This window comes from Massilia sp. LC238 (assembly GCF_000735635.1).
Taxonomy (GTDB): Bacteria; Pseudomonadota; Gammaproteobacteria; order Burkholderiales; family Burkholderiaceae_D; genus Telluria; species Telluria varians.
This window is the reverse complement of record NZ_JNNN01000032.1, coordinates 1-56,152: the sequence shown is the minus strand read 5'-3', so window position 1 is coordinate 56,152 and position 56,152 is coordinate 1. Positions and strand designations below refer to the sequence as shown.

At 64.9% G+C, this 56,152-nt stretch carries 56 protein-coding genes (1 of these 56 cut by a window edge); 42 read left to right on the top strand and 14 right to left on the bottom strand.

Features of this window, described 5'->3' with window-relative positions:
* On the bottom strand, positions 1-89 hold the start of the coding sequence (locus FG94_RS08360) for a nucleoside recognition domain-containing protein (RefSeq protein WP_036209718.1). Its footprint begins 1,150 nt before the window's first position; 89 of the gene's 1,239 nt are visible here — the first part of the coding sequence; the start codon lies at positions 87-89; the stop codon falls past the left edge of the window.
* Positions 90-288: 199 nt separating this feature from the next.
* Between FG94_RS08360 and FG94_RS08355 the strand changes: the two genes are divergently transcribed.
* The 4 genes from FG94_RS08355 to FG94_RS08340 all read left to right on the top strand — a co-directional run bounded on the left by FG94_RS08355 (position 289) and on the right by FG94_RS08340 (position 7,782).
* On the top strand, positions 289-1,824 hold the full coding sequence (locus FG94_RS08355; protein ID WP_036209715.1) for a serine hydrolase: 1,536 nt from the start codon (positions 289-291) through the stop codon (positions 1,822-1,824).
* Between the two features lie 61 nt (positions 1,825-1,885).
* A complete protein-coding gene (locus FG94_RS08350; RefSeq protein WP_036209712.1) occupies positions 1,886-3,607 on the top strand; it encodes an ABC transporter substrate-binding protein in 1,722 nt (573 codons plus the stop codon).
* 184 nt (positions 3,608-3,791) lie between these two features.
* On the top strand, positions 3,792-6,641 hold the full coding sequence (locus tag FG94_RS08345) for a TonB-dependent receptor domain-containing protein (RefSeq protein ID WP_036209709.1): 2,850 nt from the start codon (positions 3,792-3,794) through the stop codon (positions 6,639-6,641).
* Positions 6,642-6,738: 97 nt separating this feature from the next.
* Positions 6,739-7,782 (top strand): LD-carboxypeptidase, encoded by a 1,044-nt coding sequence (locus FG94_RS08340; RefSeq protein ID WP_036209706.1) that lies wholly within the window; start codon positions 6,739-6,741, stop codon positions 7,780-7,782.
* Positions 7,783-7,950: 168 nt separating this feature from the next.
* Here FG94_RS08340 and FG94_RS08335 read toward each other — a convergent pair whose 3' ends face one another.
* The 7 genes from FG94_RS08335 to FG94_RS08305 all read right to left on the bottom strand — a co-directional run bounded on the left by FG94_RS08335 (position 7,951) and on the right by FG94_RS08305 (position 15,250).
* Positions 7,951-8,448 (bottom strand): N-acetyltransferase family protein, encoded by a 498-nt coding sequence (locus FG94_RS08335; protein ID WP_373964711.1) that lies wholly within the window; start codon positions 8,446-8,448, stop codon positions 7,951-7,953.
* A 29-nt stretch (positions 8,449-8,477) separates the two neighbouring features.
* Positions 8,478-9,605, bottom strand: a complete 1,128-nt coding sequence (locus tag FG94_RS08330) for an acyl-CoA dehydrogenase family protein (protein WP_036209704.1) — start codon at positions 9,603-9,605, stop codon at positions 8,478-8,480.
* A gap of 24 nt (positions 9,606-9,629) precedes the next feature.
* Positions 9,630-10,298, bottom strand: coding sequence for an SDR family oxidoreductase (locus FG94_RS08325; RefSeq protein WP_036209699.1), 669 nt, complete (start codon positions 10,296-10,298; stop codon positions 9,630-9,632).
* 69 nt (positions 10,299-10,367) lie between these two features.
* On the bottom strand, positions 10,368-11,567 hold the full coding sequence (locus FG94_RS08320) for an acetyl-CoA C-acyltransferase (RefSeq protein ID WP_036209696.1): 1,200 nt from the start codon (positions 11,565-11,567) through the stop codon (positions 10,368-10,370).
* Entirely contained in the window at positions 11,560-13,374 is a 1,815-nt protein-coding gene (gene aceK, locus FG94_RS08315) for a bifunctional isocitrate dehydrogenase kinase/phosphatase (RefSeq protein WP_036209693.1), read from the bottom strand. Before aceK ends, FG94_RS08320 begins: the two co-directional genes overlap by 8 nt.
* Positions 13,375-13,546: 172 nt before the next feature.
* Entirely contained in the window at positions 13,547-14,731 is a 1,185-nt protein-coding gene (locus FG94_RS08310; RefSeq protein ID WP_036209689.1) for an isovaleryl-CoA dehydrogenase, read from the bottom strand.
* Positions 14,732-14,848: 117 nt separating this feature from the next.
* Positions 14,849-15,250: a MerR family DNA-binding transcriptional regulator gene (locus FG94_RS08305; protein WP_036209687.1), complete on the bottom strand. Its 402-nt coding sequence runs from the start codon at positions 15,248-15,250 to the stop codon at positions 14,849-14,851.
* A 123-nt stretch (positions 15,251-15,373) separates the two neighbouring features.
* Here FG94_RS08305 and FG94_RS08300 point away from each other — a divergent pair, with 123 nt between their 5' ends.
* The 3 genes from FG94_RS08300 (at position 15,374) to FG94_RS27865 (ending at position 17,406) form a co-directional block, all read left to right on the top strand.
* The gene (locus tag FG94_RS08300; RefSeq protein WP_036209685.1) at positions 15,374-16,426 is read left to right on the top strand and encodes an MBL fold metallo-hydrolase; all 1,053 of its coding nucleotides are present in this window, start codon (positions 15,374-15,376) and stop codon (positions 16,424-16,426) included.
* Between the two features lie 268 nt (positions 16,427-16,694).
* A complete protein-coding gene (locus FG94_RS08295) occupies positions 16,695-17,114 on the top strand; it encodes a hypothetical protein (protein WP_036209684.1) in 420 nt (139 codons plus the stop codon).
* Positions 17,115-17,232: 118 nt separating this feature from the next.
* The gene (locus tag FG94_RS27865; RefSeq protein ID WP_200879960.1) at positions 17,233-17,406 is read left to right on the top strand and encodes a hypothetical protein; all 174 of its coding nucleotides are present in this window, start codon (positions 17,233-17,235) and stop codon (positions 17,404-17,406) included.
* 27 nt (positions 17,407-17,433) lie between these two features.
* Here the strand turns inward: FG94_RS27865 and FG94_RS08290 are convergent, their stop codons facing one another.
* Positions 17,434-18,027, bottom strand: coding sequence for a UbiX family flavin prenyltransferase (locus FG94_RS08290; protein WP_036209681.1), 594 nt, complete (start codon positions 18,025-18,027; stop codon positions 17,434-17,436).
* A 4-nt stretch (positions 18,028-18,031) separates the two neighbouring features.
* Positions 18,032-18,346, bottom strand: coding sequence for a Grx4 family monothiol glutaredoxin (grxD, locus tag FG94_RS08285; protein ID WP_027866431.1), 315 nt, complete (start codon positions 18,344-18,346; stop codon positions 18,032-18,034).
* A 165-nt stretch (positions 18,347-18,511) separates the two neighbouring features.
* Here grxD and FG94_RS08280 point away from each other — a divergent pair, with 165 nt between their 5' ends.
* Together FG94_RS08280 and FG94_RS08275 are read left to right on the top strand one after the other, a co-directional pair.
* Positions 18,512-18,823, top strand: coding sequence for a hypothetical protein (locus tag FG94_RS08280; protein WP_152570900.1), 312 nt, complete (start codon positions 18,512-18,514; stop codon positions 18,821-18,823).
* 76 nt (positions 18,824-18,899) lie between these two features.
* On the top strand, positions 18,900-19,187 hold the full coding sequence (locus tag FG94_RS08275; protein ID WP_036209673.1) for a hypothetical protein: 288 nt from the start codon (positions 18,900-18,902) through the stop codon (positions 19,185-19,187).
* A 33-nt stretch (positions 19,188-19,220) separates the two neighbouring features.
* Here FG94_RS08275 and FG94_RS08270 read toward each other — a convergent pair whose 3' ends face one another.
* The gene (locus tag FG94_RS08270; protein ID WP_036209671.1) at positions 19,221-21,572 is read right to left on the bottom strand and encodes a Tex family protein; all 2,352 of its coding nucleotides are present in this window, start codon (positions 21,570-21,572) and stop codon (positions 19,221-19,223) included.
* A 270-nt stretch (positions 21,573-21,842) separates the two neighbouring features.
* On the opposite strand from FG94_RS08270, the gene FG94_RS08265 reads away from it, so the two are divergent.
* A complete protein-coding gene (locus FG94_RS08265; RefSeq protein ID WP_036209668.1) occupies positions 21,843-24,968 on the top strand; it encodes a DEAD/DEAH box helicase in 3,126 nt (1,041 codons plus the stop codon).
* A 72-nt stretch (positions 24,969-25,040) separates the two neighbouring features.
* Here the strand turns inward: FG94_RS08265 and FG94_RS08260 are convergent, their stop codons facing one another.
* Positions 25,041-25,289 carry a DUF3297 family protein gene (locus FG94_RS08260; RefSeq protein ID WP_027866436.1) on the bottom strand — a complete coding sequence of 83 codons (249 nt, stop codon included), beginning with the start codon at positions 25,287-25,289 and terminating at the stop codon, positions 25,041-25,043.
* Positions 25,290-25,461: 172 nt separating this feature from the next.
* Here FG94_RS08260 and FG94_RS08255 point away from each other — a divergent pair, with 172 nt between their 5' ends.
* The 29 genes from FG94_RS08255 (at position 25,462) to tatC (ending at position 52,313) form a co-directional block, all read left to right on the top strand.
* The gene (locus tag FG94_RS08255) at positions 25,462-26,610 is read left to right on the top strand and encodes a sensor histidine kinase KdpD (protein ID WP_051996340.1); all 1,149 of its coding nucleotides are present in this window, start codon (positions 25,462-25,464) and stop codon (positions 26,608-26,610) included.
* 12 nt (positions 26,611-26,622) lie between these two features.
* Positions 26,623-27,303, top strand: coding sequence for a response regulator transcription factor (locus FG94_RS08250; protein WP_036209665.1), 681 nt, complete (start codon positions 26,623-26,625; stop codon positions 27,301-27,303).
* A 106-nt stretch (positions 27,304-27,409) separates the two neighbouring features.
* Positions 27,410-28,120 (top strand): transposase, encoded by a 711-nt coding sequence (locus FG94_RS08245; RefSeq protein WP_036209662.1) that lies wholly within the window; start codon positions 27,410-27,412, stop codon positions 28,118-28,120.
* A gap of 323 nt (positions 28,121-28,443) precedes the next feature.
* On the top strand, positions 28,444-33,165 hold the full coding sequence (locus FG94_RS08240) for a glutamate synthase-related protein (RefSeq protein WP_036209659.1): 4,722 nt from the start codon (positions 28,444-28,446) through the stop codon (positions 33,163-33,165).
* An 18-nt stretch (positions 33,166-33,183) separates the two neighbouring features.
* Positions 33,184-34,647: a glutamate synthase subunit beta gene (locus FG94_RS08235; RefSeq protein ID WP_036209657.1), complete on the top strand. Its 1,464-nt coding sequence runs from the start codon at positions 33,184-33,186 to the stop codon at positions 34,645-34,647.
* A 699-nt stretch (positions 34,648-35,346) separates the two neighbouring features.
* Positions 35,347-36,153: an ABC transporter ATP-binding protein gene (locus FG94_RS08230; protein WP_036209654.1), complete on the top strand. Its 807-nt coding sequence runs from the start codon at positions 35,347-35,349 to the stop codon at positions 36,151-36,153.
* Positions 36,153-36,935, top strand: a complete 783-nt coding sequence (gene mlaE, locus FG94_RS08225) for a lipid asymmetry maintenance ABC transporter permease subunit MlaE (protein WP_036209651.1) — start codon at positions 36,153-36,155, stop codon at positions 36,933-36,935. Before FG94_RS08230 ends, mlaE begins: the two co-directional genes overlap by 1 nt.
* Before the next feature lie 41 nt (positions 36,936-36,976).
* Entirely contained in the window at positions 36,977-37,450 is a 474-nt protein-coding gene (gene mlaD, locus FG94_RS08220; RefSeq protein WP_027866443.1) for an outer membrane lipid asymmetry maintenance protein MlaD, read from the top strand.
* Entirely contained in the window at positions 37,447-38,241 is a 795-nt protein-coding gene (locus FG94_RS08215; protein WP_051996339.1) for a VacJ family lipoprotein, read from the top strand. The genes mlaD and FG94_RS08215 overlap by 4 nt, the downstream gene beginning before the upstream one ends.
* Before the next feature lie 105 nt (positions 38,242-38,346).
* Positions 38,347-38,979, top strand: coding sequence for a phospholipid-binding protein MlaC (locus FG94_RS08210; protein ID WP_027866444.1), 633 nt, complete (start codon positions 38,347-38,349; stop codon positions 38,977-38,979).
* Positions 38,979-39,254 carry a lipid asymmetry maintenance protein MlaB gene (locus tag FG94_RS08205; RefSeq protein ID WP_036209648.1) on the top strand — a complete coding sequence of 92 codons (276 nt, stop codon included), beginning with the start codon at positions 38,979-38,981 and terminating at the stop codon, positions 39,252-39,254. The genes FG94_RS08210 and FG94_RS08205 overlap by 1 nt, the downstream gene beginning before the upstream one ends.
* Before the next feature lie 150 nt (positions 39,255-39,404).
* Positions 39,405-40,340, top strand: coding sequence for an ABC transporter ATP-binding protein (locus FG94_RS08200; RefSeq protein ID WP_036209644.1), 936 nt, complete (start codon positions 39,405-39,407; stop codon positions 40,338-40,340).
* A complete protein-coding gene (locus FG94_RS08195; protein WP_036209641.1) occupies positions 40,337-41,104 on the top strand; it encodes an ABC transporter permease in 768 nt (255 codons plus the stop codon). Before FG94_RS08200 ends, FG94_RS08195 begins: the two co-directional genes overlap by 4 nt.
* 22 nt (positions 41,105-41,126) lie before the next feature.
* Positions 41,127-41,363, top strand: a complete 237-nt coding sequence (locus FG94_RS08190) for a BolA family protein (RefSeq protein WP_036209638.1) — start codon at positions 41,127-41,129, stop codon at positions 41,361-41,363.
* Between the two features lie 3 nt (positions 41,364-41,366).
* Positions 41,367-42,623 (top strand): UDP-N-acetylglucosamine 1-carboxyvinyltransferase, encoded by a 1,257-nt coding sequence (gene murA, locus FG94_RS08185; RefSeq protein ID WP_036209635.1) that lies wholly within the window; start codon positions 41,367-41,369, stop codon positions 42,621-42,623.
* Positions 42,620-43,294 (top strand): ATP phosphoribosyltransferase, encoded by a 675-nt coding sequence (gene hisG / locus FG94_RS08180; protein WP_036209632.1) that lies wholly within the window; start codon positions 42,620-42,622, stop codon positions 43,292-43,294. The genes murA and hisG overlap by 4 nt, the downstream gene beginning before the upstream one ends.
* A 6-nt stretch (positions 43,295-43,300) precedes the next feature.
* Positions 43,301-44,620 carry a histidinol dehydrogenase gene (hisD, locus tag FG94_RS08175; protein WP_036209629.1) on the top strand — a complete coding sequence of 440 codons (1,320 nt, stop codon included), beginning with the start codon at positions 43,301-43,303 and terminating at the stop codon, positions 44,618-44,620.
* Positions 44,617-45,447: a site-specific DNA-methyltransferase gene (locus FG94_RS08170; RefSeq protein WP_036209626.1), complete on the top strand. Its 831-nt coding sequence runs from the start codon at positions 44,617-44,619 to the stop codon at positions 45,445-45,447. Before hisD ends, FG94_RS08170 begins: the two co-directional genes overlap by 4 nt.
* Positions 45,444-46,532, top strand: a complete 1,089-nt coding sequence (gene hisC / locus FG94_RS08165) for a histidinol-phosphate transaminase (protein WP_036209623.1) — start codon at positions 45,444-45,446, stop codon at positions 46,530-46,532. The genes FG94_RS08170 and hisC overlap by 4 nt, the downstream gene beginning before the upstream one ends.
* 54 nt (positions 46,533-46,586) lie before the next feature.
* Positions 46,587-47,177: an imidazoleglycerol-phosphate dehydratase HisB gene (gene hisB / locus FG94_RS08160; RefSeq protein WP_027866454.1), complete on the top strand. Its 591-nt coding sequence runs from the start codon at positions 46,587-46,589 to the stop codon at positions 47,175-47,177.
* A 7-nt stretch (positions 47,178-47,184) separates the two neighbouring features.
* Positions 47,185-47,826 (top strand): imidazole glycerol phosphate synthase subunit HisH, encoded by a 642-nt coding sequence (gene hisH, locus FG94_RS08155; RefSeq protein ID WP_027866455.1) that lies wholly within the window; start codon positions 47,185-47,187, stop codon positions 47,824-47,826.
* Between the two features lie 40 nt (positions 47,827-47,866).
* A complete protein-coding gene (hisA, locus tag FG94_RS08150) occupies positions 47,867-48,643 on the top strand; it encodes a 1-(5-phosphoribosyl)-5-[(5-phosphoribosylamino)methylideneamino]imidazole-4-carboxamide isomerase (protein WP_036209620.1) in 777 nt (258 codons plus the stop codon).
* A 5-nt stretch (positions 48,644-48,648) separates the two neighbouring features.
* Positions 48,649-49,410: an imidazole glycerol phosphate synthase subunit HisF gene (gene hisF / locus FG94_RS08145; RefSeq protein WP_036209617.1), complete on the top strand. Its 762-nt coding sequence runs from the start codon at positions 48,649-48,651 to the stop codon at positions 49,408-49,410.
* Between the two features lie 2 nt (positions 49,411-49,412).
* Complete coding sequence (gene hisI, locus FG94_RS08140) at positions 49,413-49,820, top strand: phosphoribosyl-AMP cyclohydrolase (RefSeq protein WP_373964698.1); 408 nt, start codon at positions 49,413-49,415, stop codon at positions 49,818-49,820.
* Positions 49,813-50,151, top strand: a complete 339-nt coding sequence (locus FG94_RS08135) for a phosphoribosyl-ATP diphosphatase (protein WP_036209610.1) — start codon at positions 49,813-49,815, stop codon at positions 50,149-50,151. Before hisI ends, FG94_RS08135 begins: the two co-directional genes overlap by 8 nt.
* 153 nt (positions 50,152-50,304) lie before the next feature.
* The gene (locus FG94_RS08130) at positions 50,305-50,679 is read left to right on the top strand and encodes a histidine triad nucleotide-binding protein (RefSeq protein ID WP_027866460.1); all 375 of its coding nucleotides are present in this window, start codon (positions 50,305-50,307) and stop codon (positions 50,677-50,679) included.
* A gap of 104 nt (positions 50,680-50,783) precedes the next feature.
* Positions 50,784-51,029, top strand: a complete 246-nt coding sequence (tatA, locus tag FG94_RS08125; protein WP_036209607.1) for a Sec-independent protein translocase subunit TatA — start codon at positions 50,784-50,786, stop codon at positions 51,027-51,029.
* Positions 51,030-51,038: 9 nt separating this feature from the next.
* Positions 51,039-51,560 (top strand): Sec-independent protein translocase protein TatB, encoded by a 522-nt coding sequence (gene tatB, locus FG94_RS08120; RefSeq protein ID WP_036209604.1) that lies wholly within the window; start codon positions 51,039-51,041, stop codon positions 51,558-51,560.
* On the top strand, positions 51,561-52,313 hold the full coding sequence (tatC, locus tag FG94_RS08115) for a twin-arginine translocase subunit TatC (protein ID WP_036209600.1): 753 nt from the start codon (positions 51,561-51,563) through the stop codon (positions 52,311-52,313). It abuts the gene before it with no gap.
* 21 nt (positions 52,314-52,334) lie between these two features.
* Here tatC and FG94_RS08110 read toward each other — a convergent pair whose 3' ends face one another.
* Positions 52,335-53,132, bottom strand: a complete 798-nt coding sequence (locus tag FG94_RS08110) for a CsgG/HfaB family protein (protein WP_036209598.1) — start codon at positions 53,130-53,132, stop codon at positions 52,335-52,337.
* 132 nt (positions 53,133-53,264) lie between these two features.
* Positions 53,265-55,001 carry a PHB depolymerase family esterase gene (locus FG94_RS08105; RefSeq protein WP_036209596.1) on the bottom strand — a complete coding sequence of 579 codons (1,737 nt, stop codon included), beginning with the start codon at positions 54,999-55,001 and terminating at the stop codon, positions 53,265-53,267.
* Between the two features lie 130 nt (positions 55,002-55,131).
* Here FG94_RS08105 and FG94_RS26510 point away from each other — a divergent pair, with 130 nt between their 5' ends.
* The 3 genes from FG94_RS26510 to FG94_RS28105 form a co-directional block, all read left to right on the top strand.
* Positions 55,132-55,326: a MerR family DNA-binding transcriptional regulator gene (locus tag FG94_RS26510; protein WP_200879916.1), complete on the top strand. Its 195-nt coding sequence runs from the start codon at positions 55,132-55,134 to the stop codon at positions 55,324-55,326.
* Entirely contained in the window at positions 55,298-55,891 is a 594-nt protein-coding gene (locus FG94_RS08095; protein ID WP_051996338.1) for a helix-turn-helix domain-containing protein, read from the top strand. The genes FG94_RS26510 and FG94_RS08095 overlap by 29 nt, the downstream gene beginning before the upstream one ends.
* Positions 55,807-56,152 (top strand): transposase (locus tag FG94_RS28105; protein ID WP_229445895.1); only part of this gene is annotated, 346 nt, incomplete at its 3' end. The genes FG94_RS08095 and FG94_RS28105, both read left to right, overlap by 85 nt.

The window sequence follows — 56,152 nt, the reverse complement described above, 5'->3', positions numbered from 1 at the left end:
ATCTCGGTATCGCCCAGGAACAGCCATTGCGCGAGTGCCGCGATGAAGCCGACGAGGAAGAAGCCAGTCCAGATGTAATTGAGTGCCATGTGAATGCCGCTGCTGAGATCGTACGATTGTGCAGCGGAGAGTATAGGCCCGGAAACAGCTGCGCAGATGAAAGAATGCGCCTGCGCCATGTTTAAAAGTTATAAGGGGAGCCGGCCTGCCCGCTTTTCTGTTTGCTTCATGGCATGAAAATCAGGGCATAATCCTTCTCCACCCCCGCGCCTACCGGAGAAGCCCAGCATGCATCGCCCCTCTCGCCTTACCCTGTGCAGCCTTGTTTTCGTGGTCGGCAGCGTCGCCGCCGTGCATGCCTGCGCGCAGGCGCCGGCCGCGAGCCGGGGCGAACGCGTGGCGGCCTTGCTTCCCGAGATAGACAAGATGTACACGGAGCTTGCCGGCAAGGAGCACCTGCCGGGTCTGGTGTACGGCGTGGTCCTCGATGGCAAGCTGGTGCACATGCGCCCGCTCGGCCTGGCCGACGTGGAGCGCAAGACCCCTGTGACGGGGTCGACCGAATTCCGTATTGCCTCGATGAGCAAAAGCTTCGTGGCGATGGCGGCGCTAAAACTGCGTGACGCGGGCAAGCTGCGCCTCGACGATCCGGTCGCCGACTACCTGCCCGAAGTGCGCCGGGTCCAGCTGCCGACGAGCGACTCGCCCGCGCTGACGATCCGCCACTTGACGACCATGACCACCGGGCTGCCCGAGGACAATCCCTGGGGCGACCGCCAGATGGCCGTCCCGAATGCCAGGCTCGAGCAGCTGGTCGGCGCCGGGCTGTCGTTTTCCAATACGCCCGGCCAGACCTTCGAATACAGCAACCTCGGCTACATCCTGCTGGGCAAGGTAGTCAGCAAGGTGTCGGGCATGCGCTTCCAGGACTACGTGACGCGCGAGATCCTGCGGCCGCTGGGCATGCACAACACGCGCTGGGAATATACGCAGGCTGCGCCGGGCAAGCTGGCGCTGGGCTACCGCTGGGACCGCGACCACTGGGAGGCGGAGCCTATCCTGTCCGATGGCGACGGCGCCGCGATGGGCGGCCTGATCACGACGGCGGACGACTTTGCGCGCTATGTCGCCTTCCACCTGGACGCCTGGCCGGCCCGCAACGACCCGGAGCGCGGACCGCTGCGCCGCGCTACGGTGCGCGAGATGCACCTGCCGCAGGCGTTTGCCGGCCTGTCCACCAAGGCCACCCTGAGCGACATGACAACGCCGAATCCGACCGTGAGCTTCTACAGCCATGGCCTGGTCTGGCAGCGCGACAGCCGCAACGTGGTGAGCTCGGGCCATTCGGGCGGCCTGCCGGGCTTCGGCAGCCAGTACCGTTTCGCGCCGGACCACGGGGTGGGCGTGTTCGCCTTTACCAACCTGCGCTACGGACCGGTGTACGGGCCGACCGCCAAGGCGCTGGCCATGCTGGTCGAGCGTGCCGAGCTTGGCCCGCGCCCCATTCCCGTATCGCCGATCCTGGCGACGCGCCATGGGCAAGTGGCGCAACTGGTGCAGTCGTGGGATGTGGCGCTGGCAAGCGCGATCGCGGCCGACAACCTGTTCCTCGACCGCTCGCGCGAAGACTGGATCGCGCACGCGCGCGAAAAGCTGGAACCGATCGGGAAGATCACCTCGGTCGGCCCGATCAAGGCCGACAACCGCTTGCGCGGCAGCTTCCCGCTGGTCGGCGAGCGAGGAACGGTGAACGTCGCCTTCACGCTCACGCCGGAACGCGAGCCCAAGGTGCAGGAGATCACGCTCACGCCGGCGAAGCAATAAGCACCGTTTCGCTGCAGCCGCGGCTATGATACGCAGGTTTTCCCTGCCGATATCGTTCGCCATGACACTTCGCCTGACCGCCGCCGCCCTCCTGTTCTCCCTGCTGTGCGCCGGTAGCGCGAACGCGCAGGAAAAAGTCCTGCGCATGTTCCTGTCCACCAGCGAAACCGGCCTGGACCCGGCCGTGGCCTCGGACAACGCCACCCTCTCGCTGCTGGAGAACCTGTTCGACCCCCTGCTGCGCTACGACTACCTGGCGCGTCCGGCCAAGCTGCGTCCCAACACGGCCGCCGCCATGCCCGAGGTAAGCGCCGACGGCCTGACCTACACCTTCCGCATCCGCCCTGGCATCCATTTCACGCCGGACCCGGCTTTCAAGGGAGCGAAGCGCGAGATGACCGCCCAGGACTACGTCTACAGCATCAAGCGCCTGCGCGATCCCGCCACCAGGTCGCCCTGGGCCGCCACTTTCGAAGGCGTGGCCGAGCTGCGCGCCCTCGACCGCCATACCCTGCGCATCCGCCTCAAGGCGCCGGACAACAACTTCCTGTTCTACCTGGCGATGCCCGCATCGAGCGCGGTGGCGCGCGAAGTGATCGACGCCTATCCGGGCCAGGCCGGCAACCACCCGGTCGGCACCGGCCCCTTCATGGTCGGCGAGTGGAAGCGAAGCGACCGGATCGTCCTGCTGGCCAATCCCGATTCGACCGCCGTGTTCCATGCGACGCCAGGAGATAACCCCGAGGACAAGGCGATCGCCGCCGCCCTCGAGGGCAAGCGCCTGCCGCGGGTGGACCGGGTCGAGGTGCGCATCGCCGAGGAGTTCCAGGGCCGCATGCTGGGCTTCCTGAACGCCGAGTACGACTACCTGGAGCAGATTCCGGAGTCGATGACCGACATGGTGGTCAGCGACGGCCAGCTCAAGCCGGAACTGGCGGCGCGTGGCATCGTGCTGTCGCGCTTTCCGGTGCTGCAGACCTACTACATGTGGATGAACATGAACGACCCGGTCGTCGGCGGCTACGGCAAGGACAAGGTGGCGCTGCGCCGCGCGATCTCGATGGCCTACAACAACGCCGAGGACATCGCGCTGCTGAAGAAGGGCTTCGCGATCAAGGCCGAATCGCCGCTGCCGCCCAATGTGCTGGGCTACGACCCGCACTACCGCAGTCCGGTGCCCTACGATCCGGCCTTGGCCAATGCGCTGCTGGACCGCTACGGCTACACCCGGCGCGATCCGGACGGCTTTCGGCGCGCGCCCGACGGCAAGCCGCTGACGCTGACCATGCACAGCGAGGCCACGGTCGGCGGCCGCCTGCGCGACGAGTTGTGGCGCAAGTGCCTGAACGCGATCGGCTTGCGCGTCGTGTTCAAGTCGGACAAGAAAACCGAGATCATCAAGGCCTCGCGCCTGGGCACGGTCCAGATGTTCGAGAGCAACTGGATCGCCGACTTCCCCGACGGCGACAACTTCTACCAGCTGCTGTACGGCCCCAACGCCGGCCGCGCCAATTACGCGCGCTTCAACCTGCCCGCCTATAACCAGCGCTACGAACAGGCGCGCCTGCTCAGCGACGGTCCCGCGCGCCAGAAGCTGTATTTCGAGATGAACCAACTGATCCACGCCTATAACCCGTGGGTGCCGCTGACCCAGGTCTTGTCGGGCGATCTGCGCCATCCGTGGTTGAAAAACTACAAACGCCATCCCGTTGAATTCACGACCTGGCGTTATTTGGATGTCGATGTTGCGCAAAGAGCACGCTCCAGCAGAGGTGCGCGCTAGTTTTGGTGAGTTTTTCCCAAATAAAACATTCCCCCTAGTTATACTGGCCGCCGGATATTTCATTGGATAGCCGTAAATAAGAAGGCTTACCCTGAAATCGAAAAATAACGTAATGCCAAGACATTACAACGAAGATCGGCCAGGAATTCCTGGGTCGCCAAGGGAAAAACGTTAGGAGAAACGCGTGAAGGTAAAGAAGCTCGCTCAATTGATCGCCCTGATGGGCGCGGTCAGCCCGGCCATCGCACAGAATGTGCAGATTTCCGGTCCGATCCAGCGTGTCGAGATCACCGGCAGTAGCATCAAGCGCATCGCCAAGGAAGGCGCGCTGCCGGTCGAGGTCATCACGGCCAAGCAGCTCGAAGCCCAGGGCATCGTCACCGCCGAGCAGCTGATCGCGACGCTGAACGTCAACGGCAACGGTTCCGACAACCTGGCCTCGAACGCCGACGTCACCTCGGGTGCGCAGCGCGGCAACAACGGCGCCTCCTCGGCCAACCTGCGCGGCCAGGGCGCCGATTCGACCCTGGTGCTGCTGAACGGCCGCCGCGTGGCGACCCACGGCATGAAGGGTTCCGCGGTCGACCTGAACTCGATCCCGATGGCGGCGGTGGAGCGCGTCGAGGTGCTGAAGGACGGCGCCTCCGCGATCTACGGCACCGACGCGATCGGCGGCGTGATCAACTTTATCCTGAAAAAGAACTACCGGGGCCTGGAAACCCAGGCCTTCGTCGACGTCACCGAGGCGGGCGGCAGCGAGATCGGCCGCGCGTCGATCACCGGCGGCTGGGGCGACCTGCAGGTCGACGGCTGGAATGTACTGGCGACTTTCGCGCACAGCCAGAACAAGGCCCTGCGCGGCGACCAGCGCGACTTCGTCAACACCTTCCAGCCGGACCGCGGCGTGTCGGTGGATACCCGCGGCTCGCCAAGCGCCAACGTGTTCGCCACCACCCTGGCCCCGACCCTGCTGTCGCGCACCGGCACCGGCCCGACCCTGCCGGGCGGCGGCACCACCACCTATAACGGCATCAGCCTGCTCGACCTGCCGGGCGGCGCGGGTTGCAACAGCATCGACGGCATGGGCCCGTACGACGAGAAGCTGTGGAACAGCGCCGGCTCCGCCTACGGCTGCGCCTGGGACACCGGCCGCGCGGCCGTGCTGCAGCAGCCGGTCAAGAACAGCAATGCGCTGGCGCGCGCCACCTTCCAGTCGGGCGATCACCAGTTCTTCATCGAAGGCGTGGCCTCGAACGTGGAAGTGTCCAAGCGCTTCTCGCCGAACCAGATTTCGCCCTCCAGCTCGACTTTCGGCCCGACCTCCTTCTATCCGCGCACCGGCGCCGCCTATGACAGCGTCTACAACGCGCTGGTCAAGGTGTTCCCGAGCATCTCGGCCAACTACGGCCTGCCGATCGCCTACCGCTGGCGCTGCATGGAGTGCGGCAACCGCGAGATCGTGACCGAATCGAAGGCCGCCCGCCTGCTGGTCGGCGCCGACGGCCCGGTCAACCTGTTCGGCCGCAGCTATGACTACCGCGTCGGCCTGTCGCGTGCCTTCAGCGAGTCGGAATCGCAGCTGGGCACTGGCTACAACTACACCGTTGCCCTGGCCAATGTGCTGGGCTCGGGCATCGTCAACCCGTTCCTGCTGCCGGGCCAGACCCAGTCGCAGGCGGCGATCGACGCGATCCAGTCCACCTCGGCCGCAGGCGTCACCCTGTATGGCGGCAAGACCATCCTGACCCAGCTCGACGGCGCGCTGTCGGGCGAGCTGTTCAACCTGCCGGCCGGCGCCGTCATGGGCGCAGTCGGCTTCGACCTGCGCCGCGAAGAGTACAAGTTCAACGGCGACAAGCGTGCCGCAGCCGCTCGTCCGGCGATCCTGAACGCGCCCTTCGACGACGCCAACGCCCTGGACAACGTGCATCGCGACATCAAGGCCGTGTACGCCGAACTGCTGGTGCCGGTGGTCAAGAACCTCGACATCACCCTGGCCATCCGCCGCGACCACTACAGCGGCATCGGCAGCACCACCAACCCGAAGGTCTCGTTCCGCTACCAGCCGATCCCGCAGCTGCTGTTCCGCGGTTCGTACAACGAGGGCTTCCGCGCCCCGTCGTTCAACCAGCTGTTCAACGGCATCACCGAGTCGCCGTACGCCGGCAAGGACCTGGTCGACCCGGCCAAGTGCCCGACCGGCCTGGTCGACGCGACCAAGCCAGGCTGCGAATCGATCACCCCGAACTACATCACCGGCGGCAAGTCGAACCTGGGCCCGGAAACCGCGAAGCAAGGCACCATCGGTGTCGTGATCGAGCCGTTCAACTGGTTCTCGGCCAACGCCGACCTGTGGGAGATCCGCAAGCAGAACACCATCGATTCGTTCAGCACGTCGACCATGGTGGCGAACTACAACCTGTTCAAGGATCAGTTCATCCGCGACGCGGCGGGCAACATCGCCATCATCGACCAGCGCTGGGTCAACGCCGGCGAGCGCATCACCCGCGGCCTCGAGCTGGGCGCCCGCTTCAACGGCAAGTTCAGCACCGGTTCGCAGTGGACCCTGGGCATCGACGGTTCGCGCCTGCTGGAGAAGAAGTCGCGCGCCACCACCAACGCCGAATTCGGCAAGAGCGAAGTGGGCCGCTTCGTCTTCACCGGCGACCTGGGCCTGAAGTGGAAGCACAGCGCCTATGCGACCTACAAGTACGGCAACTGGAGCACCATGCTGCAGAACATCTACCGTTCGGGCTATGACGACCAGGTGCTGCCGGGCGTGGCCAACGGCCTGGTGAAGCCGGCCAACTGGAATCCGAAAGTGGATGCGTACTCGATCTTCCACCTGACGACTACCTACACCGGCTTCAAGAACCTGTCGCTGACCGCAGGCATCAAGAACCTGCTGGACGAAGATCCGCCGTTCGCTGTCACCTACGACAGCAACACCGGCGCGGGCAGCACCTGGGAACCGCGCGTGGCCGACCCGCGTGGCCGCTCGTTCACCCTGATGGCGACCTACAAGTTCTTCTAAGTTGATCGTATAAGTTGATCGAACCCGGCGGCCCGCTGTCGATGGAAGCGCAAGCTTCCACGGCGCGGGCCGTTTTTCTTTGTAGCGGATGTCGAGCATGAAAATCAGCCGGCGCGGCTTCGGCGCTTCCGTCGCAGCCGCTCTCTCCACCCCTGGCCTGGCCGCAGCCGCCCCGCGGCGCTCGTCCAGGCGCCTCATCAAACCACCACGCCTGCGCCCCGGCGACCTGGTCGGCCTGATCGCCCCCGGCGGCTATGCCGACGACCGCCTGATCGAGAAAGCGGTCAGGAATATCGAAGCCCTCAGCCTGCGCGTCAAAGTGGGCACTTACATCAAGGCCGTGCACGGCAATTATGCGGGCTCGGTGCAGCAACGCCTGGCCGACCTGCACGCCATGTTCCTCGATCCCGAGGTAAAGATGATCTGGCCGATCCGCGGCGGCTCGGGCTGCATCTCGCTGCTGTCGACACTCGACTACGGGCTGATCCGCCGCCACCCGAAGATCCTGCTCGGCTACTCGGACATCACGGCGCTGCACCTGGCGATCCATAACAAGACCGGCCTGGTGACCTTCCACGGCCCGGTGGCCTCGTCGACGCTGGCCGACTACCCGCGCGAGCACATGATGGCGGTGCTGTGCGACCCGCAGCCGCGCTACACGATTCCGATGGCGCCGGAGAACGCCCTGAAGGCCCAGACCATGCCGCACTTCGGCATCCGCACCCTGACCTCGGGCACGGCCACCGGTCCGCTCCTGGGCGGCAACTTGTCGATCGTGGCGGCCCTGTGCGGCACGCCCTATGCGGCGGACTTCCGCGACGCCCTGCTGTTCCTGGAAGAGGTGGACGAGGCGCCCTACCGCCTGGACCGCTGGATGACCCAGCTCGACCTGTCGTTCGGCTTCGCGAATGCGGCCGGGGTCATGGTCGGCATCTGCGAGGACTGCGCGCCGCAGGAGGGCAGGCGCTCATTGAGCCTGGACGAGACCTTCGATCATCACCTCAAGCCCTTGACCGTTCCGGCAGTGACCGGCTACTCGATCGGCCACATCCGCCACCAGTTCACGCTGCCGGTGGGCCTGCGCGCCACCCTCGACACGGAGTCCCGAACGGTGACGCTGCTGGAGTCCTGCGTTACCTGACGTAAGGGGGGGCGGCTATACCGAGGTCCGCGTATCTGCCGGCGGCCTGGATGCCGCCCACGCGTTCAAACCAGGCATGAATGTCTGCATCGCTGCGCAAAGGGGAGCTGAACGCGTGGGCGGCGCCATGGCCGCGTGTGGTCCAACTGCCAGGTGGAGCCGCCCACCCTACATCCGCAAGCTCATCGACACCGCGCCGATCGATTGTCCTTCGATGCGGTACAGGTCCGGCACTTCGCCGGTCTCGACGAAGCCCATGCGCACGTACAAGGCACGCGCCTTGTGGTTCTGCGACAGCACCTCGAGATCCACCCAGGCGAAGCCGCTGGCGCGGGCCCAGGCCAGCGCTTCCTGCACCAGGCGCGTGCCGATGCCCGCGCGGCGCAGGTCGTGGCGCACGCCCATGCCGAGCAGGGTGCGGTGGCTCGATGCCGGTTCCGGCCTGCCGCGCAGGTCGATGTGGCCGGCAATCGCGCCGTCGTCGTCGAGTGCGATCCACACGTGGCGCCAGCCCGGGTGGCCAGGCGAGCTTGTCATGCCGGCGCTGAAACGTTCGCGCATGGCCAGCGGCACGCCCTCCGTTGTCGGCGCCATCGGCTGGAACAGCAGGCCGTCGCGGCCGTTCTCCGCCAGCTGTTCGCCCAGGTAGGCGAACAGCGCCGGCAAGTCCTCCGGTGTAGCGGGACGAATCGTGATCACAGCGCGCGGGCGATCAGGATCTTCTGGATGTCGCTGGTGCCTTCGTAGATCTGGCACACGCGCACGTCGCGGTAGATGCGCTCGACCGGGAAGTCGGCCACGTAGCCATAGCCGCCAAACACCTGCATGGCGCTGGAGACCACGCGTTCGGCCATCTCGGAAGCGAACAGCTTGGCCATCGCGGCTTCCTTCAGGCAGGGCAGGCCGGCATCCTTCATCGACGCCGCGTGCAGGATCAGCTGGCGCGCGGCCTCGATCTGCATCGCCATCTCGGCCAGGCGGAACTGCACCGACTGGTGTTCGAAGATCGGCTTGCCGAAGCTTTCGCGGTCTTTCGCATAGCTAAGGGCAGCCTCATAGGCGGCGCGCGCCATGCCGACCGACTGCGAGGCGATGCCGATGCGGCCGCCCTCCAGGCCGGACAGGGCGATCTTGTAGCCCATGCCTTCCTCGCCGATCAGGTTCTGGGCCGGGACGCGGCAATTGTCGAACACGATCTGCGCCGTGTCCGAGGAGTGCTGGCCCATCTTCTGTTCCAGGCCGGCGACGATGTAGCCGGGCGTATTCGTCTCGACCCAGAAGGCGCTGATGCCCTTCTTGCCGGCGGCTTTATCCGTGACCGCCATGACGATGGCCACGTCGCCGTACTTGCCGCTGGTGATGAACTGCTTGGTGCCGTTGAGGACGTAGTGGTCGCCGTCGCGGGTGGCCGTGGTGCGCAGGGCCGAGGCGTCGCTGCCGGTGTGCGGCTCGGTGAGGGCAAAGGCGCCCAGCATCTCGCCCCGCGCCAGCGGGACCAGGTAGCGTTGTTTCTGCTCTTCGTTCGCGTACATCATGGCGATCGAGCAGACCGGGCAGTTGTTGACCGAGATGATGGTCGAGGTGCCGCCGTCGCCGGCCGCGATCTCTTCCAGCACCAGCGCCAGCGACACGTAGTCGAGGCCCGCGCCGCCGTACTGCTCCGGCACCGCGACGCCGAAGGCGCCCAGGCCGGCCAGTTCCTTCAGCTCGTCCTTCGGAAAGTAGTGCTCGCGGTCCCAGCGCGCGGCGTTCGGGGCCAGGCGCTCCTGCGCGTAGCTGCGCAGGGCGTCGCGGATCATCTGGTGTTCTTCGCTCAGAATCATGGTGTCTCGTTGTTTGTTATGTGGTTACCACGGAATCGGCGTGCCGTCGTGGTTCAGGAAGGCGCCGTTGCTGGAGGCATCCAGCTTGGCCAGCGTGGCGCGCAGGTCGCTCACGCTTTGCTCCACCGTGAGGGTGGCGCCGCTGCCGCCCATGTCGGTCTGGACCCAGCCCGGATGGAAGGACACGCAGGTGACGCCCTGCGCGCCATAGGTGATGGCGGCATCGGCCACCACCGAGTTGAGCGCGGCCTTGCTGGCGCGGTACAGGGTGCCTTCGGTGGAATTGCGCGCGCCGATCGAGCCCATCTTCGAGGACAGCACGGCGAGTTTACCGCGCGTGTCGGCCAGCAGCGGGCCGACGATCGGGAGCAGGCGCATGGCCGCCAGCACATTGGTGTGCATGACCGCGTCGAATTCGGGGCCGGTCGGGAAGCTCGAGCCCGAGGGGCCGTAGACGCCGGCCACCAGCCAGGCCACGTCGACCTGCTCGTCGTCGAGGCGCCAGCCCAGCGCCGCGATCGAATCGGCGCTGGTGACGTCGAGCTGGTGGGCGGTCGCGCCCATCTGCGCCAGTTCGTCGCAGTCTTCCTGCTTGCGGGCGGTGGCGATCACGCGCCAGCCGTCCGCACGGTACTGGCGCACCATCTCGTGGCCGATGCCGCGCGAGGCACCGATAATCAGGGCAGTGGGCATGAGGTGCTCCTTTTCATCACGGTATGTGTTCAATACGGGGTAAATGCCCCGTATTGAACACGGTTTGTATCAAACCAGCTCGATTGCCATCGCAGTCGCTTCACCGCCGCCGATGCACAGCGAGGCCACGCCGCGCTTGCCGCCGGTGCGCTTCAGGGCGCCCAGCAGGGTGACGATGATGCGCGCGCCCGAGGCGCCGATCGGGTGGCCGAGGGCGCAGGCGCCGCCGTGGATGTTGACCTTGTTGTGCGGGATGTCGAGGTCGCGCATGGCGGCCATCGGCACCGCGGCGAAGGCTTCGTTGATCTCGAACAGATCCACGTCGCCCGCCGTCCAGCCGGTCTTCTTGAACAGCTTCTGCATCGCGCCGATCGGGGCGGTGGTGAACAGGTTCGGTTCCTGCGCGTGGGTGGCGTGGCCGAGCACGCGGGCGATCGGGGCCAGGCCCAGCTCTTTCGCTTTCGATTCGCGCATCATCACCAGGGCGGCGGCGCCGTCGTTGATCGACGAGGACGAGGCGGCGGTCACGGTGCCGTCCTTCTTGAATGCCGGCTTCAGGGACGGGATCTTGTCGACCTTGGCCTTCATCGGGCCTTCATCCTTCTCGACCAGCAGTTCGCCGGTGCGGGTGGCGACCGAGACCGGCGCCACTTCCCAGTCGAACCAGCCTTCGTTGTTGGCGGCCTGGGCACGCTTGACCGATTCGATCGCGAAGTTGTCCTGCTCTTCGCGCGAGAACTGGTAAGTGGCCACGCACTCTTCGGCGAAGGTGCCCATCGAGCGGCCTTCGCCGGTCTTCTCGTTGCGCGAGTAGGCGTCTTCCAGGCCGTCGAGCATCATGTGGTCGAACATCGGCGCATGGCCGATGCGGTAGCCGCCGCGCGCCTTCGGGATCAGGTAGGGCGCGTTGGTCATCGATTCCATGCCGCCCGCGACGACGATGTCGGCGCTGCCGGCCACCAGCTGGTCATGGGCGAAGATCGCGGCCTGCATCGCCGAGCCGCACATCTTCGAGAGGGTCACGGCGCCGGTCGACAGCGGCAGGCCGGCCTTGATCAGCGCCTGGCGCGCCGGGGCCTGGCCCTGGCCGGCCATCAGGCAGTTGCCGAAGTAGACGTGCTCGACGCTGTTGGCGTCGACGCCGGCGCGCTCCACCGCGGCCTTGATCGCCACCGCGCCGAGGTCGCTCGCCGACTTCGACGAAAAATCGCCCTGGAAGGCGCCCATCGGGGTACGGGCGGCGCCAACGATAACGACTGGATCATTCATTGTGTAAGTTCTCCAAAATGGGTGGGGATGGTGTGCTTGCGTCTTGTGCACAGAAACGGATCTGCTGGGGATAAGGGAAGACGTCGTCGACGACGCCCGCCAATATGCGGTCCTTGTGGGATTGCCAATACGCGCGGGTCAACAGCTCCGCGTGGTGCTTCATGAAATGGCGCCGGATGCTCGGATTTCCAAGCAGGAAGCGGCCAAATTGTTCCGGAAAGACGTCATGCCTGCCGATCGGGTACCAGGGTTCCGATGCCATCTCGTCCTCGTCGTTGCGCGCTTCCGGGATATCGCGGAAGTTGCAGTCGGTGAGGTATTCGATCTCGTCGTAATCATAGAACACGACGCGGCCGTGGCGGGTGACGCCGAAATTCTTGTACAGCATGTCGCCCGGGAAGATATTCGCCGCAACGAGGTCCTTGATCGCATTGCCGTATTCGATCACGCCGTGTTCCAGGCGTTCCTCGTCGCCGGCGGCCTGGGCCTCGGCCAGGTAGATATTCAGCGGCACCATGCGGCGCTCGATGTAGAGGTGGCGCACGATGATGCGCTCGCCTTCGATCTCGACCAGCGAGGGCGCGTGTTGCTTCAGCTCGTTTAATAACTCTTCCGAGAAGCGCGCCAGCGGGAAGGCGGCGTCGGAATACTCGAGGGTGTCGGCCATGCGCCCGACCCGGTCGTGGTGCTTCACCAGCAGGTATTTTTCCTTGACCTGGGCGCGCGTCGTTTCCTTCGGCGGCGGATAGAAATCCTTGATCACCTTGAACACGTAGGGGAAGGACGGCAGTTCGAACACCAGCATCACCAGGCCGCGGATGCCGGGCGCGATGCGGAACAGGTCGGAACTGTGCTTCAGGTGCTGCAGGAAGTCGCGGTAGAACAGGGCCTTGCCCTGCTTCTGCAGGCCCAGCACCGTGTAGATCTCGCTGCGCGGCTTGCGCGGCATGAGGCTGCGCAGAAAAGTTACGTAAGCCGAGGGCACCTCCATGTCCACCAAAAAGTAGGCGCGCGTGAAGCTGAACAGCAGGGTGATGTGGTAGACATCGAGCAGCACCGTGTCCAGCACCAGCCGCCCCTGGCGGTCGTGCAGCACCGGGATCACGAAGGGATAGTTGCGCGGGCCGTTGATGACGCGGCCGACGACGTAGGCCGCCTTGTTGCGAAAGAAGGGGCTGGACAGCACCTGCAGCTGCAGGTTCGGTTCCGCCTGCGCCAGCCCGAAGGCCTCGCTTAGTCGCGCCTCGACGCTGGCGACGTCGCGCTCGAGGTCGGCGAAGGGCACGGCGAACTGGAAGTTGGTGAGCACGCGGCGCAGGGCATTGCTCAGGCCGTCGGCCGCCGGATAGTAGACCCGGTAGGTCGGCAGCGGCTCCTCGGTCTCGATGTACTCGGTGGAGATCACCGGGCGCACGAAGATGTAGTCGTTATGGTAGTAGCTGCGGTGCAGGATGATGCAGCTGACCGAGTTGAAGAAGGTTTCGGCCAGTTCCGGCTGCTTGTGGCCCGAGAGCAGGCCGATGTAGTGCAGCTTGGTTTCGCGCCAGACGGGGTCCGTGAGTTCTTCCGGGGCGTATTCGTCCTGCAGCACGTGGACGCATTCCTGCACGCGCTTGTCGTAGTAATCGATGCGTTCGCGCGCGGCCGCCTGCGCGGTGGCCCAGTCGGCGGCCTCGAAATGGCGCCGCGCGGCCTGGCTGGCCTGGCGGAACAGGCGGTAATGCTTGTCGAAGCCGTCCAGGATGGTGCGCGCGATGTCGAAGGCGATCTGGGAAGACAGCAGTTTGGGGAACGCTTGCTGGGTCATCGTTCGTCTCGCGCAGTCCATGTAGGCGGATATTTTATTGCAACGTAGGGTGGGCGGGTTTCCCGCCCACGCGTTCAGCTACAGCAAGCGACTCGACAACGCCATCGCTAGTTGGACGCGTGGGCAGGAGACCTGCCCACCCTACGTATTGCGTGTAATCCGATTATCCGGATTACATCGTCTCGCCGAACAGCTCGCGCCCGATCAGCATGCGGCGGATCTCGCTGGTGCCCGCGCCGATCTCGTACAGCTTGGCGTCGCGCCACAGGCGGCCGACCGGGTACTCGTTGATGTAGCCGTTGCCGCCCAGGGTCTGGATCGCTTCGCCCGCCATCCAGGTCGCCTTCTCGGCGCTGTACAGGATGGCGCCGGCGGCGTCCTTGCGCAGGGCGCGCACGGCTTCCGGGGTAGTGGCGCGGTCACAGGCCTGGCCCACGGCGTACACGTAGGCGCGGCAAGCCATCATGGTCGAGTACATGTCGGCGATCTTGCCCTGCATGAGCTGGAACTCGCCGATCGCCTGGCCGAACTGCTTGCGCTCGTGGATGTAGGGCACCACCGAATCCATGCAGGCCGACATGATGCCCAGCGGACCGCCCGACAGCACGGTGCGCTCGAAGTCCAGGCCCGACATCAGCACGTTGACGCCCTTGCCGACGCCGCCCAGCACGTTCTCGACCGGCACTTCGCAGTCCTGGAACACCAGTTCGCCCGTGTGCGAGCCGCGCATGCCCAGCTTGTCGAGCTTCTGGGCGATCGAGAAGCCCTTGAAGCCCTTTTCGATCAGGAAGGCGGTCATGCCGCGCGGGCCGGCTTCGAGGTCGGTCTTGGCGTACACCACCAGGGTGTCGGCGTCCGGACCGTTGGTGATCCACATCTTGGTGCCGTTCAGGACGTAACGGTCGCCCTTCAGTTCGGCCTTGAGCTTCATGCTGACGACGTCGGAACCGGCGTTCGGCTCGGACATGGCCAGCGCGCCCACGTGCTCGCCCGAGATCAGCTTGGGCAGGTACTTGCGCTTCTGCTCTTCGTTGCCGTTGCGCTTGATCTGGTTGACGCACAGGTTCGAGTGGGCGCCGTAGGACAGGCCGACCGAGGCCGAGGCGCGCGAGATTTCTTCCATCGCGACGATGTGGGCCAGGTAGCCCATGTTGGCGCCGCCGTATTCCTCGCCGACGGTGATGCCCAGCAGGCCGAGTTCGCCCATCTTCTTCCACAGGTCCATCGGGAACTGGTCGCTGCGGTCGATCTCGGCAGCGCGCGGTGCGATTTCGGCTTCCGCGAACTGTTGTACGGCTTCGCGCAGCGCGGCGATGTCTTCGCCATGGTCAAAGGTCAAGCCTGGGAGATGCAGCATTGTCGTCCTCGTGAACGGTGGTTGAGCAGGATAGGGTGCATGATACTCGCCTCTTACGTTAACGTAAACGTCAACTAAAAGGCCAAAAAAAGGGAGCGTGCCAGCCCTCCGCGTGCTTCAGGCGGCGTTCTTGTTGTCCGCGCTTTCCGCCAGCAGGCGGCGGCATTCTTCCTCGTGTGCGGAAATTTCCTCGAGCGCCATCTCGATGTCGGCGCGTTGCTGTTCCAGCGTCACGCGCTGGTGGGCCAGTACCCCGAGGAAGCGTTCGATCTGGGCCGCGGTGTCGCGTGGCGACTCGTACATGTCGACGATGCTCTTGATTTCCGACAGGGTCAGGCCCAGACGCTTGCCGCGCAGGGTCAGTTTCAGCCGGGTACGGTCGCGCGGGGTGTAGACGCGGTTGCGGCCGCCCACGCCTTCGCGCTTGGGACTGAGCAAGCCCTGGTCTTCATAAAAGCGGATGGCGCGGGCAGTGATGTCGAATTCGCGGGCCAGTTCGGCGATGGTGTAGGTGACCATGGTTCTCTATGAAGCAAAAGAAGCGAAACAGGGAATCGCTTACAATCGATGTCTGCGCCCCGGTTTACGTTTACGTTAACGGCATTGTAGCGCGACCGCCCACGACGAACACGAAAGTTTTCCATGAACCCGCTCGAAGCCCAGCTCGATTACCCCTTTGGCGACACCATCCCGGCACCGGGCATGGTCCATCAACTGGCGCCGGGCCTGGCCTGGATCCGGATGCCGCTGCCCTTCGCGCTCGACCACATCAACCTGTGGCTGCTGCGCGACGAACAAGAAGGCCGCGCCGGCTGGAGCGTGGTCGACTGCGGCGCCGGGACCGACGCCACCCGCGCGGCCTGGGAACAGGTGCTGGGCGAGGGCTTGCAGGGCGCGCCGCTGCTGCGCGTGTTCGCCACCCATTGCCATCCCGACCACGTCGGCCTGTCGGGCTGGCTGAGCAGCCGCTTCGCGGCGCCGTTCTGGACCACCGCCGGCGAATTCGCCTTTGCCCGCATGATGGCGGCGGCGCTGCCGGGCGTCGACGGTCCCTCGGCCATCCCGCACTTCGAGCGCCACGGCCTGGTGGACCCGGCCATGCTGGAACAGATGCGCAGCCGGCGAAATTACTATCCGTCGCTGGTGCCGGCGGTGCCGGAAGCCTATACCCGCCTGCAGGACGGCGACCTGGTCGAGATCGGCGGCAGGGGCTGGCGCGTGATCACCGGCTTCGGTCATTCGCCGGAACATGCCTCGCTGTATTCCGAGGAGCTGAAGATCCTGATTTCCGGCGACATGGTCTTGCCGCGCATTTCGACCAACGTGTCGGTATTCGCGGTCGAGCCGGAGGGCAACCCGCTGGACCTCTATCTGCAGTCGCTGAAAAAGTTCACAAACTTGCCTGAGGACACTCTTGTCCTGCCTTCGCATGGCAAGCCCTTCCGCGGCCTGCATACCCGAATCGCTCAATTGCATGATCATCATGCGGCCCGCCTGGCCGAGGTGCTGGCGGCCTGTGTCGAGCCGAAGTCGGCCGTCGATATCGTGCCCCTGATGTTCCGCCGCCAGCTCGACGCTCACCAGCTCAGTTTCGCTCTGGGCGAGGCACTGGCCCACCTGCATAAATTATGGCGCGACGGAATGCTGCGCCGCAGTAAGGATAGCGACGGTATTATTCGTTTCCGACTAGCCTGATCTCTTTCCGCAATGCCGGCAGCGTCGGCAATATGCATATTTGTTGCATACAATCGTGCGGCAATGTCATACTTTTTCCTTTAGGATATATTATCGATTCCCCAAATGGGGAATTGCGGTTAATATTTCCGGTTCGTAAAACATGCAAATTCTATTAAATAATCACATCTTTGTTACTTTTTAAAGGTATGATTGTTTGCTGAGGCTTCTCAGCCATAGAACGCCCGGCCGTCTGCACAGGCCATCCGCACATAACGTAAGTATTGCAATGAATTCAACCAATGAACGGGAGAGCTTCAGCGAGCGCCTGCAACAGGCGCTGAAGAACGCCCACTACTCGCCCGATAGCCCCACCCGCCTGGCCAGGGAATTCAACATCCGTTTCGAAGGCCGCCCGATCACCGTCCACGCCGCGCGCAAGTGGCTGGTGGGCGAAGCCATCCCGACCCAGGAAAAGCTGCGCATGATTGCCCAGTGGCTGGGCGTGCCGGCCGACTGGCTGCGCTTCGGCGGCGCCGAGCATGCCGCTGCCGGCAGCGAAAGCAATGGCGGTGGCGCCCGCTTCGAATCCGCGGACGTGAAGCTGATTGCAGATTTACAACGTCTGGACGAGCACCATCGCCAGCTGGCGCGCGAGTTCATCCGCATGCTGGTGCGAATGAATCACCAGAAGCCAGACCAGAAATAGTTTCGTATTTGCACTTTTCGTGAGTGCAGAACGGCACAAACAGCTGCAGCTGGGTCATAATCTGTCCAGTGGCGAGCGGATCCGCCGTCACCGGGTCATGTCAAGGAGCAGCTGCCGTATGCGAAACAACTACGCCAACACCGCCCAGCTCAAGGAACTGATGACCGCACCGCCGATGACGGCGGCGCGCCATGCCGAGGTGATGCGACAACGCAATGCCCGGCGGCGGATGCTCGAGGAAGCGCGCGAGGCGAAGAAGGCCGACGGGCCGTTCGACGGCGACAAGCGCTGAACAAGCGGCCGGCTAGGTCCGGTGCTGTCAGTTTTCCTGCGCGTCTTTCATGCCGCCCCAGCGCGGGGCCTGGGCGTTGTCGAGCCCGAGGAGGTCGACCGCCCGGTCGACCGTATGCTCGACCATCTCTTCGATCGTCGCCGGACGGTGATAAAAGCTCGGCAGGGGCGGGAACACGATGCCGCCCATCTCCGTCACCGCCGTCATATTGCGCAGGTGCGCCAGGTTGAAGGGCGTCTCGCGCACCATCAGCACCAGCCTGCGCCTTTCCTTCAGCATCACGTCCGCGGCGCGCGTGACCAGGTTGTCCGACAGGCCATGGGCGACGGCCGCCAGGGTTTTCATCGAACAGGGAGCGATCACCATGCCGTCGGTCTGGAACGAACCGCTGGCGATCGAGGCGCCGATGTCGCGGTTGCGGTGGACGACGTGGGCCAGCGCCTCGGCATCGCGCCGCTGCAGGCCGAGTTCCTGGTGCAGGGTGAGGGAGGCGGCGTCGGAAATCACCAGGTGGGTCTCGACGCCGGGAGTCGCGTGCAGCCGCCGCAGCAGCTGCACGCCATACGTCGCGCCGGTTGCGCCAGTGATGGCGACGATAATACGGCGCGGACGCGCGGCCATGTGATCAGCCGTTCTTCAGCAGGGTCTGCAGCTCGCCCGATTCGTACATCTCGTTCATGATGTCGGTGCCGCCGATGAATTCGCCGCGCACGTAGAGCTGCGGGATGGTCGGCCAGTTCGAGTAGTCCTTGATGCCCTGGCGGACTTCCGCGTCTTCCAGGACGTTGACGGTGGCGATGTTGTCGACACCGCAGGCTTTCAGGATCTGGATGGCGCGGCCCGAGAAGCCGCATTGCGGGAATTGCGCGGTTCCCTTCATGAACAGCACGACCGGGGTGGTGGTCACGGTGTCTTTGATCCAGGTTTGAACGTCGCTCATGTGTGTGCCTTCAGTGGGAATGGATAAGATGCCGCCATTTTATAAGAATTCGGCAGGGCGGGCACGGGCCTGGCGTCGTTCTCCCGCCTGCTGTGACAATCGGCGGATTTTTACCGGAAAATCCCCGCTATGATGGCCTTTCATGCCACCCGAACGGGAACCATCATGACCGCCTACCGAGGCTTTGCTTCCATGCCATCGCCCCTGCTGTGGTGCATGGCTGCCTTCTTTGTCATTGCCGGCATGTACGAAATCATCACCGGCATGTACCGGGAACCTCTGGAAGACGTCCTGCTCTACATCGGCCAGCTGCCGGCCGGCCTGTTCCTCTTGTACTGCGCGGTGCAGGCCTGGCGCGACCGCCGCGCCGAGCTGGCATCAACGCGCACGACCATGGTCGGCTACGCCTGCTTCGGCCTGTTCTGCCTGTGCTTCCTGGTGAAGGTGGGCATGACCGCGGTGCGCGTCCTGGGCTGAACCGGCCCGCGTTTTTTGCCCATGGGCGGGGCGGGACTGGTATGATCGCGCGCATTCCATTCGTCCGGCACGCATCATGCAACAGACACCCCAACGCAGACCCTCGGCCACCGCCAATTTCGCGATCGGCGCCCTGCTGGCCATCCCCGGCCTGATCAACCTCATCGAGGGCCTGATGGGCCTGGGCATCGGCCGCCTCCTGTGCGGCATCGCGGCCCTCGGCTATGGCCTGCTGCTGGTGCGCGAAGGACTGCATATCAAGAAAACCGGACTGCCCGGGTTGCCGCAAAAGCGCATGATCCTGATCGGCTTCGGCTTCCTGAGCGTCTACATGGTCGGGCTGTTCCTCAAGCACGCGGGCTGACCGGCTCACCAGCCGGCCACCGCGCACGCGCCATTACTTCTTCAGCTTGGCGAAGGCCGCGGCCATCGCGCCGCCGGCGGCCTGCGCCGGCTTCTCCTGGCGCTGATGCTGGGCCAGGCGCTTGCTGTCGTTGCGGTCGCCGCGCTGCTCCGGACGCGCGCCCGGCTGCGGCGCTGCATCCGACAGGCGCATGGTGAGCGCAATGCGTTTGCGCTTGACGTCCACTTCCAGCACTTTCACCTTCACCACCTGGCCGGCCTTGACCACGGTGTGCGGGTCTTTCACAAAAGTGTTCGACAGCGCCGAGATGTGCACCAGTCCGTCCTGGTGCACGCCGATGTCGACAAAGGCGCCGAAGGCGGCCACGTTGGTCACCACGCCTTCCAGGATCATGTCCGGGCGCAGGTCCGAGATTTCTTCAACGCCTTCCTTGAAGGTCGCGGTGGTGAATTCCGGACGCGGGTCGCGGCCCGGCTTTTCCAGTTCCTTCAGGATGTCGGTCACGGTCGGCACGCCGAATTTGTCATCCGCATACTTGGCCGGGTTGAGCGACTTGATGAGCGTACTGTCGCCGATCACCGCCTTCATGTCGCGCTTGATGTCGCCCAGGATCTTCTCGACCACCGGATAGGATTCCGGGTGGACCGCCGAGGCGTCCAGCGGGTTCTCGCCGTTCATCACGCGCAAGAAGCCGGCCGCCTGCTCGAAGGTCTTGTCGCCCAGCCGCGGCACTTTCTTCAATGCCGCGCGCGAAGCAAAAGCGCCCTGCATGTCGCGGTAGTTCACGATGCTTTGCGCCACGCTGCCGGATAAACCCGAGACCCGCGCCAGTAGCGGCGCCGAGGCCGTGTTCACGTCCACGCCCACCGCGTTCACGCAATCCTCGACCACGGCGTCGAGCGAACGCGCGAGCTGGGTCTGGGACACGTCGTGCTGGTACTGGCCGACGCCGATCGATTTCGGGTCGATCTTGACCAGTTCCGCCAGCGGGTCCTGCAGGCGGCGTGCGATCGAGACCGCGCCGCGCAGCGAGACGTCCAGCTCCGGCAGCTCGCGCGAGGCGAATTCCGAGGCTGAATACACCGAGGCGCCGGCTTCCGAGACGACGATCTTGGTCAGCTTGAGCTCCGGGCGTTGCTTGATCAGATCCTGGGCCAGCTTGTCGGTCTCGCGCGAGGCGGTGCCGTTGCCGATCGAGATCAGCGACACATTGTGCTTGGCCGCCAGCTGGCCGAGCACGTGCAGGGCGCCCTCCCAGTCGTTGCGCGGCTGGTGCGGGTAGACGGTGGCGGTGTCGACCACCTTGCCGGTGGCGTCGACCACCGCCACCTTGACGCCGGTACGCAGGCCCGGGTCCAGGCCCATGGTGGCGCGCGGGCCGGCCGGCGCGGCCAGAAGCAGCGCCTTCAGGTTGCGGGCGAAGACCCCGATCGCATCGAGTTCGGCCTTCTCGCGCAGCGCGCCCATCAGCTCGGTCTCGATGTACATGAAGCTCTTCACGCGCCAGGTCCAGCGCGCGGTGTCGAGCAGCCACTTGTCGGCCGGGCGCCCAAGCGCCTTGATGCCGAAGGCGGCGCAGATGCGGCTTTCGCACGGGTTGTGGGGCGCGTCCCACTTCGGCTTTTCAAGCTCCGAATCGAGGCGCAGGGTGACATCGAGCACGCCCTCGCGGCGGCCGCGCATCAGCGCCAGCGCGCGGTGCGAAGGAATCGTGGACAGGGTTTCGGAATAGTCGAAATAGTCGGCGAATTTTTCACCCGCGTCCTCCTGGCCGGCCACGACTTTTGACTCGACCACGCCGTGCTCCTGCACGTATTCGCGCAGCGACTGCAGCAGCGTCGCATCTTCGGCGAAGCGCTCCATCAGGATCTGGCGCGCACCGTCGAGGGCCGCCTTGGTATCCGCCACGCCCGGGTTGGCGCCGCCGTCGGCATTCGTGAAGGCCTCGCGCAGGTAGCCGGCGGCCACTTCGTCGGGGTTCAGGCCCGGGTCGTTCAGCAAGGCTTCGGCCAGCGGCGCCAGGCCCGCTTCGATCGCGATCTGCGCCTTGGTGCGGCGCTTCTGCTTGTAGGGCAGGTACAGGTCTTCCAGCCGGGTCTTGTCCTCGGCATGGGCGATCGCATCGAGCAGCTCCGGCGTCATCTTGTTCTGCTCCGTGATCGACGCGATGATCGACGCGCGGCGGTCTTCGAGCTCGCGCAGGTAGCGCAGGCGCTCTTCCAGAAGTCGCAGCTGGGTGTCGTCGAGACCGCCGGTGGCTTCCTTGCGGTAGCGTGCGATGAAGGGGACAGTCGCGCCTTCGTCGAGCAGGGCGACGGCGGCGGCCACCTGGACCGGTTTGGCGGACAGTTCGAGGGCGAGGCGTTGTTCGATGGATGGCAGCATGGTGCGATGATGTGCGCGATGAATACGCGCGTGTCTCTAAAAGGTCAAGCGAACAATGATACGCAAACGCGGTGGATACACCAGTCTTGACAGCGCCACTTGAACATGCGAGAACAGTCGGCTGCACGCGCGATTCGCATGCACGTACAAGATGCACGCAGATGGTGCGGACAAGTTTTGTCCGCTACGTGCGATTCCGAACAAAACGGAAGCGTCCGTATGAAGGATAATGTTCGTTATTGTCGTTTTTAATACAGACACACGAGACCCATGCACACAGTCGATGATCACCGCGAGAACGCCACCGACGCACCCGCAGCAGCACCTGCCGTCGCCCGCGCTCCCGCACGCGCTCCCGCCCTGCCCGCGCCGGTGGTGAGCTGGCTGCAAAGGGTCGAGGCGGCGGCGCACCCGCAGCCCAAGCTGACCGACGAGGTCGCCGATCCGAAGGCCGTGCAGTACAAGTTTGTCTACGTGATGGCCCCGACCAGCGGCGGCCGCCACGTCGCCATCTGCCTGTGCAAGGCGCGCCTGCGCCCGAACGGCGACGTCGCCGCCGCCAGCCCGGTAAGCGAAGTGTTCTCGCTGCTGTCGGCGCCTCCAAGCTACCTCGAAGGCGACGACGTCGACCTGGTGCGCTTCTTCATCGCCATGCGCAGCGGCTCGGCCCAGGGCACCAGCGCCACCGAACCGAAAGGCAAAGTCGGCGCCATCCTGCTGCAGATGCTTCTTGAACAAGGCAAGCTGCTGTGGGCGAACTCGTGGTCCGACATGGCCAATGGCCTGGTCTATCCGCTGCAGGCCGGCCCGACCCGCCTGGCCAGCCTGGCCTGGCGCGACGAAGGCCGCGTGGCCAAGCTGGGGTGGTCGGTGGAACCGGCCAACGGCGCCACCCACAGCGGGGCCGACCTGATCGACTACATGCTGCCGACCGACCCGCCGTGGTACATCGACAACCTGTCGATCGGCCCGCTCGAACTGAATCGCGGCGGCATCGACATCTCGCTGGCCGAACTGCAGGCGCTGGTGGCCCAGGCCCCGACCCTGACCGGCACCGACAAGAAACGCGTCTCGCAACTGCTGCTGGCGCACGGCCTGCAGCAGCTGATGCCGCTGCCGCAGCCGCTCACCCAGCGCCTGCGCAACGACGTCAAGCCGATTCCGCACCTGCTGCTCGATTCGGTGCAGCTGTCCGACGGCGGCACGCCGCGCTGGCACGACTTCGCCGTGCTGGCCTACGACTACGACGGCCAGCGCGTGTCCTTCGATCCGGCCCAGCGCGTGGTGCGCCAGATCGGCGACGTCACCGAGGTCATCGAACGCGACCCGAAGGCCGAAGCCGCGGCCCTGAACAAACTGAACGAGATCGGCTTCCGCAAGCCGGTCACCGCACCGTTCAACGCCATGGCCGGCGCCCTGGTGCTGGACAGCCAGGCGCACTGGCTGCGCTTCGCCGAGAACGACCTCGACGCCCTGTCCGACACCGGCTGGCACCTGCAGAAGTCGGCCAAGTACCGCTACGACGTGGTGCCGGTCGAAGACTGGTATGCCGACATCGACGAACCCGAAGAAGCGGGCAATGCCTGGTTCGAACTGGAGCTGGGCATCGTGGTGGCGCGCAAGCGCGTGCCGCTGCTGCCGGTGCTGGTGCAGCTGATCCGCAGCGCCCCTCTAGAGTTCGACCCGGCCGTGCTGGCCGCCCATGCCGAAGCCGACCAGATGCTGGCCACGCTGCCGGACGGCGTGCGCGTGGCGCTCCCCTGGGGCCGCCTGAAGCCCATCCTCGCCACGCTCGGCGAGCTGTACTTCAATGACAAGATCAAGGGCCGCATGCGCATGTCCACGCTGGACGCGGCGCGCCTGGAAGACCTGGCGCGCGGCCTCGAGCTGCGCTGGACCGGCGGCGAGCGCCTGCGCGAGACCGGCCGCAAGCTGAGCCAGTTCGGCTCGGTCAAGAAGGTCGAGGCCCCGAAAGGCCTGCAGGCCACGCTGCGCGACTACCAGCTCGACGGCCTGTCGTGGATGCAGTTCCTGCGCGAGTACGACCTCGGCGGCATCCTGGCCGACGACATGGGTCTCGGCAAAACCGTGCAGACCCTGGCCCACATCCTCACCGAGAAGGAAGCGGGGCGCCTGACCAGCCCGGCCCTGGTGATCGCGCCGACCAGCCTCATGACCAACTGGTTCGACGAGGCCGCGCGCTTCGCCCCGAGCCTGAAGGTGCTGCTCCTGCAGGGCAAGGAGCGCATGGACCTGTTCGACCAGATCGACGACGCCGACATCGTGCTGACCACCTATGCGCTGCTGCCGCGCGACGAGGAAAAGCTGCGCGAGCACCACTATCACCTGGTGATCCTGGACGAATCGCACTACATCAAGAACACCCGCTCCAAGGCGGCGCAGACGGCCGGCTCGCTGAATGCCCGCCACCGCCTGTGCCTGTCCGGCACCCCGCTCGAGAACCACCTGGGCGAGCTGTGGTCGCAGTTCCACTTCCTGCTGCCTGGCCTGCTGGGCGACGAGAAGAGTTTCAACAACCAGTTCCGCCACCCGATCGAACGCCAGGACGACTCGGTGCGCCGCACCCTGCTGAGCCGCCGCATCAAGCCCTTCCTGCTGCGCCGTACCAAGGACCACGTGGCCAAGGAACTGCCGGAGAAGACCGAGATGGTGCGCCGCATCGAGCTCTCGGGTGCACAGCGCGACATGTACGAAACCGTGCGCCTGGCGATGGACAAGAAGGTGCGCGACGAGATCGACCGCAAGGGCGTGGCGCGCAGCCAGATCGTCATCCTCGAAGCGCTGCTCAAGCTGCGCCAGGTCTGCTGCGACCCGCGCCTGGTGAAGGCCATGCCGGGCAAGAAGAACACCGCCGCGGTGTCGGCCAAGCTGACCGACCTGATGCAGATGGTCGAAGACCTGCTGCAGGAAGGCCGCAAGATCCTGGTGTTCTCGCAGTTCACCAGCATGCTGTTCCTGATCGAGGAAGAGCTGGCCGCGCGCGGCATCCACTACGCGCTGCTCACCGGCGAGACGCGCGACCGCTCGGCCCAGGTGGCCGCCTTCCAGCAGGGCGCGGTGCCGATCTTCCTGATCAGCCTGAAGGCCGGCGGTGTGGGTCTGAACCTGACCGCGGCCGACACCGTGATCCACTACGACCCGTGGTGGAACCCGGCGGCCGAGAACCAGGCCACCGACCGCGCCTGGCGCATCGGACAGGACAAGCCGGTGTTCGTGTACAAGCTGATTGCCAAGGGCACGCTGGAAGAGAAGATCCAGCAGCTGCAGCTGAAGAAGTCGGAGCTGGCGCAGTCGATCCTGTCCGAAGGCGAATCGCAGAAGATGGCGCTGACGCAGGAAGACCTGCAGGCGATCTTCGCACCGCTGGAAGACTAAGAGCGCTTTAAGGCGCAAAAAGAAAGGGCGGCTGGTTTGCACCAGCCGCCCTTCTTTTTGCATCAATGCGGATTACTTGTAAAAAGCCTCGACCTTGCCCTTCAGCTTGATCAGCATCGGCTTGCCCTTGCGGTCGAGCGTGCGGCCGGCGGCGACCTTGATCCAGCCTTCGCTCATGCAATACTCTTCGACGTCGTGGCGATCCTTGTCGTTGAAGCGGATGCCGATCTCGCGCTGGAAAACGTCGCGGTTATGAAAAGGGCTGCTCGGGTCGATCGAGAGCCGGTCCGGGAGTGGGGGGAGGGTAGCGGTATCGTTCATAGACGCGAATTATCCATCAACTGCGCCCACCGTGGCGCATTTTTCATCACATCGACATAGCGATCCGGCGCCGGTGCAGGACAAGGCCGGGCTCGCTCCTATACAAAGTGGCGGGAGCAACGATATACTGGGTGACAACGTTCATTGTCCCATCGATAACAGAAAGTGCCCAATGACCCGTAGCACGGCTGCTGATCCCCATGCTCCGGCCAGTCCGGAGCGCCCTGCCGGCATTGCCGGTATCGATCATCATTTCCGCACCATTGCCGAACTCGCCGGCGACATCGCCTTCAGCATCGAGCTGCCCGCGCACACGCTGCGCTATCTGAGCCCGGCATTTTCCGCCTTGCTGGGCCACGAGGCCGGCGCACTGCAGGCCGCGATCGGAGGCGGCGCGCACGAAGCGCTGGGGGCGCTCGGCCTGCACCTCGCTGCGCAGGGCGGGCTCGCGCCAGGCGAGCGCCGCGTGCAGGAAGTCGACGTGCGCAACGCGGACGGCCATCCGGTCGGGTTGCAGGTGATCACCACGGTGGTGCGCAACGATGACGCCAGCCGCTCGCTGGTGGGACTGCTGCGCGACCTGTCGGCGCAGCGCGCCCACCTGGCCGACCAGCGCCGTTTCGCGAGCATGCTGAACCACGAATTCCGCACGCCGCTGGCGACCATCGACGGCGCGATCCAGCGCCTGGAAGCGACCGCGCAGGGCGCCGACGACACCGTGCGCCAGCGCTACCGCAAGATCGCGGTCGCGGCCGACCGCCTGATCGCCATGCTCGACGAATACCTGTCGCCGGACCGCATGGCCGCGATCGGCCAGGTGCGCCAGCCGAACACCATCGCCGCGCGCGATTTGCTGGACGCCGGCGTGAAGCAGTTGCGCGAAGCCGGCCGCGAAGCGGTGGTGGACGCGGAACAGCTGAGGCTGGGCCTGCGCGGCGAGCCTGAGGGATTGCGGCTGGCGCTGAAGGTCCTGGTCGACAATGCCCTGCTGTACTCGCCGGCCGGCAGCAAGGTGACGCTGGGCGCGCGCCGCAGCGGCAACGGCGTCGAGTTCACGGTGCGCGACGAAGGCGCCGGGGTGCCGCCGGAGGATGCAGCCTGCATTTTCGACAAGGGCTACCGCGGCAGCAATGCCACCGGCCTGCCGGGCAGCGGCCTGGGCCTATATATGGCGCGCTCGATCGTCGACGTCCACGGCGGCATGCTGCGCCTGGGGGAGGGCGGCAAGGAATTCCGGCTCTGGCTACCCGCCCTGGATATTAACGGCCAACAACAGCTTGCCTCATCCTCTCCCAACAGTGATAATCGGACCGATCATTAACCTGACCAATCCATGACGCAGATACTGATTGTTGAAGACAATGGCGAATACGCCGACGACATGGCCGAGTTCCTGCGGGAACTGGACCATGACGTCACGATCGCCAAGACCGCGAGCGAGATGTGGGCGGCGCTGACGCGCACGCCGGCAGCGGTCGTCGTGCTCGACCTCGGCCTGCCCGACGAGGATGGTTTCAATGTCATTCCGCGGATGCGCCAGCTGTACCCGGAGATCGGCCTCCTGGTGCTGACCGGCCGGGTCGCGTTCGACCACCGCATCCTCGGGCTGCGCCTGGGCGCCGACCACTACCTGACCAAGCCGATCAAGTTCCCCGAACTGGCGGCGCACATCGAAGCGCTGGACCGCCGTGTGCGTCCGGCCGACCCGGCGCCGGCGCGGAGCAAGTGGACCCTGCGCGTGAGCGCCCGCCAGCTCGAGCTGGGCGGCAAGGTGATCGACCTGACCGAAAAGGAGTGCAACTTCCTGCACCTCCTGACCATCAACACCCGTCCGGTGCCGCGCCAGGTGATCGTCGCCGGCATGGGCGGCGAAGACCCGGACGCCAGCCGCCGGGTCGACATGCTGGTCTACCGCCTGCGCAAGAAAGCCCGTTCCGGCCTCGGCCAGGACCTGCCTCTGCGCAGCGCCTACGGCGAAGGCTACAGCCTCTCCGCCGGCTTCACCCTGGCCTGAGCATTAAATAGGGACAGAGTCGGCCCATTTTTTGACTGCGCTGAGATTAATCGGGGACAGAGTCAGGTTTCTCGGCTAAAATGCGTGCTCGACTTTCGAGCACGCCATGGCACGCCTTCCCCGACTCATCATCCCGAACCAGCCGCAGCACCTCATCCAGCGCGGCAACAACCGCCAGCCGATCTTTCGCGAAGAGGTCGACTACCAGCGCTTCCTCGCCTGGCTGAAGGAGGCGGCGCGCTTCTACGAGGTGGCCATTCACGCCTATGTGCTGATGCCGAACCACCTGCACCTGCTGGCGACGCCTTCCAACGACACCGGGCTGGCGCTGATGATGCAGAAGGTCGGCCGCTTCTACGTCCCCTGGTTCAATCAGAAGTACGAGCGCACGGGCGGCCTGTTCGAAGGGCGCTTCCGCACCTCGCTGGTCGATACCGAGCATTATCTCCTGGCCTGCAGCCGCTACATCGAGCTCAATCCGGTGCGCGCCGGGCTGGCCGCGGCGCCGCTGGACTACCCGTGGTCGAGCTACGCCCACCACACCGGCGTGCGCACAGACGCCCTCATCACCGACCACCTGCTCTACTGGGGCCTGGGCAATACGCCCTTCCAGCGCGAAGCGGCCTACACCGACCTCGTGATGCAGGGCATTGCGCAGGAAGAGATGGACTTCGTGACCGCCTCGGTGCTGAAGAACCAGCCCCTGGGGTCGGATGCCTTCAAGGCCGAGCTCGAGCGCCGGACCAAGCGCCAGATCCTGCCGGCCAAGCGCGGACGGCCGTTCCGGGAACCGATCCCGCCGCTTTCGCAAGCATAAGTAATCAGCAATTGATCAAGGGCATGATTATTCGTGCCCTTTTTTTATTCGGCATCGCGCAAGGCAGCTCTGCAGGCACGGACGTGACATCCGGACGAGCCTGCCGCCATGCCGAGCGCCTCCACTTCTTCTCATTAAAATCAAGGGTTTATCGATGCACAGGCCCATTTTTGCCGTTTGCATTTTACTCTGTCCCCAATTAATGGAAAGTTCAAAAACTTGTCAAACAATTCGACTCTGACCCTAATTATTCTTGTTTACGTTTGTGTTGCGTTGCACTATTCTCGATTTTCGACCCTAGATTAAGCTGTGGAGATTGCCTCATGATTGCCCAAGGTTTGTACGATCCCGCCAATGAACACGATGCCTGCGGCGTCGGTTTCATCGCCCATATCAAGGGCAACAAGAGCCACTCGATCATCGAGCAGGGCCTGCAGATCCTGAAGAACCTCGACCACCGCGGCGCGGTCGGCGCCGATCCGCTGATGGGCGACGGCGCCGGTATCCTGATCCAGATCCCGGACCAGTACTTCCGCGACGAGATGGCCAAGCAGGGCGTGGAACTGCCGCCGCCCGGCGAATACGGCGTCGGCATGGTGTTCCTGCCGAAGGAGCACGCCTCGCGCATCGCCTGCGAACAGGAAATCGAACGCGCCGTGCGCATCGAAGGCCAGGTCGTGCTCGGCTGGCGCAACGTGCCGGTCGACGAGACCATGCCGATGTCGCCCTTCGTGAAGGCAAAAGAGCCGGTGATCCGCCAGATCTTCATCGGCCGCGGCCCGGACATCATGGTCACCGACGCGCTCGAGCGCAAGCTGTACGTCATCCGCAAATCCTCCGGCCACGCGATCCAGGCCCTGAAGCTCCTGCACGGCAAGGAGTTCTTCGTGCCCTCGATGTCGGCCCGCACCATTGTCTACAAGGGCCTGCTGCTGGCCGACCAGGTCGGCGTCTACTACAAGGACCTGCAGGATCCGCGCTGCATCTCGGCCCTGGCCCTGGTGCACCAGCGCTTCTCCACCAACACCTTCCCGGAATGGCCGCTGGCCCACCCTTACCGCCTGATCGCGCACAACGGCGAGATCAATACCGTCAAGGGCAACTTCAACTGGACCCGCGCCCGCGAAGGCATGCTGAAGTCCGCCGTGCTGGGCGAAGACCTGGGTAAACTCTTCCCGCTGATCTATGAAGGCCAGTCCGACACCGCCTGCTTCGACAACGCGCTCGAACTCCTGGTGATGGCCGGCTACCCGGTCGCCCAGGCGATGATGATGATGATCCCGGAAGCCTGGGAAAACCACACGTCGATGGACGACAACCGCCGCGCCTTCTACGAATACCACGCCGCGATGATGGAACCGTGGGACGGCCCGGCCGCCATGGCCTTCACCGACGGCCGCCACATCGGCGGCACCCTGGACCGCAACGGCCTGCGTCCGGCGCGCTACGTCATCACCGAGGACGACCTGGTCGTCATGGCCTCGGAATCGGGCGTGCTGCCGATTCCCGAATCGCGCATCGTCAAGAAGTGGCGCCTCCAGCCAGGCAAGATGTTCTTGATCGACCTGGAAGCCGGCCGCATCATCGACGACAAGGAGCTGAAGGACACCTACTCGAACGCCAAGCCCTATAAAGCCTGGATCAAGTCGGTGCGCATCAAGCTCAACGAAATCAAGCTGTCGGAATCGCAGCTGACCCAGCACCGAGCCAAGGATGCCCAGGGCGAAAAAGCGGCGGTGCCGCTGCTGGACCGCCAGCAGGCCTTCGGCTACACCCAGGAAGACCTGAAGTTCCTGATGGCGCCGATGGCGGTGCTGGGCGAAGAAGCCACCGGTTCGATGGGCAATGATTCGCCACTGGCGGTCATGTCGAACAAGCTCAAACCTTTGTATAACTACTTTAAACAATTGTTTGCGCAAGTGACCAATCCGCCGATCGACCCGATCCGCGAAAGCATGGTCATGTCGCTGGTCTCCTTCATCGGTCCGAAGCCGAACCTGCTGGACACCAACAACGTCAACCCGCCGATGCGCCTGGAAGTCTCGCAGCCGATCCTCGGCTTCGACGACATGGCGCGCCTGCGCGGTATCAGCTCGCACACCGGCGGCAAGTTCAAGTCCTATGAGCTGAACATCTGCTATCCGGTCGCCTGGGGCAAGGAAGGCATCGAAGCCTCGCTCGCCTCGTTGTGCGCCGAAGCCGTGGACGCGGTCAAGTCGGGCCACAACATCCTGATCGTCTCGGACCGCAACATGTCCGCCGACCAGGTCGCGATTCCCGCGCTGCTGGCCACCTCGACCATCCACCAGCACCTGGTCGGCCGCGGCCTGCGCGCCTCCACCGGCCTGGTGGTCGAAACCGGCTCGGCCCGCGAGACCCACCACTTCGCCCTGCTGGCCGGCTACGGCGCGGAAGCCGTGCACCCGTACCTGGCGCTCGAGACCCTGGCGGACCTGGCGCACAACCTGCCGCACGAGATGGACGCCGACAAGGCGATCTACAACTACACCAAGGCGGTGGGCAAGGGTCTGATGAAGGTGATGTCCAAGATGGGCATCTCCACCTACATGTCCTACTGCGGCGCCCAGATCTTCGAAGCCGTGGGCCTGAACAAGTCGCTGGTCGACAAGTACTTCCGCGGCACTTCGTCCACGGTGGAGGGCATCGGCCTGTTCGAAGTGGCGGAAGAGGCGCTGCGCCTGCATTCGCTCGCCTTCGGCAACGATCCGGTGCTGGCCAACGCGCTCGACACCGGCGGCGAATACGCCTTCCGCGTGCGCGGCGAAGACCACCTGTGGACCCCGGACGCGATCGCCAAGCTGCAGCACTCGACCCGCGCCAACAACTTCAGCACCTACAAGGAATACGCGCAGATCATCAACGACCAGAGCCGCCGCCACCTGACCCTGCGCGGCCTGTTCGAGTTCAGGATCGATCCGTCCAAAGCCATCCCGCTGGAAGAAGTCGAGCCGGCCAAGGAAATCGTCAAGCGCTTCGCCACCGGCGCCATGTCGCTCGGCTCGATCAGTACCGAAGCGCACGCCACCCTGGCCATCGCCATGAACCGCATCGGCGGCAAGAGCAACACCGGCGAAGGCGGCGAAGACCCGCGCCGCTACATGGGCGAATTCAAGGGCATCAAGATCGCCAAGGGCGAGAGCCTGGCCTCGATCCTGGGTGCGGACCGCGTGGTGGCCGACATCCCGCTGGAAGAGGGCGATTCGCTGCGCTCGAAGATCAAGCAGGTGGCGTCGGGCCGCTTCGGCGTCTCCGCCGAGTACCTGGCATCGGCCGACCAGATCCAGATCAAGATGGCACAAGGAGCAAAACCGGGCGAAGGCGGCCAGCTGCCGGGCCACAAGGTGTCCGAGTACATCGCGTCCTTGCGCGTGTCGGTGCCGGGCGTGGGCCTGATCTCGCCGCCGCCACACCACGACATCTATTCGATCGAAGACCTGGCGCAGCTGATCCACGACCTGAAGAACGTCAACCCGAATGCCTCGATCTCGGTCAAGCTGGTGTCGGAAGTGGGCATCGGCACCGTCGCCGCGGGCGTCTCGAAGGCCAAGGCCGACCACGTGGTGGTCGCCGGCCACGACGGCGGCACCGGCGCGTCGCCGCTGTCCTCGGTCAAGCACGCTGGCACCCCGTGGGAGCTGGGCCTGGCGGAAACCCAGCAGACGCTGGTACTGAACGGCCTGCGCAGCCGCATCCGCGTCCAGGCCGACGGCCAGATGCGCACCGGCCGCGACGTGGTCGTTGCCGCCATGCTGGGCGCCGACGAAATCGGTTTTGCGACGGCGCCGCTGGTGGTCGAAGGCTGCATCATGATGCGCAAGTGCCATCTGAATACCTGCCCGGTCGGCGTCGCGACCCAGGACCCGGTGCTGCGCGCCAAGTTCCAGGGCAAGCCGGAGCACGTGGTGAACTACTTCTTCTTCGTCGCCGAAGAAGCGCGCCAGCTGATGGCACAGCTGGGCATCCGCAGCTACGACGAACTGATCGGCCGCACCGACCTGCTCGACAAGGCCCGCGCGGTCCAGCACTGGAAGGCGCAGGGCCTGGACTTCTCGAACATCTTCTACCAGCCGAAGGTCGAATCGCAGCGCGCGCTGTTCCACACCGACGGCCAGGACCATGGCCTGGACAAGGCGCTGGACCACAAGCTGATCGCCCAGGCCAAGGCCGCGCTGGAGAAGGGCGCGCGGGTCTCCTTCATCTCGCCGGTGAGGAACCTGAACCGCACCGTGGGCACCATGCTGTCGGGCGAAGTGGCCAAGCGCTACGGCCACGCCGGCCTGCCGGACGACACCATCCACATCCAGCTGCAGGGCACCGCCGGCCAGTCGGCCGCGGCCTTCCTGGCGGCGGGCATCACCATCGACCTGGTGGGCGAGGGCAACGACTACGTCGGCAAGGGTCTGTCGGGCGGCCGCATCATCGTGCGCCCGAACACCGAGTTCCGCGGCTGGGCGGTGGACAACATCATCGTCGGCAACACCGTGCTGTACGGCGCGATTTCGGGCGAAGCCTTCTTCAACGGCGTGGCCGGCGAGCGCTTCGCGGTGCGCAACTCGGGCGCCACGGCGGTGGTCGAGGGCTGCGGCGACCACGGTTGCGAATACATGACCGGTGGTACCGTCGTGGTGCTGGGCGAGACCGGCCGCAACTTCGCGGCGGGCATGTCGGGCGGCGTCGCCTACGTGTACGACCCGAAGGGCGAGTTCGAAGGCAAGTGCAATACCACGATGGTCAACCTGGAGCCGGTGCTCACCACCAAGCAGCAGGGCCAGGAGGGCCAGGCCGGCTGGCACAGCCAGACCCGGGGCGGCGAGCGCGAGTCGGACGAGGTCATCCTGCGCCGCCTGATCGAGCGCCACTTCAAGCACACGGGTTCGACCCGCGCGCGCAACCTGCTGGACGACTGGGCCAACAGCCGCGGCAAGTTCGTGAAGGTCTTCCCGACCGACTACAAGCGCGCACTCGAGGAAATGCACAACTCGAGCATGGAAGAGGCGAACGACAAGATCGAGCTGGCTGCTTAAAGAGATAAGGAAAACAACGTGGGTAAAATTACCGGCTTCATGGAATTCGAACGGCAGGAAGAGGGCCACCTCGAGCCGAGCGATCGCGTCAAGAACTACAAGGAATTCGTGCTGACCCTGACCGATGGCCAGGCCAAGGTGCAGGGCGCACGCTGCATGGATTGCGGCATCCCCTTCTGTAACACGGGCTGCCCGGTCAACAACATGATCCCGGACTGGAACGACCTGGTCTACCACGGCAACTACCGTGCGGCCGTCGAGAACCTCCATTCGACCAACAACTTCCCGGAGTTCACCGGCCGCATCTGCCCGGCGCCCTGCGAGTCGGCCTGCACGCTCGGCATCAACGACGACCCAGTCGGCATCAAATCGATCGAGCGCAAGATCGCCGATGCCGGATGGGAGCACGGCTGGATCGTGCCGCAGCCGGCAAGCGTCAAAACCGGCAAGAAGGTCGCCGTGGTCGGCTCCGGCCCCGCCGGCCTGGCCGCCGCCCAGCAGCTGGCGCGTGTCGGCCACGACGTGACCGTGTTCGAGAAGAGCGACCGCATCGGCGGCCTGCTGCGCTACGGCATTCCCGACTTCAAGATGGAGAAGGACCTGATCGACCGCCGCGTCGAGCAGATGAAGGCGGAAGGCGTGGTCTTCCGCACCAGCGTCCTGATCGGCAAGGACTTCCCGGCCACCGTCAGCAACATGGCGCGCGACACCATCTTCCCGGAAGACCTGGCGAAAGACTTCGACGCCGTGGTGCTGGCCGGCGGCGCCGAGCAGCCGCGCGACCTGCCGGTGCCGGGCCGCGACCTGAAGGGCGTGCACTTCGCGATGGACTTCCTGCCGCAGCAGAACCGCGTGAATGCCGGCGACAAGCTGAAGGACCAGATCAAGGCCACCGGCAAGCACGTGGTCGTGATCGGCGGCGGCGACACCGGTTCCGACTGCGTCGGCACCTCGAACCGCCATGGCGCGGCGTCCGTCACCCAGTTCGAACTGATGCCGATGCCGCCGGAGCAGGAAAACAAGCCGCTGGTCTGGCCTTACTGGCCGACCCGCCTGCGCACCTCGTCCTCGCACGAGGAAGGCTGCCAGCGCGACTGGGCGGTGGCGACCAAGCGTCTGGAAGGCAAGGGCGGCAAGGTCGAAAAGCTGGTGGCCTGCCGCGTCGAGTGGAAAGACGGCAAGATGGTCGAGGTGCCGGATTCGGAATTCGAGATGAAGGCCGACCTGGTCTTCCTGGCGATGGGCTTCGTGTCGCCGGTGCAGAACGTGCTGGACGCCTTCGGCGTGCAGAAGGACGCACGCGGCAATGCCCGCGCCACGGTCGAGGGCGAAAAGTCGTACCAGACCTCGCAGCCGAAAGTGTTCGCCGCCGGCGACATGCGCCGCGGCCAGTCGCTGGTCGTGTGGGCCATCCGCGAGGGCCGGCAGTGCGCCCGTGCCGTGGATGAATTCCTGATGGGAAGCTCGGTGCTGCCGCGCTAAGCTGTTCGCTATCGACACAAAGGCGGCCTCGGCCGCCTTTTTCTTTTGGTTTTTATCTTGGTGTAACCCTTGGGGGTCAGGTCTGACATTTAGACACGAGCTCAAGCGTTCCCCTTGTTGTATTGCTCAGCCCGTGTCCGAATGTCAGACCTGACCCCGTTGGTAGTTGGTAGGTAGACCCCGTTGGTAGGCAGTGCGCCCGTGCCGTGGATGAATTCCTGATGGGAAGCTCGGTGCTGCCGCGCTAAGCTGTTTGCTATCGACACAAAGGCGGCCTCGACCGCCTTTTTCTTTTGGTTTTTTTATCCTGGTGTGTACAGGTTCCAACAGCCGGGTGGTATTTACCGCTTACCGACACACTTATGTGCGTCTCCGCACGACGATCAAGTGCTCAATGTTCGTAGGCTAAGCCTTATTGCAGTGCATCACATGACACAAAATGCGGGTGCAGACAAAAAGATACATCCGCAAATGTATGGTTCATTGCTCCGCAGTATTTATTGATATAATTCAATAACTGCCATGTTAGTAGATATACATATCTCTTAAAAAACAATGCCTTACAAAATAAAATATCTGACTCATTAGTCAATATTGTTGTAAGAGCACGTCGCGAAAGCGGGCCAAAATGGGCCACCTCAAGCGGGGCTTAAGCTTTCTGCACTACAATAACGGATTACCCAAAATATCAAACACGCTGTGTCCAACCTAGTTGAAATCCGCGATCTGCACTTTGCGTACGGGGAGCGTTCCATCCTGTCGAACCTGCGCATGGACTTCCCGCGCGGTAAGCTCGTGGCCGTCATGGGCGGTTCGGGCTGTGGCAAGACCACGGTCCTGCGCCTGATCGGTGGCCAGATCCGTCCGCAGCGCGGCGAGGTGCGCGTGGGCGGCGAAGTCGTGCACCAGCTCAATACCGAGGGCCTGTACCGCCTGCGCCGCCGCATGGGCATGCTGTTCCAGTTCGGCGCGCTGTTCACCGACCTGTCGGTATTCGACAACGTCGCCTTCCCGCTGCGCGAGCATACCGACATGCCGGAAGAAGTGATCCGCGACCTGGTGCTCATGAAGCTCAATGCCGTGGGCCTGCGCAACGCGCACCGCCTGAAGCCGGCCGAGATTTCCGGCGGCATGGCGCGCCGCGTGGCCGTCGCCCGCGCCGTCGCGCTCGACCCCGAGCTGATCATGTATGACGAGCCCTTCGCCGGCCTCGACCCGATCTCGATGGGCGTCACCGCCAACCTGATCCGCAACCTGAACGATGCCCTCGGCTCGACCTCGATCCTGGTGTCGCACGACGTGCACGAATGCTTCGCGATCGCCGACTACGTGTACTTCATGTCGGCAGGCAAGATCGTGGCCGAAGGCACGCCGGCCGAGCTGCGCGTCTCGGAAGACCCGTATGTGAAGCAGTTTGTGAATGCCGCGCCCGATGGTCCGGTGCCCTTCCACTATCCGGGCAAGTCGCTGGCCGACGACCTCGGCCTGGGCGGGGTGCGCAAATGATGATCACGCGTTTCCTGGGAAACATCGGCCGCAGCGTACGCGAAGCCATCGAAAGCGTCGGCTTCGCCACGCGCGCCTTCTTCAACCTGCTCGGCGTCTCGCCCGGCGCCTTCAGGCGCCCGGCCCTGATCTCGGAACAGATCCACTTCATCGGCAACTATTCGCTGGTGATCATCATCGTGTCCGGCCTGTTCGTCGGCATGGTGCTCGGCCTGCAGGGCTATTACACGCTGAACCAGTACGGCGCCGAGCAGGCGCTGGGACAGGTGGTGGCGCTGGCCCTGGTGCGCGAACTCGGCCCGGTCGTGACCGCGCTGCTGTTCGCCGGCCGTGCCGGCACCTCGCTCACCGCCCAGATCGGTCTCATGAAGGCCGGCGAGCAGCTGTCCGCCATGGAAATGATGGCGATTAATCCTGTCCAGCGCGTGCTGGCGCCGCGCTTCTGGGGCGGCGTGATCGCCATGCCGATCCTGGCGGCCATCTTCTCGGCGGTCGGTGTGTTCGGCGGCTACCTGGTCGGCGTGCAGCTGATCGGCGTGGACGAGGGCGCGTTCTGGTCGCAGATGCAGGCTGGTGTGGATGTGCGCGCTGACGTACTGAATGGTGTTCTCAAAAGCTTTATCTTTGGTATCGCGGTGACGTTCACGGCGCTGTTCCAGGGTTACCAGACCAAGCCGACCCCGGAAGACGTGTCGCGCGCGACCACGCGTACGGTCGTCATCGCGTCGCTGATGGTCTGGGGCCTGGACTTCATCATGACCGCGCTGATGTTCAACAAGTAAGAACAAGCAAGTAACTAAACAAGATTTACTAGGGTATTCGTATGCACCGCAAAACTATCGACGTCTGGGTTGGCCTGTTTGTCCTGCTGGGCGCGGCCTCGCTGCTGTTCCTGGCCCTGCAGGCCGGCAATATGAGCTCGCTCTCGTTCAGCAAGACCTATGCCGTGACCGCAAAGTTCGACAATATCGGCGGCCTCAAGCCGCAGGCGCCGGTCAAGAGCGCCGGCGTGGTGGTCGGCCGCGTGGGTGAAATCACCTTCGACGACAAGACCTACCAGGCGCTCGTGCGCCTCGATATGGAGCCAGGATATAAATTCCCGAAAGACAGTTCGCTGAAGATCCTGACTGCTGGCCTGCTGGGCGAGCAGTACATCGGCATCGAACCGGGTGGCGACACCCAGAACCTGGCCGAGGGCGACCGCATCAACCGTACCCAGTCGGCGACGGTGCTCGAAGACCTGATCAACCAATTTATCTATAGCAAGGCCGCTGAAGGAAAGGAAGGTAGTGAATGAAACACGCTCCACACCGTACCACCGGCCGTATCCATGGGCTTGCAGCAGTCGCTGCCGTCCTGCTGTTGACCGGCTGCGCCACGACGCAGAATCCGCAAGACCCGCTCGAAGGCTATAACCGTACCGTGTTCCGCTTCAACGACGCGGTCGACCGCACCGTCCTGAAGCCGACCGCCACCGCCTACAAGAACGTGACGCCGAGCTTCGTGCAGACTGGCGTCGGCAACTTCTTCGGCAACCTGTCCGACGCCTGGAGCGCAGTGAACAACCTGCTGCAGGGCAAGGTGGAGAATGGCATGGGCGACGTCACCCGTGTCGCCGTCAACTCGACCTTCGGCATCTTCGGCCTGCTCGATATCGCCTCGGAAGCCGGCATCCAGAAGCACAACGAGGATTTCGGCCAGACCCTGGGCGTGTGGGGCGTTCCAAGCGGCCCCTTCTTGATGTTGCCGATTCTGGGCCCATCTACGGTGCGTGACACCGCTGCGCTGCCGGCCGATATCGGCGCCGACATCTGGAAGTACAAGCGCCCGGACAACTGGCGCAACATCGGTTCGGCGATCCGCGTGGTCGACAAGCGCGCCAGCCTGCTCGATGCCGGCAACCTGCTGGAAGATGCCGCCCTGGACCGCTACGAGTTCATCCGCGACGGCTACATGCAGCGCCGCCAGAGCCAGGTCTATGACGGCAACGTGCCGCGCCAGGTAGAGGATGCCGATGAGGCCACCAGCAACGCCGAACCGGCCGCCGACCCGGCCGGTAAAGCAGCGGCTGAACCGCCGGCGAAGTAACAAGTCCTTACATACCGGTGTCATCCGTAGCACAGCAAGAAGAGTTAACCGGGGCATGCCGCGCCGCTTGAAGCCGGCGCCGTACCCCAACGACAAGGAAACCACATGAAGCCCATCATCCAACTGATCGCAGCAGCAAGCGCCACCGTCGCCTTCGCCACCTCGGCCATCGCCGCCGAAGCCCCGGACGCCCTGGTGAAGCGCATCAGCGCCGACGTCATCGAGACCGTCAAGTCGGACAAGGACATCCAGGCCGGCAACCGCAACAAGATCATGGACCTGGTCAATTCCAAGATCCTGCCGCACGTCGACGCCCAGAAAATGACCCAGCAGGCGGCCGGCCGCTTCTGGCGCCAGGCCACCCCGGCGCAGCAGCAGCAGCTGACCAAGGAATTCACCAACCTGCTGGTCTATACCTACTCGGGTGCGCTGTCGCAGATCAAGAACGAGACCGTGGAATTCCAGCCGATGCGTGCCGAAGCGGGCGCCAACGACGTGGAAGTGCGTTCGCAGGTGAAGGTCGCCCGTGGCGAGCCGATCACCCTGAACTATCGCCTGGCCAATGGTCCGCAGGGCTGGAAGATCTACGACATCAACGTGCTGGGCGCCTGGCTGGTCCAGACCTACACCAGCACCTTCGCCAGCGAGATCAACAAGGGCGGCATCGATGGCCTGATCAAGAAGCTGGCCGAGCGTAACCAGCAGCTGGCCTCCAAGCCGCTGAAGGCGCCGAAGTAATGGCCGAAGCCAATCCGATGCTCTCGCTCGATGCCCTGACCTTCCAGAGCGCCAGAAGCGCCCTGGAGCAGGGCTGCGCGGCGATCGCCGCGGGCGAGACCGTGTTCGACCTGGCCGGCGTCGGCGCCGCCGATTCGTCCGGCGTGGCCCTGCTGCTGGCCTGGCAGCGCCGTGCCCAGAAGGCCGGCCAGCGCCTTACCTTCATCAACGTTCCCCAGAACGTGCAGAAGCTGGCTGCGCTGTATGGCGTGGACCAGCTGATCCCGCAGTCGTAATCGCGTATTTCCCCGGTGGGCGGCAAGCCCGCTCACCGGCGAACCCCTCCCGCGCCGAATTACCCCATCGGCCTCTTGCATTGTCGATTTCCCCTATAATGGGTCGTTTCCCCGCACGGCCTGGCGCGCTCGCGCCGCCTCCCAACAAGAATGACAGCGATCCAGATTAACAGCGTCGAGAAGAGCTACAAGGGCTTCAAGGCCCTCAAGGGCGTCTCGATGAACATCGAGGAAGGCGAGTTCTTCGGCCTCCTCGGCCCCAACGGCGCCGGCAAGACCACCCTGATCTCCACCGTGGCCGGCCTGATCCGCCCGGACGTGGGCAGCGTGAAGATCCATGGCCATGACGTCGTGAGCGACTTCCGCGAAGCGCGCAAGCGCCTCGGCGTGGTGCCGCAGGAACTGGTGTTCGATCCCTTCTTCACCGTGCGCGAGACGCTGCGCCTGCAGTCGGGTTATTTCGGCATCAAGAACAACGACGCCTGGATCGACGAGGTGATGCACAACCTCGACCTTACCAACAAGGCCGACGTCAACATGCGCGCCCTGTCGGGCGGCATGAAGCGCCGCGTGCTGGTGGCCCAGGCGCTGGTGCACAAGCCGCCGGTGATCGTGCTGGACGAGCCGACCGCCGGCGTCGACGTCGAGCTGCGCCAGACCTTGTGGAAGTTCATCTCGCGCCTGAACCGCGAGGGCCATACCGTGGTCCTGACCACCCACTACCTGGAAGAAGCGCAGGCCATGTGCCAGCGCGTGGCGATGCTCAAACTGGGCGAAGTGGTGGCGCTGGACACCATGTCGGCGCTGCTGCGCCGCGTGTCCGGCTCGCAGCTGGTGGTGCATTTGAAGAGCGGCGCGCTGCCGGATGGCCTGCGCCACCTGGTCTCGCACGACGAGCACGACCAGAACAACGGCAGCGGCAACCGCTATACCCTGCGCGTCAACCACGTCAACGAAGTCGAGCCGATCCTGGCCAGCCTGCGCACGAACGGCGCCGTGATCGACGAGATGCAGCTCGAGCAGGCCGACCTGGAAGACATCTTCCTGCAGGTGGTCGGCGACAAACAGCCGGGAGGTCCGCAATGACCCTGTTCTCCGTGGGTTTCCGTACCCTGTTCTACAAGGAGTCGCTGCGCTTCTGGAAAGTGGCGACCCAGACCATCGCCGCGCCGGTCGTCACGGCCATGCTGTACCTGCTGATCTTCGGCCACGTGCTGGACGGCCGCGTCGAGATGCTGGACGGCGTCAGCTACACCGCCTTCCTGATCCCGGGCCTGGTGATGATGAGCGTGCTGCAGAACGCCTTCGCCAACTCGTCCTCGTCCCTGATCCAGTCCAAGATCACCGGCAACCTGGTGTTCATCCTGCTGCCGCCGCTGTCGCATGCCGAGATCCTGTCGGCGTATGTGGCGGCGGCCGTGCTGCGCGGCGTCGTGGTCGGCTTCGGCGTGTTCGTGATCACCGCCTGGTTCGCCCACCTGAGTTTCGTGGCGCCGCTGTGGATCCTGGTGTTCGCCTTCCTGGGCGCGGCCATCCTCGGCACCATGGGCGTGATCGCCGGCATCTGGGCCGAAAAGTTCGACCAGCTGGCCGCTTTCCAGAACTTCCTGATCATGCCGGCCACCTTCCTGGCCGGGGTGTTCTATTCCATCCAAAAACTGCCGCCGTTCTGGCTCGCAGTCTCGCATTTCAACCCGTTCTTTTATATGATTGACGGGTTCCGCTATGGATTCTTCGGCAAGTCCGACGTCTCGCCCTGGACCAGCCTGGCCATCGTGTCGGTGTTCTTCGTGGTGCTGGCGGCCATTGCGGTCAACCTTCTCAAGCGCGGCTACAGGCTGCGCCACTAAAAGAATTCACTTGGAGTTATCCGTGGCGACCACACCCGAACTGATCCACAGCTACATCAGCGCCGGCCTCGAATGCACCCACCTTCAGGTCGAAGGCGACGGCCAGCATTTCACGGCGGTCATCGTGTCCCCAAGCTTTGCCGGCAAGCGCCCGATCCAGCGCCACCAGCTGGTGTACGCCGCGCTCGGCGACCGCATGCGCGAAGAGATCCACGCGCTGTCGATGAAGACCCTCACCCCTGAAGAGTACCAAGGCTAAAACATGGACAAGCTCCAGATCGTTGGCGGCAAGCGCCTGAATGGCGACATTTCCGTTTCGGGCGCCAAGAACGCGGCGCTGCCCATCCTGTGCGCCGGCCTGCTGACGGGCGGCGACCTCGAACTGTCGAACGTGCCGCGCCTGCACGACGTGCGCACCATCCTCAAGCTGCTCGCCCAGACCGGCCTGAAGGTGACCCAGGACGATGAACGCGTCACCCTGAATGGTTCGAACATCACGTCGCTGGAAGCGCCGTACGAGCTGGTGAAGACCATGCGCGCCTCGATCCTGGTGCTGGGGCCCCTGCTGGCGCGCTTCGGCGAAGCCAGGGTCTCGCTGCCGGGCGGCTGCGCGATCGGTTCGCGTCCGGTCGACCAGCACATCAAGGGGCTGCGCCAGATGGGCGCCGAGATCACCATCGAAGGCGGCTACATCCATGCCCGGACCAACGGCAAGCTCAAGGGCGCGCGCATCCACACCGACATGATCACGGTGACCGGCACCGAGAACCTCCTGATGGCCGCCACCCTGGCCGAGGGCGAGACCGTGCTGGAGAACGCCGCGCGCGAGCCGGAAGTGACGGACCTGGCCAACCTCCTGGTGGCCATGGGCGCGAAGATCGAGGGCATCGGCACCGACCGCCTGGTAATCCAGGGCGTCGGAGCCCTGCATGGCGCGCAGCACGCCGTGATCTCGGACCGCATCGAAGCCGCGACCTTCCTGTGCGCGGTGGCGGCCACTGGCGGCGACATCATGCTGCGCAACACCCGCACCGACATCTTCGACGTGGCGCTCGACAAACTGCGCGAGATCGGCCTGCAGCTCGACGTCGGCACGGACACCATCCGCGCACGCATGGACAAGCGTCCGCACCCGGTCTCGTTCCGCACCACCGAATACCCGGGCTTCCCGACCGACATGCAGGCCCAGTTCATGGCCGTGAACATCCTGGCCGACGGCCCGAGCCGCGTCACCGAAACCATTTTCGAAAACCGCTTCATGCACGTGCAGGAGATGAACCGCCTGGGCGCCCAGATCTCCACCGAGGGCAATACCGCCTTCATCAAGGGTGTGGACCGCCTGGTCGGCGCGCCGGTGATGGCGACCGACCTGCGCGCCTCGGCCTCGCTGGTGATCGCCGGCATGGCGGCGCAGGGCACCACCCTGGTCGACCGCATCTACCACCTCGACCGTGGCTACGACCGCATGGAAGTCAAGCTCTCGGCCGTCGGCGCCGACATCGTCCGCATCAAAGAATGACTATCACCACCAACACCGGAGAGCCGGGCCTGATCCTGGCCCTCTCCAAGGGCCGCATTTTCGAGGACACCCTGCCGCTCTTGGCAAGCGCCGGCATCACCGTCCTCGAGAATCCGGAATCCTCGCGCAAGCTGATCCTGCCGACCAACGACCCGGGCGTGCGCGTGCTGATCGTGCGCGCCAGCGACGTGCCGACCTATGTCCAGCATGGCGCCGCCGACTTCGGCGTGGCCGGCAAGGACGTGCTGCTCGAGCATGGCGGCGAAGGCCTGTACCAGCCGATCGACCTGCACATCGCCAGCTGCCGCATGTCGGTGGCGGTGAACGCCGGCTTCGACTACGAGAGCGCGGTGCGCCAGGGCGCGCGCCTGCGCGTGGCGACCAAGTTCGTCAACACCGCGCGCGAGCACTTCGCCCGCAAGGGCGTGCACGTCGACCTGATCAAGCTGTACGGTTCGATGGAACTGGCGCCGCTGGTCGGCCTGTCCGACGCCATCGTCGACGTCGTCTCCACCGGCGGCACCCTGCGCGCCAACAACCTGGTCGAAGTCGAAAAGATCATGGACATCTCGTCGCGCCTGGTGGTCAACCAGGCCGCGCTCAAGCTCAAGCGCGAGCGCCTGCAACCCATCCTCGATGCCTTCCAACGGGCATCCCAGACACAAGGCTAAAGCATCATGGCAGTACAGATCCGCAAGCTCGACTCCACCGCCCCCGACTTCAAGCAGCTGCTTTCCGCCCTGCTGGCCTTCGAGGCCGAAACCGACGACGCCATCGAGTCCAGCGTCGCGAAGATCCTGGCGGACGTGAAGCATCGCGGTGACGCTGCCGTGCTGGAGTACACCAACAAGTTCGACCGCATCCCGAACGGCGGCGCCGCTTCGATGGCCGCCTTCGACGTCAAGCAGGACGAACTGGATGCGGCCCTGGCCTCGCTGCCGGAAGCGCAACGCGCGGCATTGCGTACCGCAGCGCAGCGCATTCGCGTGTTCCACGAGCGCCAGAAGCAGGAACTGAACGGTTTTACCTTCACCGAGCCTGACGGCACTGTGCTGGGCCAGCGCGTGACGCCGCTGGACCGCGTCGGCATCTACGTCCCGGGCGGCAAGGCCGCCTATCCGTCTTCGGTCCTGATGAACGCGATCCCGGCCCAGGTGGCGGGCGTGCAGGAAATCGTGATGGTGGTGCCGACCCCGGATGGCGTGAGGAACCAGATGGTGCTGGCTGCCGCGGCGATCGCCGGCGTCACCCGCGTGATCACCATCGGCGGCGCCCAGGCGGTCGGCGCGCTGGCCTACGGCACCGAAACCATTCCCGCGGTGGACAAGATCGTCGGCCCGGGCAACGCCTATGTGGCGGCCGCCAAGCGCCGCGTGTTCGGCGTGGTGGGCATCGACATGATCGCCGGCCCGTCGGAAATCCTGGTGCTGTGCGACGGCACGACCGACCCGGACTGGGTGGCGATGGACTTGTTCTCGCAGGCCGAGCACGACGAGCTGGCCCAGGCCATCCTGCTGTGCCCGGACGCGGACTACATCGCGCGCGTGGAAGCGAGCATCCACAAGCTGCTGCCCACCATGCCGCGCGCCGCAACCATCACCACCTCGCTGAGCGACCGCGGCGCCCTGGTCAAGGTGCGCGACATGGAAGAGGCGTGCGAGATCGCCAACGCCATCGCCGCCGAGCACCTCGAGATTTCCGCAGAGGAGCCGCTGCAGTGGGCGGATAAAATCCGCCATGCGGGCGCCATGTTCCTCGGCCGCTTCTCGTCCGAGTCGCTGGGCGACTACTGCTGCGGCCCGAACCACGTGCTGCCGACCTCGCGCACCGCGCGCTTCTCCTCGCCACTGGGCGTGTACGACTTCCAGAAGCGCTCGTCCGTGATCCAGGTGAGCGAGCAGGGCGCCCAGACGCTGGGCAAGGTGGCGGCCGAGCTGGCCTATGGCGAAGGCCTGCAGGCGCACGCCCGCAGCGCAGAACTCCGCCTGAAATCATGAGGACCTGGGTCGACCAGGTCTTTTGCGAGGATGCGCTCGCCGGCATGGCGCGCATCCCGGATGCGTCCATCGACCTGATCCTGACCGACCCGCCCTACAATCTCGGCAAGGACTACGGCAATGCCTCGGACCAGCAGAGTGTCGAGGATTACCTGGCCTGGACCGAGCAATGGATCGACGCCGCGCTGCCCAAGCTCAAGCCCAACGGCAGCCTGTACATTTTTCTCACCTGGCGCTTCGCGCCCGAGATCTTCGTCATGCTCAAGAAGCGCATGACGATGATGAACGAGATCATCTGGGACCGCCGGGTGCCCTCGATGGGCGGCAGCGTGCGCAGCTTCTCCTCGGTGCACGATACCATCGGCTTCTTTGTCAACCGCAAGGACTATTACTTCGACCTGGATGCCGTGCGCATCCCCTATGACGCCGAGACCAAGAAGGCGCGCTCGCGCTCGATCTTCATCGGCGCCAAGTGGCTGGAAGTCGGCTACAACCCGAAGGACGTGTGGAGCGTCTCGCGCCTGCACCGCGAGCACCCGGAGCGCGCCGACCACCCGACCCAGAAGCCGCTCGAGATCATCGAGCGCATGGTGAAAGCCTCCTGCCCGGCGGGCGGTATCGTGCTCGACCCCTTCATGGGCAGCGGCACCACGGCCATCGCCGCGCGCCAGACCGGGCGCCATTTCACCGGCTTCGAACTGAACCCCGCCTACTGCGACATCATCCGCGCGCGCCTGGCCGCGCCCGAGGTGCCGGTCGCAGGCAAGGTAAGCAAAAAACGCAAGGCCGCCGCGAAGAGCGCGCCCCTGAACGAGGAAACCGCATGAGCGCCATCGACAAGCTGATCGAAAACACCATCCGCCAGGATGTCCGCGACACCGCCACTTACTTCGTGCCGGATGCGAGCGGCTACATCAAGCTCGACGCGATGGAAAACCCCTATGAACTGCCGGACGCGCTGCGCGCCGAGCTGGGCCAGCGCCTGGCCGACGCCGCGCTGAACCGCTATCCACCGCCTTCCTACACCACGCTCAAGGGGAAGATCTGCGCCGGCCTGGGCGTGCCGGGCGGCTACGACGTCCTGCTCGGCAACGGCTCGGACGAGCTCATTTCGATCATGGCCACCGCCGTGGCGCGCCAGGACAAACGGGCGGTCGTCATGGCGCCGACCCCGGCCTTCGTGATGTTCGCGCGTTCGGCCGGGTTCGCGGGCGCCGACTTCGTCGGCGTGCCGGTGAAAGCCGACTTCTCCCTCGACCTGCCGGCCATGCTGGCCGCCATCGCGCAGCACAAGCCGTCGCTGGTCTTCCTGGCTTACCCGAACAACCCGACCGGCAACCTGTTCGATGCCGCAGACATGGAAGCCATCATCCGCGCGCTGGGCGAGACCGGCATCGCGGTGGTGGACGAGGCCTACCAGCCCTTCGCCAAGAAGAGCTTCATGGGCCGCCTGCCGGAGTTCCCGAACCTGGTCGTGATGCGCACCCTGTCCAAGCTGGGCCTGGCCGGCATCCGCCTCGGCTACCTGTCGGGCGATCCGAAACTGCTGGAGCAGTTCGAGAAGGTGCGTCCGCCCTACAACGTCAACGTGCTGACCCAGGTCGCGGCCGAGTTCGCGCTCGACCACCTCGACGTGCTCGACCAGCAGGCCGAGATGCTGAACGCCGAGCGCACGCGCCTGGCCGCCGAACTGGCGGCCCTGCCGGGAGTCGAAGTGTTTCCATCGGCGGCGAATTTCATCTCGATGCGGGTGCCGGACGCGGACCGTGCCTGTTCAAAACTGCGCGACGAAAAGGTGCTGATTAAAAATTTGAGTAAAATGGACAAGGTATTGGCCAATTGCATTCGCGTCACGGTCAGTACCCCCGAAGAAAACACCGCATTCCTGAATGCCCTGAAAGCGTCCCTATAAAGTGCTACCCGCGGCAGCCCCTTCCGGGCAGGCCGCACTGACGAGCCCCCAGCAATGAACCGCACCGCCGACATCACGCGCAACACCAACGAGACGCAGATCCGCGTCGCGATCAACCTCGACGGCACCGGCCGCCAGAATCTCAATACCGGCGTCCCCTTCCTCGACCACATGCTCGACCAGATCGCGCGCCACGGCATGATCGACCTCGAAGTCGAAGCCGTCGGCGACCTGCACATCGACGCGCACCATACCGTCGAGGACACCGGCATCACGCTGGGCATGGCGGTGGCCAAGGCCGTGGGCGACAAGAAGGGCATGGTGCGCTATGGCCACTCCTACGTGCCGCTGGACGAAGCGCTGTCGCGCGTGGTGATCGATTTTTCCGGCCGTCCGGGCCTGGAAATGCACATCCCCTGGACGCGCGCCATGATCGGCACCTATGACGTCGACCTGACCGGCGAATTCTTCCGCGGTTTCGTGAACCACGCCGGCGTGACCCTGCACATCGACAACCTGCGCGGCGTGAACGCGCACCACCAGTGCGAGACCGTGTTCAAGGCCTTCGGCCGCGCGCTGCGCATGGCCACCGCGCTGGACGAACGCGCCGCCGGCATCATCCCTTCGACCAAAGGCACTCTGTAAAACCATCATGACGAACAAGATTGTGGTGGTCGACGGCCTGGGTAACCTGCGCTCGGTGGCGCAGGCGCTGCGCGCCGCGGCGCCCGAGGCCGACATCCTGGTGTCCAACAACGCGGCCGACATCGATGCTGCCGACCGCATCGTGCTGCCGGGCCAGGGCGCGATGCGCGACTGCATGCGCAGCCTGCGCGAATCCGGCGCCGAGGAAGCCCTGCTGCGCGCCGTGAAGACGCGCCCGGTGATGGGCGTGTGCGTTGGCGAGCAGATGCTGTTCGACGAGAGCGAAGAAAACGAAGGCACGCCGGGCCTGGGCCTGTTGCCGGGCCGGGTCGTGCGCTTCCAGCTGGATGGCAAACTGCAGGCCGACGGCTCGCGCTTCAAGGTGCCGCAGATGGGCTGGAACCGCGTGCGCCAGACCCGCGCCCACCCGCTGTGGGAAGGCGTGGAGGACGGCAGTTATTTCTATTTCGTGCACAGCTATTATGCTGCGCCCGACGAGCCTGCCGACACGATCGGCGAGGCGGACTATGGCGGCATGTACACCTGTGCCGTCGCGCGCGACAACCTGGTCGCCACCCAGTTCCACCCCGAAAAGAGCGCAGCCGCCGGCTTGCGCCTGTACCGCAATTTCATCCATTGGAAACCGTGAGTTTCAACCTTAATCCGCTGCCAACCAACCGACAACGACCATGCTGCTGATCCCTGCCATCGACCTGAAAGACGGTCACTGCGTTCGCCTGAAACAGGGCGACATGGACCTCGCCACCGTGTTTTCCGAAGACCCCGCCGAAATGGCGCTGCACTGGCTGAAGAAGGGCGCACGCCGGCTGCACCTGGTCGACCTGAACGGCGCGTTCGCGGGCAAGCCGAAGAACGAGGAAGCGATCAAGTCGATCCTGAAAACCGTGCAGGACTACGCCGAAGAGATGGGCATCGAGGAGATCCCGGTCCAGCTGGGCGGCGGCATCCGCGACCTCGACACCATCGAGCGCTACCTGGACGACGGCATCACCTACATCATCGTCGGCACCGCCGCGGTGAAGAACCCGGGCTTCCTGCACGACGCCTGCGGCGCCTTCCCGGGCTCGATCATTGTCGGCCTGGACGCCAAGGACGGCAAGGTCGCCACCGACGGCTGGAGCAAGATGTCGGGCCACGAAGTCATCGACCTGGCCAAGAAGTTCGAAGGCTACGGCGTCGAGTCGATCGTCTACACCGACATCGGCCGCGACGGCATGATGGGCGGCGTGAACATCGAAGCGACCGTCAAGCTGGCCCAGGCCGTCAAGATCCCGATCATCGCCTCGGGCGGCGTGCACAACCTGGCCGACGTCGAAGCGCTGTGCGCGGTGCAGGACGAAGGCATCGAGGGCGTGATCTGCGGCCGTTCGATCTACGAAGGCACGCTGGACCTGACGTCGGCGCAGGAACGGGCCGATGAACTGACCGAGGGCGCCCAGGCTTAAGCTCCATGCTCGCAAAACGCATCATCCCCTGCCTCGACGTCACCGGCGGCCGTGTGGTCAAGGGCGTCAACTTCACCGAGCTGCGCGACGCCGGCGACCCGGTCGAGATCGCACGCCGCTATGACGGACAGGGCGCAGACGAAATCACCTTCCTCGACATCACCGCCTCGAGCGACGGCCGCGACCTGATCCTGCCGATCATCGAAGCCGTGGCTTCGACCGTGTTCATCCCGCTCACCGTCGGTGGCGGCGTGCGCAAGGTCGAGGACGTGCGGCGCCTGCTCAATGCCGGCGCCGACAAGGTGTCGATGAACACCTCGGCCGTCACCAACCCGCAGCTGGTATTCGACGCCTCGCAGAAGCACGGTTCGCAGTGCATCGTGGTGGCGATCGACGCCAAGCAGGTCGCGCCCGGCAAGTGGGAAGTCTTCACCCATGGCGGGCGCAACGCGACCGGCCTGGACGCCGTCGAGTGGGCGCGCAAGATGGAATCGCTCGGCGCCGGCGAACTGCTGCTCACTTCGATGGACCGCGACGGCACCAAGTCCGGCTTCGACCTGGGCCTGACCCGCGCCGTGTCCGACGCGGTCGGCATTTCCGTGATTGCCTCGGGCGGCGTAGGTTCCCTGGAGGACCTGGCCGACGGCATCCTCGAAGGCCATGCCGACGCCGTGCTGGCCGCCAGCATCTTCCACTACGGGCAGCACACGGTCGGCGAAGCCAAGCGCTTCATGCACGAGCGCGGCATCCCGATGCGCCTGGAGTGAACATGCCGAACAAGTGGCTGAATAAAATCCGCTGGGACGAGAACGGGCTGGTGCCGGTGATCGCCCAGGAAGCCGCCACCGGCGACATCCTGATGTTCGCCTGGATGAACCGCGACGCGCTCGCGAAGACGGCGGAGCTGGGCGAAGCCGTCTACTGGAGCCGCTCGCGCAAGAAACTGTGGCACAAGGGCGAAGAGTCCGGCCACACCCAGAAAGTGCTGGAAATGCGCCTCGACTGCGACGAAGACGTCGTGCTGCTCAAGATCGAGCAGAAGGGCGGCATTGCCTGCCACACCGGGCGCCACTCCTGCTTCTTCCAGCGCTTCGACGGCGAGGACTGGCAGGCGGTCGACCCCGTGCTGCAGGACCCCGACACCATCTATTCCCAGAGCAAGAAATCCCATGAGTGAGATCCTGGCCCGCGTCGCGGCCACCATCGAGTCGCGCAAGCCGGCAGCCGGCGGCGACCCTGCGACTTCCTACGTTGCCAAGCTGTTCAGCAAGGGTGACGACGCCATCCTGAAGAAGATCGGCGAAGAAGCGACCGAAACCGTGATGGCCGCCAAGGACGCACGCGTCTCGGGCGACGCCTCCAAGGTACTCTACGAGACCGCCGACCTGTGGTTCCACTCGATGGTCCTGCTGGCGCAATTCGGCCTGAGCCCGCAGCAGGTGATCGACGAACTGGCGCGCCGCGAAGGCGTGTCGGGAATCGAAGAAAAAGCCGCGCGCAAAGAATAAACAGACAATAGCCAAACAGTAAGTACCTACTTACGCTTGCCATGCCTGCAAGCGATGTCATAATCAGGCCTCCGCCGTCACATCGATGTCATGCGATGCCGGTAGGATGCACGGGTTCCTGACAGGGGACGCTGTAACAAGATCGGAGACAAGATGGATAACTGCATTTTTTGCAAGATCGTCGCCAAGCAGATTCCGGCCAGCGTCGTCTATGAAGACGACGACGTGCTGGCCTTCAAGGACATCAACCCGGCTGCCCCGGTACACCTGCTGGTGATCCCGAAGCAGCACGTGGATAGCCTGTCCGACTGCGGCATGGATCACGCGGCCGTGCTGGGCAAGATGCTGGCGCTGGCGCCGAAGCTTGCAGAAGAGCATGGTATTGCCGTCAAATCCGACGGCAACGGCGGACGCAGCGGCGGCTACAAGACCCTGATCAACAGCGGACCGGACGGCGGGCAGGAGGTCTACCACCTGCACCTGCACGTGTACGGCGGCAAGCGCCCATGGCGCGGCCTGGGGACGTAAGCCTGAACTAAGATTTTAGTGGGGGCAAGACGCCCCGTATGGCGTATACTGAAACGTACGCTTTCCCGAATTACAGGCGCGATGCGCCTTGCTAGGAGATAAACATGGGTTCGATGAGTATTTGGCACTGGGTGATCGTCCTGGTGGTCGTGATGCTGATTTTCGGCACCAAGAAAATCAGCAACATCGGTGGCGACCTCGGCAAGGCCGTGAAAGGCTTCAAGGACGGCGTGAAGGGCGAGGAAGACAAGGCCAATCCGAACGCTGCTTCGACCAGCACCCAGCCGCCGCAGCAGGTGGCCGACAAGTCCACCATCGACGTGGAAGCCCGCGACAAGACCCGTCACTGATCCACGGGCATGATCGATCTCGGACTGTCGAAGCTGGCGATCATCGGCGTTGTCGCGCTGATCGTGATCGGCCCTGAAAAGCTGCCGAAGGTGGCGCGCATGGCGGGCACCCTGTACGGGCGCGCCCAGCGCTACCTGCACGACGTCAAGTCCGAGGTCAGCCGCGAGATCGAGCTCGACGAGCTGCGTAACCTGCACAAGGAAGTGCACGAGAGCGCGGCTTCGTTCAAGGACGAGGTCGAGCAGTCCATGTCCAGCCACGTCGACGAGGTCGAGGCGCTGTGGGACGGCAGGGAGCATGTTTCCTCCTCCACCTCCAGCACCTCCTCGTCCGGCACGTATCCCTTCGTCAGCACCGGCGACATCGAGCGCAAGGCGCGCGACTTCCGGCGCAAGAAGCTGGTGCGCACCTCGGCCGTGCCGGCCTGGTACAAGCACCGCAACGGCGGCAAGACCCATGTGCTCTCCGGCGCCGCGCGCGTGCGCAAGTTCCGGCCGGGTTCAAGCAAATCCAAGACTTCCTTTTTCTAGATGACCGAAGAAGCCGCAGGCGAAACCTTCATTTCCCACCTCGTCGAACTGCGTGACCGCCTGGTCAAGGCGTCGATCGGGATCGCCATCGCCTGCGCGGCCCTGTTCATCTGGCCGGGACCCTCGCAGGTCTACGACCTGCTGGCCGCGCCCATGATCGCGTCGCTGCCGCCCGGGGCCAAGATGATCGCAACCGGCGTCGTTTCGCCCTTCCTGGTGCCGATGAAGGTTACGCTGCTGCTGGCCTTCATCCTGTCGTTGCCCTGGGTGTTCTACCAGCTGTGGGCCTTCGTCGCCCCCGGCCTGTACGCGCACGAGAAACGCCTGGTGCTGCCGCTGGTGATCTCGTCTTCGCTGCTGTTCATCGGCGGCGTGGCCTTCTGCTACTTCTTCGTGTTCGGGCGCGTGTTCCACTTCATCGGCGAGTTCGCGCCGACGTCCATCGCGGTGACGCCCGACATCGAGAACTATCTCGACTTCGTCATGTCGATGTGCCTGGCCTTCGGCGCCACCTTCGAGGTGCCGGTGGTCGTCATCATCCTGGTGCGCATGGGGATCGTCAGCATCGAGAAGCTGCGCGAGATCCGTTCCTACGTGATCGTCGGCGCCTTCGTCATCGCCGCCATCGTCACGCCGCCGGACGTGGTCAGCCAGCTGGCGCTGGCTATCCCGATGTGCCTGCTCTATGAGCTGGGCCTGATCGTGGCGCCGATGTTCTCGCGCATGACGCGTGCTCCCGAAGAGCACGCGTAAGGGATCGCCACTGGCGGCCGCCTAGTTCGACCGCAGCACCCCGCCATTGCCCAGTCCACCCTCCACCGACGGGGCCTTGTAGCTGCGCACCGCCTTCACCATCTGGTTGTACGAATCCATGAAGGACGCCGCCAGCACCTTGCCTTGCGGCGAGTTGCTGAAGCCGTGCGCGCCCGCCAATCCACCCTTGAAGAAGCCGGCCAGCATGCCGAAGTCCCAGTTCTGCGCGCTGCCCTCGGCCGCGGCCAGCTGCACGCCGGAGCGGTTATCGGTCAGCAGCAGCATGGTCGAGGCCTCGTTCGACTTCATCGAGCCGCCGACCAGCGAGGCCACGACGCCGATCCTGCCGCCCACCAGGCCACCCAGGCCGCCGGTACCCTTCTGGCTGAAGGTGATCGAGGGCGTCATGGTGTAGTCGGCGGCGGCCATCATGCCCTTGCCGAAGTTGCTGGTCCTGCGCAGTTCGCCGGATTCCATCAGGGCGCGCTCGCCCTGCATGCTGCGCAAGGCCTGACCGCGCTCGACGATGACGAAGCAGTTCGACTGCTGGATGATCATGCGCAGCAGCGGTACCGTGCTCTGCATGCGGTACTCGGTGGTGAACTGGTTCAGCCAGGGCTGGTTCGCCTCCTCGACGATGGCCAGCGTGCCGAGGCTCTTGTCGCAGCGCTCGAGCTTGTCGTTGGCGCCGACCGCGTTGCTGCCGCCGGCCGCGCCGGTAGCCACCGTCTTGGCGCCGGATGCGCCGATGCTGGGCGAGGTGGCGCAGCCGGCGAGGGACAGGGAAGCGAGGACCAGCAGGGGCAGGGTTGATTTCATTCAGGCATCCTTATTGTGAAAATGGAGACACCCAATGCTACGAAGCGCCGCCCGGCCTGGCTTATCCCCCATCAAGCGGGCTGTTGAGTAAGAACGAACAAGGCCGGGGTAGTACCCGGCCTTGCCCAGGCTTTACGGACAGTTGCCGATGACGTAATACCCTGCCGCGGTCTGCGCCAGCGTCGTCGTGTAGAAGGTATTGTTCAAGCCCATGTTCTGGTTCGACCCATTGGCCAGCGCGTAGCCGCCGCTCGCATGGGCCCGTCCCGCCGTCACGTGCGCATAATTGCTGGCCGTCGTCGTGCTGCACACGAAGCCCGAGGTGGTCGAGGCCGTCAGGCTGGCCGACTTCGCACTCTCGACGCCGCCATTGGCGGTGCTGGATACCTGGTAGGTGTAGCTGGTGGCCGCGGCCAGGCCGGCGTCGAGGTAGCCGGTGCCGGTGAGCGGCGTGCCGTTCACCTTGGCGCCGTTGCGATAGAGGTTGTAGCCGGTGGCGCCGTTCGCGGCATTCCAGCTGAGCGCGATGCTGTTCGCCGTGCGGGCGCCAAGCGCCAGGCCGGCGGGCGGCAGCAGGGCCGGCGCCGCGCCGACCAGGAATTGCGGGATGCTGCAGGCGCTGGAAGTCAGCCCGGTCGTGTTGTTGGTGGCGGTGACCGTGCCCGAATAATAGCCGTCGGCGCGCGACCCATAGGCCTTGCTGAAGCCGGCGCCGCTGCCCGCCGCGCTGTCGTCGACCGGGGTCGGGCCGTTCAGCACCACGCGGTAGCTGCCGATGCTGCCCGCCGGATCGGTGGCGGCGCCGTTCACGGTGACAGTCGAACCCGACACGCTGGCGCTGCATGAGGTCATGCTGGGCGCTGCCGCGCGTGCGACCCGCAGGTTGTTCCTGAACCAGAAATCCATCACGAAGGCCGGGTAGTTGACCTTGGTCGCATCGACGTAGTTGCTGTTCTGCCCACCAGTACCGGCCGGCCAGGCATGGCCCATGCCGGTGACCACGATCTCCGACGTGCGCAGCTTGCCGTTGCTGTCCGTGTAGGGCACGTTGCTGCCGCCCGTCGGCACCGTGACTGCCGCCCCTTTCGTGTAGCTGCCGCCGTAGACCTGGCGCATGGCCGCCGCGTTGAGCGGCCCGTAGGCCTGGGCCACGGTGTAGTCGTTGGTGCCCCAGACCACGCCCGCGACCTGGGTCGCAAAATGGCTGGCGTTGCTGCCGGCCCATGAGCTGCAGCTGCTGGCCACGCTGCTCGAAGTGGTGCCGGAAGGGACCATGGAGATCTGCGAGGTCGACACCGTCGGCGCCGGTCCGGCATTGATGCCGATGCCGGCGAAGATGTCGGGCGCCACGCAGCCCATCACCATGGTCTTGGCGCCGCCCGAGGACAGGCCGGTGACGTAGATCTGCTTCGGGTCGATCGCATACTGCGGGTTGCTCACGAAGCGGTTGATCAGGTCGAGCAGCACCGCGTTGTGGCCATAGCTGCGGCTGCGGTTGGTGGCGGCCCAGTCCCAGCAGTGGGCGCCGTACAGGTTGCCGGTGGCATTGGGCGCGAGGATCACGGCGCCGTACTGGTCGGCCGCCGCCTTCCAGTTGTAGCCGGCGTCGCTGCTGCCGGCGATGACGTCGTTGGCCGCGGTCTGGGCGCAGCCGTGCAGCACCAGCACCAGTGCGCGCTTGTTGTCGAGTTGCGGCGCGGTCGCGGGCCAGTAGTAGTAGCCGGTGAGGGCGCCGCCGTTGACCGTGTCGGTGGCCCAGGTCTGGTTCGCGCTCCAGGTGCCGGGTCCGGCCTGGAGTTGGGCGAAGCTCGGTGCGGCCAGCGCCATGCAGGCGGCGGCAAGTGCGGCCCGATTGAAGAGGAATGCCATTGAAAGTCTCCGTTCTGTTGTCAGTACTACGGAACCGCCTGTGGATGGACGTGACGAAGCCACGCCGGTTCCGCATGCGGAGCTAGACCCTAGTCGAACTTAATGTGCACCCACGTGTCGAATAATGATCATGGAAAGCACTTTAGCGATTGGACACGCAGCGAAGCGGCTGGGAATCACGGTCAAGACGCTGCAGCGCTGGGAGCGTGAGGGACGACTGGTCCCGGCGGCGCGCCCCGCCAGCAACCGCCGGCGCTATACCGAGAGCCAGCTGCGCGCGGCGCTGGAGAGTCACGATGCTGCTGGCGCACCGGATCAGGATTGACCCCACGCTTGAACAACGCGGCTATTTCGCGCGCGCGGCCGGGACTGCGCGCCGGGTCTGGAACTGGGCGCTCGCCGAATGGCAGCGCCAGGCCGCCGCAGGCTGCAAGCCGAATGCGATGGCGCTCAAAAAGCAGTTCAACCGGATCAAGTACGCGGACCCGGCCTGGCTTGACGAGAACGGCCAGCCCTGGCTGCGCACCGTCCACCGCGACGCCCATGCGCAGCCCTTCACCAACCTCGCCAGGGCCTGGAGCCGCTACTTCGAGCAGCGCCGTGCAGGAAGGCCGGCATACCCTCCGGTAATCAAGAAAAAGGGGCGCTGCCGCGATGTGTTTTACCTGGCGAACGACAAGTTCAGGATCGAGGGAAGCACCGCTGTGCTGCCCAGGGTCGGCCGGGTGGCGCTGTGCGAAGCGCTGCGCTGGCCTGGACGCATCCTGGGCGCGAGAGCGTCTCGCGCGAAGCGGATCACTGGTTCCTGTGCGTCCAGGTCGAGGTACCCGATGCGACAGCGCGCCTGCCGCGCAGCGGCCACGGTGTCACCGGCGTCGACCTCGGCGTGAGCGCGGCCGCCACGCTCGCCAGCGGCGAGAAGATCGCGGCGCCGCATCCCTTGACTGGTGCGCTGCGGCGCCTGCGCATCCGGGGGCGGCGCCTGTCGCGCAAGCTGGAGGCCGCGAAGGCCTTGGCTGGTATGGCGGGCCGGATCCCGAAAGGCATGCGACTGCCCGTGTCGAAGAACCGCACCAAGGGAGCGAAGGCGCTGGCGCGCCTGCACGCCCGTATCGCGCGGGTGCGCCAGGATTTCACCCACAAGCTCACGA

Excerpts from the sequence above, each read along its gene's own strand:
- grxD (WP_027866431.1), bottom strand. The coding sequence starts at position 18,346 with ATGAGCGACGTTCAAACCTGGATCAAAGACACCGTGACCACCACCCCG.
- FG94_RS08310 (WP_036209689.1), bottom strand. The coding sequence starts at position 14,731 with ATGCTGCATCTCCCAGGCTTGACCTTTGACCATGGCGAAGACATCGCC.
- FG94_RS08105 (WP_036209596.1), bottom strand. The coding sequence starts at position 55,001 with ATGGCATTCCTCTTCAATCGGGCCGCACTTGCCGCCGCCTGCATGGCG.
- FG94_RS08300 (WP_036209685.1), top strand. The coding sequence starts at position 15,374 with ATGAACCCGCTCGAAGCCCAGCTCGATTACCCCTTTGGCGACACCATC.
- FG94_RS26510 (WP_200879916.1), top strand. The coding sequence starts at position 55,132 with ATGGAAAGCACTTTAGCGATTGGACACGCAGCGAAGCGGCTGGGAATC.
- FG94_RS08110 (WP_036209598.1), bottom strand. The coding sequence starts at position 53,132 with ATGAAATCAACCCTGCCCCTGCTGGTCCTCGCTTCCCTGTCCCTCGCC.
- FG94_RS08295 (WP_036209684.1), top strand. The coding sequence starts at position 16,695 with ATGAATTCAACCAATGAACGGGAGAGCTTCAGCGAGCGCCTGCAACAG.
- tatC (WP_036209600.1), top strand. The coding sequence starts at position 51,561 with ATGACCGAAGAAGCCGCAGGCGAAACCTTCATTTCCCACCTCGTCGAA.
- FG94_RS08195 (WP_036209641.1), top strand. The coding sequence starts at position 40,337 with ATGACCCTGTTCTCCGTGGGTTTCCGTACCCTGTTCTACAAGGAGTCG.
- hisF (WP_036209617.1), top strand. The coding sequence starts at position 48,649 with ATGCTCGCAAAACGCATCATCCCCTGCCTCGACGTCACCGGCGGCCGT.
- mlaE (WP_036209651.1), top strand. The coding sequence starts at position 36,153 with ATGATCACGCGTTTCCTGGGAAACATCGGCCGCAGCGTACGCGAAGCC.
- tatA (WP_036209607.1), top strand. The coding sequence starts at position 50,784 with ATGGGTTCGATGAGTATTTGGCACTGGGTGATCGTCCTGGTGGTCGTG.
- FG94_RS08330 (WP_036209704.1), bottom strand. The coding sequence starts at position 9,605 with ATGATTCTGAGCGAAGAACACCAGATGATCCGCGACGCCCTGCGCAGC.
- FG94_RS08215 (WP_051996339.1), top strand. The coding sequence starts at position 37,447 with ATGAAACACGCTCCACACCGTACCACCGGCCGTATCCATGGGCTTGCA.
- hisC (WP_036209623.1), top strand. The coding sequence starts at position 45,444 with ATGAGCGCCATCGACAAGCTGATCGAAAACACCATCCGCCAGGATGTC.
- FG94_RS08320 (WP_036209696.1), bottom strand. The coding sequence starts at position 11,567 with ATGAATGATCCAGTCGTTATCGTTGGCGCCGCCCGTACCCCGATGGGC.
- hisI (WP_373964698.1), top strand. The coding sequence starts at position 49,413 with ATGCCGAACAAGTGGCTGAATAAAATCCGCTGGGACGAGAACGGGCTG.
- hisA (WP_036209620.1), top strand. The coding sequence starts at position 47,867 with ATGCTGCTGATCCCTGCCATCGACCTGAAAGACGGTCACTGCGTTCGC.
- FG94_RS08250 (WP_036209665.1), top strand. The coding sequence starts at position 26,623 with ATGACGCAGATACTGATTGTTGAAGACAATGGCGAATACGCCGACGAC.
- FG94_RS27865 (WP_200879960.1), top strand. The coding sequence starts at position 17,233 with ATGCGAAACAACTACGCCAACACCGCCCAGCTCAAGGAACTGATGACC.
- FG94_RS08240 (WP_036209659.1), top strand. The coding sequence starts at position 28,444 with ATGATTGCCCAAGGTTTGTACGATCCCGCCAATGAACACGATGCCTGC.
- FG94_RS08355 (WP_036209715.1), top strand. The coding sequence starts at position 289 with ATGCATCGCCCCTCTCGCCTTACCCTGTGCAGCCTTGTTTTCGTGGTC.
- FG94_RS08350 (WP_036209712.1), top strand. The coding sequence starts at position 1,886 with ATGACACTTCGCCTGACCGCCGCCGCCCTCCTGTTCTCCCTGCTGTGC.
- FG94_RS08290 (WP_036209681.1), bottom strand. The coding sequence starts at position 18,027 with ATGGCCGCGCGTCCGCGCCGTATTATCGTCGCCATCACTGGCGCAACC.
- FG94_RS08135 (WP_036209610.1), top strand. The coding sequence starts at position 49,813 with ATGAGTGAGATCCTGGCCCGCGTCGCGGCCACCATCGAGTCGCGCAAG.
- FG94_RS08255 (WP_051996340.1), top strand. The coding sequence starts at position 25,462 with ATGACCCGTAGCACGGCTGCTGATCCCCATGCTCCGGCCAGTCCGGAG.
- FG94_RS08280 (WP_152570900.1), top strand. The coding sequence starts at position 18,512 with ATGACCGCCTACCGAGGCTTTGCTTCCATGCCATCGCCCCTGCTGTGG.
- FG94_RS08210 (WP_027866444.1), top strand. The coding sequence starts at position 38,347 with ATGAAGCCCATCATCCAACTGATCGCAGCAGCAAGCGCCACCGTCGCC.
- hisG (WP_036209632.1), top strand. The coding sequence starts at position 42,620 with ATGACTATCACCACCAACACCGGAGAGCCGGGCCTGATCCTGGCCCTC.
- FG94_RS08170 (WP_036209626.1), top strand. The coding sequence starts at position 44,617 with ATGAGGACCTGGGTCGACCAGGTCTTTTGCGAGGATGCGCTCGCCGGC.
- FG94_RS08270 (WP_036209671.1), bottom strand. The coding sequence starts at position 21,572 with ATGCTGCCATCCATCGAACAACGCCTCGCCCTCGAACTGTCCGCCAAA.
- hisH (WP_027866455.1), top strand. The coding sequence starts at position 47,185 with ATGACGAACAAGATTGTGGTGGTCGACGGCCTGGGTAACCTGCGCTCG.
- FG94_RS08260 (WP_027866436.1), bottom strand. The coding sequence starts at position 25,289 with ATGAACGATACCGCTACCCTCCCCCCACTCCCGGACCGGCTCTCGATC.
- FG94_RS08095 (WP_051996338.1), top strand. The coding sequence starts at position 55,298 with ATGCTGCTGGCGCACCGGATCAGGATTGACCCCACGCTTGAACAACGC.
- mlaD (WP_027866443.1), top strand. The coding sequence starts at position 36,977 with ATGCACCGCAAAACTATCGACGTCTGGGTTGGCCTGTTTGTCCTGCTG.
- FG94_RS08305 (WP_036209687.1), bottom strand. The coding sequence starts at position 15,250 with ATGGTCACCTACACCATCGCCGAACTGGCCCGCGAATTCGACATCACT.
- FG94_RS08265 (WP_036209668.1), top strand. The coding sequence starts at position 21,843 with ATGCACACAGTCGATGATCACCGCGAGAACGCCACCGACGCACCCGCA.
- hisB (WP_027866454.1), top strand. The coding sequence starts at position 46,587 with ATGAACCGCACCGCCGACATCACGCGCAACACCAACGAGACGCAGATC.
- FG94_RS08325 (WP_036209699.1), bottom strand. The coding sequence starts at position 10,298 with ATGCCCACTGCCCTGATTATCGGTGCCTCGCGCGGCATCGGCCACGAG.
- FG94_RS08200 (WP_036209644.1), top strand. The coding sequence starts at position 39,405 with ATGACAGCGATCCAGATTAACAGCGTCGAGAAGAGCTACAAGGGCTTC.
- FG94_RS08245 (WP_036209662.1), top strand. The coding sequence starts at position 27,410 with ATGGCACGCCTTCCCCGACTCATCATCCCGAACCAGCCGCAGCACCTC.
- tatB (WP_036209604.1), top strand. The coding sequence starts at position 51,039 with ATGATCGATCTCGGACTGTCGAAGCTGGCGATCATCGGCGTTGTCGCG.
- FG94_RS08340 (WP_036209706.1), top strand. The coding sequence starts at position 6,739 with ATGAAAATCAGCCGGCGCGGCTTCGGCGCTTCCGTCGCAGCCGCTCTC.
- FG94_RS08130 (WP_027866460.1), top strand. The coding sequence starts at position 50,305 with ATGGATAACTGCATTTTTTGCAAGATCGTCGCCAAGCAGATTCCGGCC.
- FG94_RS08275 (WP_036209673.1), top strand. The coding sequence starts at position 18,900 with ATGCAACAGACACCCCAACGCAGACCCTCGGCCACCGCCAATTTCGCG.
- hisD (WP_036209629.1), top strand. The coding sequence starts at position 43,301 with ATGGCAGTACAGATCCGCAAGCTCGACTCCACCGCCCCCGACTTCAAG.
- FG94_RS08205 (WP_036209648.1), top strand. The coding sequence starts at position 38,979 with ATGGCCGAAGCCAATCCGATGCTCTCGCTCGATGCCCTGACCTTCCAG.
- murA (WP_036209635.1), top strand. The coding sequence starts at position 41,367 with ATGGACAAGCTCCAGATCGTTGGCGGCAAGCGCCTGAATGGCGACATT.
- aceK (WP_036209693.1), bottom strand. The coding sequence starts at position 13,374 with ATGACCCAGCAAGCGTTCCCCAAACTGCTGTCTTCCCAGATCGCCTTC.